Origin of the sequence: Acidomonas methanolica (assembly GCF_004346035.1) — a bacterium.
In the GTDB taxonomy this organism is placed as follows: domain Bacteria; phylum Pseudomonadota; class Alphaproteobacteria; order Acetobacterales; family Acetobacteraceae; genus Acidomonas; species Acidomonas methanolica.
Window position 1 is genome coordinate 1 of record NZ_SLZN01000013.1, and the last position, 57671, is coordinate 57671.

The 57671-nt window shown below is 66.6% G+C and carries 43 protein-coding genes and 4 pseudogenes (1 of these 47 running past the window's edge); 29 read left to right on the forward strand and 18 right to left on the reverse strand.

Features of this window, described 5'->3' with window-relative positions; genetic code table 11:
• Both EDC31_RS18155 and EDC31_RS10475 read left to right on the forward strand, forming a co-directional pair.
• A pseudogene (locus tag EDC31_RS18155) lies at nt 1-149 on the forward strand (IS256 family transposase); the annotation flags it as partial.
• Nucleotides 150-183: 34 nt separating this feature from the next.
• A pseudogene (locus tag EDC31_RS10475) lies at nt 184-771 on the forward strand (transposase); the annotation flags it as partial.
• 1047 nt (nt 772-1818) lie between these two features.
• Here the strand turns inward: EDC31_RS10475 and EDC31_RS10480 are convergent.
• Nucleotides 1819-2047, reverse strand: a pseudogene (locus EDC31_RS10480) (DDE-type integrase/transposase/recombinase); the annotation flags it as partial.
• 384 nt (nt 2048-2431) lie between these two features.
• On the opposite strand from EDC31_RS10480, the gene EDC31_RS10485 reads away from it, so the two are divergent.
• From EDC31_RS10485 to EDC31_RS10550, 14 genes are all read left to right on the forward strand, one after another.
• On the forward strand, nt 2432-3664 hold the full coding sequence (locus EDC31_RS10485) for an MFS transporter (protein WP_186819996.1): 1233 nt from the start codon (nt 2432-2434) through the stop codon (nt 3662-3664).
• Nucleotides 3661-4911: an arsenic transporter gene (locus EDC31_RS10490; RefSeq protein WP_042057038.1), complete on the forward strand. Its 1251-nt coding sequence runs from the start codon at nt 3661-3663 to the stop codon at nt 4909-4911. The genes EDC31_RS10485 and EDC31_RS10490 overlap by 4 nt, the downstream gene beginning before the upstream one ends.
• Before the next feature lie 82 nt (nt 4912-4993).
• Nucleotides 4994-5410, forward strand: coding sequence for a DUF4112 domain-containing protein (locus EDC31_RS10495; RefSeq protein ID WP_042057037.1), 417 nt, complete (start codon nt 4994-4996; stop codon nt 5408-5410).
• A 116-nt stretch (nt 5411-5526) separates the two neighbouring features.
• Nucleotides 5527-8418: a 2-oxoglutarate dehydrogenase E1 component gene (locus EDC31_RS10500; protein WP_042057035.1), complete on the forward strand. Its 2892-nt coding sequence runs from the start codon at nt 5527-5529 to the stop codon at nt 8416-8418.
• A gap of 147 nt (nt 8419-8565) precedes the next feature.
• The gene (gene gltX / locus EDC31_RS10505) at nt 8566-9972 is read left to right on the forward strand and encodes a glutamate--tRNA ligase (protein ID WP_042057049.1); all 1407 of its coding nucleotides are present in this window, start codon (nt 8566-8568) and stop codon (nt 9970-9972) included.
• The gene (locus EDC31_RS10510; RefSeq protein ID WP_042057033.1) at nt 9965-10918 is read left to right on the forward strand and encodes an aspartate carbamoyltransferase catalytic subunit; all 954 of its coding nucleotides are present in this window, start codon (nt 9965-9967) and stop codon (nt 10916-10918) included. The genes gltX and EDC31_RS10510 overlap by 8 nt, the downstream gene beginning before the upstream one ends.
• Nucleotides 10915-12225 carry a dihydroorotase gene (locus EDC31_RS10515; protein WP_042057030.1) on the forward strand — a complete coding sequence of 437 codons (1311 nt, stop codon included), beginning with the start codon at nt 10915-10917 and terminating at the stop codon, nt 12223-12225. Before EDC31_RS10510 ends, EDC31_RS10515 begins: the two co-directional genes overlap by 4 nt.
• The gene (gene plsY / locus EDC31_RS10520; protein ID WP_042057027.1) at nt 12222-12887 is read left to right on the forward strand and encodes a glycerol-3-phosphate 1-O-acyltransferase PlsY; all 666 of its coding nucleotides are present in this window, start codon (nt 12222-12224) and stop codon (nt 12885-12887) included. Before EDC31_RS10515 ends, plsY begins: the two co-directional genes overlap by 4 nt.
• A 41-nt stretch (nt 12888-12928) precedes the next feature.
• A complete protein-coding gene (gene dprA, locus EDC31_RS10525) occupies nt 12929-14104 on the forward strand; it encodes a DNA-processing protein DprA (RefSeq protein WP_042057026.1) in 1176 nt (391 codons plus the stop codon).
• The gene (gene topA / locus EDC31_RS10530) at nt 14101-16704 is read left to right on the forward strand and encodes a type I DNA topoisomerase (RefSeq protein WP_081797462.1); all 2604 of its coding nucleotides are present in this window, start codon (nt 14101-14103) and stop codon (nt 16702-16704) included. The genes dprA and topA overlap by 4 nt, the downstream gene beginning before the upstream one ends.
• 162 nt (nt 16705-16866) lie before the next feature.
• Nucleotides 16867-18480: a S41 family peptidase gene (locus EDC31_RS10535; protein WP_042057023.1), complete on the forward strand. Its 1614-nt coding sequence runs from the start codon at nt 16867-16869 to the stop codon at nt 18478-18480.
• Nucleotides 18477-18821 (forward strand): DUF1491 family protein, encoded by a 345-nt coding sequence (locus EDC31_RS10540; RefSeq protein ID WP_042057019.1) that lies wholly within the window; start codon nt 18477-18479, stop codon nt 18819-18821. The genes EDC31_RS10535 and EDC31_RS10540 overlap by 4 nt, the downstream gene beginning before the upstream one ends.
• A gap of 209 nt (nt 18822-19030) precedes the next feature.
• The gene (locus EDC31_RS10545; protein WP_042057016.1) at nt 19031-20197 is read left to right on the forward strand and encodes an OmpA family protein; all 1167 of its coding nucleotides are present in this window, start codon (nt 19031-19033) and stop codon (nt 20195-20197) included.
• A gap of 95 nt (nt 20198-20292) precedes the next feature.
• Nucleotides 20293-20739, forward strand: coding sequence for an RrF2 family transcriptional regulator (locus EDC31_RS10550; protein WP_042057014.1), 447 nt, complete (start codon nt 20293-20295; stop codon nt 20737-20739).
• Between the two features lie 51 nt (nt 20740-20790).
• On the opposite strand, the gene EDC31_RS10555 is transcribed toward EDC31_RS10550, so the two are convergent.
• Together EDC31_RS10555 and EDC31_RS17710 are read right to left on the reverse strand one after the other, a co-directional pair.
• A complete protein-coding gene (locus EDC31_RS10555) occupies nt 20791-21306 on the reverse strand; it encodes a hypothetical protein (RefSeq protein WP_042057044.1) in 516 nt (171 codons plus the stop codon).
• 165 nt (nt 21307-21471) lie between these two features.
• Complete coding sequence (locus EDC31_RS17710) at nt 21472-21627, reverse strand: hypothetical protein (RefSeq protein ID WP_158310311.1); 156 nt, start codon at nt 21625-21627, stop codon at nt 21472-21474.
• A gap of 25 nt (nt 21628-21652) precedes the next feature.
• Between EDC31_RS17710 and EDC31_RS10560 the strand changes: the two genes are divergently transcribed.
• From EDC31_RS10560 to EDC31_RS10575, 4 genes are all read left to right on the forward strand, one after another.
• The gene (locus EDC31_RS10560; protein ID WP_042057012.1) at nt 21653-22192 is read left to right on the forward strand and encodes a hypothetical protein; all 540 of its coding nucleotides are present in this window, start codon (nt 21653-21655) and stop codon (nt 22190-22192) included.
• 53 nt (nt 22193-22245) lie between these two features.
• Nucleotides 22246-24264 carry a DNA gyrase/topoisomerase IV subunit B gene (locus EDC31_RS10565; protein WP_042057009.1) on the forward strand — a complete coding sequence of 673 codons (2019 nt, stop codon included), beginning with the start codon at nt 22246-22248 and terminating at the stop codon, nt 24262-24264.
• Nucleotides 24261-25181, forward strand: coding sequence for an EamA family transporter (locus EDC31_RS10570; protein WP_042057007.1), 921 nt, complete (start codon nt 24261-24263; stop codon nt 25179-25181). Before EDC31_RS10565 ends, EDC31_RS10570 begins: the two co-directional genes overlap by 4 nt.
• Nucleotides 25182-25298: 117 nt before the next feature.
• Nucleotides 25299-25994, forward strand: a complete 696-nt coding sequence (locus EDC31_RS10575) for a YfdX family protein (RefSeq protein WP_081797461.1) — start codon at nt 25299-25301, stop codon at nt 25992-25994.
• Between the two features lie 59 nt (nt 25995-26053).
• On the opposite strand, the pseudogene mutL reads toward EDC31_RS10575, so the two are convergent.
• The 5 genes and pseudogenes from mutL to EDC31_RS10600 all read right to left on the reverse strand — a co-directional run.
• Nucleotides 26054-27817, reverse strand: a pseudogene (gene mutL / locus EDC31_RS10580) (DNA mismatch repair endonuclease MutL); the annotation flags it as partial.
• Between the two features lie 42 nt (nt 27818-27859).
• A complete protein-coding gene (locus EDC31_RS10585; protein WP_042057000.1) occupies nt 27860-28399 on the reverse strand; it encodes a DUF3035 domain-containing protein in 540 nt (179 codons plus the stop codon).
• A gap of 159 nt (nt 28400-28558) precedes the next feature.
• Nucleotides 28559-29068 carry a signal peptidase II gene (gene lspA / locus EDC31_RS10590; RefSeq protein WP_042056995.1) on the reverse strand — a complete coding sequence of 170 codons (510 nt, stop codon included), beginning with the start codon at nt 29066-29068 and terminating at the stop codon, nt 28559-28561.
• Complete coding sequence (ileS, locus tag EDC31_RS10595) at nt 29065-31962, reverse strand: isoleucine--tRNA ligase (RefSeq protein ID WP_042056993.1); 2898 nt, start codon at nt 31960-31962, stop codon at nt 29065-29067. Before ileS ends, lspA begins: the two co-directional genes overlap by 4 nt.
• 97 nt (nt 31963-32059) lie before the next feature.
• A complete protein-coding gene (locus tag EDC31_RS10600; RefSeq protein ID WP_042056990.1) occupies nt 32060-32239 on the reverse strand; it encodes a hypothetical protein in 180 nt (59 codons plus the stop codon).
• A gap of 303 nt (nt 32240-32542) precedes the next feature.
• On the opposite strand from EDC31_RS10600, the gene EDC31_RS10605 reads away from it, so the two are divergent.
• Together EDC31_RS10605 and EDC31_RS10610 are read left to right on the forward strand one after the other, a co-directional pair.
• Nucleotides 32543-33400 carry an ABC transporter ATP-binding protein gene (locus EDC31_RS10605; protein ID WP_042056989.1) on the forward strand — a complete coding sequence of 286 codons (858 nt, stop codon included), beginning with the start codon at nt 32543-32545 and terminating at the stop codon, nt 33398-33400.
• Nucleotides 33397-34800, forward strand: a complete 1404-nt coding sequence (locus EDC31_RS10610; protein ID WP_042056988.1) for a hypothetical protein — start codon at nt 33397-33399, stop codon at nt 34798-34800. The genes EDC31_RS10605 and EDC31_RS10610 overlap by 4 nt, the downstream gene beginning before the upstream one ends.
• Nucleotides 34801-34840: 40 nt before the next feature.
• On the opposite strand, the gene ung is transcribed toward EDC31_RS10610, so the two are convergent.
• Together ung and EDC31_RS10620 are read right to left on the reverse strand one after the other, a co-directional pair.
• Nucleotides 34841-35545 (reverse strand): uracil-DNA glycosylase, encoded by a 705-nt coding sequence (ung, locus tag EDC31_RS10615; RefSeq protein ID WP_042056987.1) that lies wholly within the window; start codon nt 35543-35545, stop codon nt 34841-34843.
• Entirely contained in the window at nt 35542-36360 is an 819-nt protein-coding gene (locus tag EDC31_RS10620) for a deaminated glutathione amidase (RefSeq protein WP_042056985.1), read from the reverse strand. The genes ung and EDC31_RS10620 overlap by 4 nt, the downstream gene beginning before the upstream one ends.
• A 115-nt stretch (nt 36361-36475) precedes the next feature.
• Here EDC31_RS10620 and EDC31_RS10625 point away from each other — a divergent pair, with 115 nt between their 5' ends.
• The 3 genes from EDC31_RS10625 to EDC31_RS10635 all read left to right on the forward strand — a co-directional run bounded on the left by EDC31_RS10625 (nt 36476) and on the right by EDC31_RS10635 (nt 39964).
• Entirely contained in the window at nt 36476-37378 is a 903-nt protein-coding gene (locus EDC31_RS10625; protein WP_042056982.1) for a DMT family transporter, read from the forward strand.
• 102 nt (nt 37379-37480) lie between these two features.
• Nucleotides 37481-38299: a DeoR/GlpR family DNA-binding transcription regulator gene (locus EDC31_RS10630; protein ID WP_042056979.1), complete on the forward strand. Its 819-nt coding sequence runs from the start codon at nt 37481-37483 to the stop codon at nt 38297-38299.
• Nucleotides 38300-38401: 102 nt separating this feature from the next.
• Nucleotides 38402-39964 carry a serine hydrolase gene (locus tag EDC31_RS10635; RefSeq protein WP_042056978.1) on the forward strand — a complete coding sequence of 521 codons (1563 nt, stop codon included), beginning with the start codon at nt 38402-38404 and terminating at the stop codon, nt 39962-39964.
• A gap of 80 nt (nt 39965-40044) precedes the next feature.
• On the opposite strand, the gene EDC31_RS10640 is transcribed toward EDC31_RS10635, so the two are convergent.
• The 4 genes from EDC31_RS10640 to metX all read right to left on the reverse strand — a co-directional run bounded on the left by EDC31_RS10640 (nt 40045) and on the right by metX (nt 44430).
• Complete coding sequence (locus tag EDC31_RS10640; protein WP_042056976.1) at nt 40045-41373, reverse strand: DEAD/DEAH box helicase; 1329 nt, start codon at nt 41371-41373, stop codon at nt 40045-40047.
• Nucleotides 41374-41636: 263 nt separating this feature from the next.
• Complete coding sequence (locus EDC31_RS10645) at nt 41637-42584, reverse strand: BadF/BadG/BcrA/BcrD ATPase family protein (RefSeq protein WP_239641578.1); 948 nt, start codon at nt 42582-42584, stop codon at nt 41637-41639.
• The gene (metW, locus tag EDC31_RS10650) at nt 42581-43189 is read right to left on the reverse strand and encodes a methionine biosynthesis protein MetW (RefSeq protein ID WP_042056973.1); all 609 of its coding nucleotides are present in this window, start codon (nt 43187-43189) and stop codon (nt 42581-42583) included. The genes EDC31_RS10645 and metW overlap by 4 nt, the downstream gene beginning before the upstream one ends.
• The gene (gene metX / locus EDC31_RS10655; protein ID WP_081797460.1) at nt 43189-44430 is read right to left on the reverse strand and encodes a homoserine O-acetyltransferase MetX; all 1242 of its coding nucleotides are present in this window, start codon (nt 44428-44430) and stop codon (nt 43189-43191) included. The genes metW and metX overlap by 1 nt, the downstream gene beginning before the upstream one ends.
• Before the next feature lie 165 nt (nt 44431-44595).
• On the opposite strand from metX, the gene EDC31_RS10660 reads away from it, so the two are divergent.
• From EDC31_RS10660 to EDC31_RS10670, 3 genes are all read left to right on the forward strand, one after another.
• On the forward strand, nt 44596-48321 hold the full coding sequence (locus EDC31_RS10660) for a glycoside hydrolase family 99-like domain-containing protein (protein ID WP_042056972.1): 3726 nt from the start codon (nt 44596-44598) through the stop codon (nt 48319-48321).
• A gap of 306 nt (nt 48322-48627) precedes the next feature.
• On the forward strand, nt 48628-48888 hold the full coding sequence (locus EDC31_RS10665; protein WP_132127038.1) for a hypothetical protein: 261 nt from the start codon (nt 48628-48630) through the stop codon (nt 48886-48888).
• A gap of 746 nt (nt 48889-49634) precedes the next feature.
• A complete protein-coding gene (locus tag EDC31_RS10670; RefSeq protein ID WP_165920202.1) occupies nt 49635-51866 on the forward strand; it encodes a ligand-binding sensor domain-containing diguanylate cyclase in 2232 nt (743 codons plus the stop codon).
• 88 nt (nt 51867-51954) lie between these two features.
• On the opposite strand, the gene prpB is transcribed toward EDC31_RS10670, so the two are convergent.
• The 3 genes from prpB to EDC31_RS10685 all read right to left on the reverse strand — a co-directional run bounded on the left by prpB (nt 51955) and on the right by EDC31_RS10685 (nt 55617).
• Nucleotides 51955-52860 carry a methylisocitrate lyase gene (prpB, locus tag EDC31_RS10675; protein WP_042061523.1) on the reverse strand — a complete coding sequence of 302 codons (906 nt, stop codon included), beginning with the start codon at nt 52858-52860 and terminating at the stop codon, nt 51955-51957.
• Nucleotides 52860-54032: a bifunctional 2-methylcitrate synthase/citrate synthase gene (gene prpC, locus EDC31_RS10680; RefSeq protein ID WP_042061526.1), complete on the reverse strand. Its 1173-nt coding sequence runs from the start codon at nt 54030-54032 to the stop codon at nt 52860-52862. The genes prpB and prpC overlap by 1 nt, the downstream gene beginning before the upstream one ends.
• Nucleotides 54033-54099: 67 nt before the next feature.
• On the reverse strand, nt 54100-55617 hold the full coding sequence (locus EDC31_RS10685; protein ID WP_042061529.1) for an MmgE/PrpD family protein: 1518 nt from the start codon (nt 55615-55617) through the stop codon (nt 54100-54102).
• Between the two features lie 123 nt (nt 55618-55740).
• Here EDC31_RS10685 and EDC31_RS10690 point away from each other — a divergent pair, with 123 nt between their 5' ends.
• The gene (locus tag EDC31_RS10690; RefSeq protein ID WP_042061531.1) at nt 55741-57213 is read left to right on the forward strand and encodes a helix-turn-helix domain-containing protein; all 1473 of its coding nucleotides are present in this window, start codon (nt 55741-55743) and stop codon (nt 57211-57213) included.
• Here EDC31_RS10690 and EDC31_RS10695 read toward each other — a convergent pair.
• Nucleotides 57179-57671 carry the 3' portion of a TonB-dependent receptor domain-containing protein gene (locus EDC31_RS10695; protein ID WP_042061533.1) on the reverse strand. 1637 nt of this gene lie beyond the right edge of the window, so only the last 493 of its 2130 coding nucleotides appear in the window; its start codon lies off the right edge, out of view — the gene reads right to left on this strand; the stop codon is at nt 57179-57181. The genes EDC31_RS10690 and EDC31_RS10695 overlap by 35 nt on opposite strands.

Here is a 57671-nt window from a genome sequence, read left to right on the forward strand (position 1 = left end):
CCAGGCTGATGGTGTTCACCCTCGTTCAGGCCGCGTCAAAAACCTGGCGACGGCTTCAGGGCGCAAACCAGTTGCCCCGCATCATCGAAGGCGTCATCTTCACCAACGGCGTCGCCAAAACCGACGCCATCACACACAGCGCCGCCTGATCAGAACGCGTCACCCAAATTCGTGCATAGCTCGAAGACGACGGCGCCGAACCAGCTCTGGCAGACCGATTTCACCTATCTCAAGGTGATCGGGTGGGGATGGTTCTACCTGTCGACCCTCCTCGACGATTTCTCGCGGTATATCATCGCCTGGAAGCTCCGCACGACCATGGCGGCGTCCGATGTGACGGACACGCTGGAACTGGCCCTGCAAACCGCGGGGCTCGAACAGGTCACAGTCAGGCACAGGCCGCGCCCGCTCTCCGACAACGGCCCCTGCCACGTCGCCGAAGACCTCGCGAAATGGCTGGATCAGCACGCAATGGACCATGTGCGCGGCGCCCCGAACCATCCCCGGACGCAGGGAAAGATCGAGCGGTGGCACCAGACCCTCAAGAACCGCGTGCTCCTCGAGCATTACTACCTGCCAGGCAATCTCGAACGGCAGATCGAGGCGTTCGTCGAAAACCATAACCATCGCAGGTATCACGAGAGCCTGAACAATCTCACACCGGCGGATGTCTGGTTCGGACGGGGACAGACCATCCTGATCGAAGGTGAGCGCATCAAACGCGCCACCATCCAGAAACGGCGCTTGCTTCATCAGCAGCGTGCCGCCTAAACAGCATAACCAGAGGGGCCAGTTCCTCCGTTATCTCACACCATCCAAACTCCCAAATCTTTCGACGACGGACAATGCCAACGCCGCTCGTTAGGATGATCATACCCTTGAATCGAGCCATCCGCGCCGAAGAGAAGGGTCTGCGTGAGAAAGGGTCCTCCCACTTGGCCATAAGCCCACGGAAGGCTCTGTAACCGCTGCACCGTAAGTTTCTGACTCACTGTCTGATTCTCCTTGAATCGCCCCCGAAATCATAAGCCGGACACATCAATCAACGGTTCTTCGATCCCTCCAGATGCCTGGCTCATCCCCGCTGTCTACCATAGCAACGTTAACATGGCATCACCGGTGGGCGCCCGCTGCTGAGTTCGCCGAATTTTCTGCGGGAGTTTTTCGTAACTTGCTGAAATTCAGAAATCATGACAAAATCCACGACGAAAACAAGGTAAGGTGTGGAGTTTTGGAGTCGATATAATGAACTTTGTGCTAGGCCCGCTAAGGCGTCACTGGTTTTATTTTGCGATTCCCTTTTTTTAGCAATCGATTTATATTCCAGGTCAAAGTTTTCTTGGGAAGAAAACCCTCGCTTGGGGGAAATAATTGTACTTTGCGACTGGTGTCTTCTGGTGCCTATATTATACATTATTTGTTACAGGGCGCTGACAACTAGAGCTCTTGTTATTAGGACTGCAGCCATTTCGTGCGCTGGCCTGTGGATAGCGCATAAAATAATTCCTATTGCAAATGGCACTATTATCGCCCGTTTATATTGGATTCGCATTGTGGGAACAGTCGTCGTAGCGATCGCCGAGGCGGTTGCGTTGGTTGCTGCTCTTAGAGTGATGTTTGGAGGGGAACCTGATCAGGACAAATTGGCTCTAAGCGGTGTGCCTCCGTTCATGGTTAAGCTGATGCTTGCCGAGGCGCGATTTTGGCGCTGGGTTTGGAGCAAACTTCGAGAGTAGATTAAATACGGGCAGGTGATCAGGTCATGGGGTGCCGTCACGTTAACTTTGGTTATGCACGTAGCAGCCCAGCATGTTGGCTTCAGGCGGCGGGAGTGGTCGCACGGTTCCATTGGGCGAAAGCCCGGAGACGGTGGACGTGTCGGGCCGGGGCAGTGTTGATGGAGGCGGGCGGGACGAAGAGGTTGCGTAAGGGCGAAAAAGACGGAGATGAAACGCTGGCATCCGCCTGGTGAACGGAATTTCTGCATGACCCGCTCCCGTTTTCGTAAGGGCAGATGGCTGTTTTCGGCGCGGTTGTTCAGTCCCTGCGGATTCGTCGTTCGACATCGGTCTGCCGGGCCGGGACGTAAGGGAGCCGCGACCCGGACGCAGCGGATCGGACCGCAAGGGGGATTGTAAGGCCGTGCCGGAGGCGGCTAATATCCTGATCCGGATTCCGGCGTCGTGCAGTCGTCAATTTTTCGGCGCGTCATATGCGAATGCCTGTTCCGGACAAGAAGAACCGCTTGCGGGGATGACGGCTTTGGAGAAGATCGTGGCGTTTCCGATATCGTCGCGGCTTCCGTTGACTCCCGGCTTGTGTGTCATGACCCCCCGCGTTGCGCGACGTTGCGGTTTCCGACGCAGTTGACGGCGCAATGATGTCCATCCATGCGGCGGGAGCGGAAAGACGTTTCATATTCCGGTCGCACATGCAGATTCGGACCCGCGCCACCTGGGCGTTGTGCGCGCTCAATTTCTTCATGGCGGACATGCAGGCGGGCATTGGCCCGTTTCTGGGCGTTTTCCTGCAACATCACGGATGGCACCCCGGCCCCATCGGCTCGGTCATGACGGCGGGCGGCATCGCGGGGATGCTCGTGACCATCCCCGCGGGCGCCTTCATCGACCATACGACGAAAAAGCGTCTCACCGTCGTCGTGACGGGGCTTTGCACCGTCCTCGCTTCCTTTCTGATCCTTTGGTCGCAGACGCCGCTCGTCGTCACGGCGAGCCAGCTCGCGACCGCCATCGCCGGGGCTGCGATCGGGCCGACCGTGGCGGGCATGACGCTGGGGATCGTCCGGCAAAGCGGCTTCACCGCACAGATGGGCCGGAACCAGGCCTGGAACCATGCCGGGAACATGGTGGGCGCCGGCCTGTCGGGCTGGCTCGGCTGGCGCTTCGGCATGACGGCGATCTTTTTCCTGGCCGCCGCGTTCGGCGCGCTCGCCATCGCCTCCGTCCTCAGAGTGCCCGAAGACGCGATAGACCATCAGGCCGCCAGAGGACTGGAAGAGAGCGGACTGGAAGCAAGCGGAACCAATGACGCGAAGACCGCCGCGCGGGCCGAGGGGTTGAGGCCGTTTCTGCATCACAAGCCTTTGCTGGTCCTTGCGGCGTCCCTCGCCTGCTTTCATCTCGGCAACGCGGCGATGCTGCCACTCTACGGCATGGCGGTCGTCAGCGCGGGCAAGGGCGATCCCGCGATGTTCACGGCGACCACGGTCGTCGTCGCGCAAGGCGTCATGATTCTCGCCAGCCTCGCCGCGATGCGGCTCGTCGCCCGCTGGGGCTATTGGCCGGTCCTGCTCATGTCCTTCGCGGCGCTGCCCTTGCGCGGCGCGCTGGCCGGGAGCTTCATCACGCATTGGGGAGTGTGGCCTGTCCAGGCGCTCGACGGCATCGGGGCCGGGTTGCAGAGCGTCGCCGTGCCCGGTCTCGTCGCGCGGCTGCTGGACCGGACGGGGCGCGTCAATGTCGGCCAGGGCGTCGTGATGACGGCGCAGGGCGTGGGCGCGTCGCTGTCGCCCGCTCTCGGAGGCTGGCTCGCCCAGGACCTGGGCTACGCCGCCGCCTTCCATGTGCTGGGCGCCATCGCCGTCCTTTCGCTCGTCCTCTGGATCGGCTTCGGCCGGGCGATTCGTTCCGCCAGTGCGCCATGACCGTGACTGACGCGATCTGGGCGATCGCCGCGCTGGCCACGGCGGGCGTCATCGTGCGACCCTGGCGGGTGCCGGAATGGATCTGGGCGGTGGCGGGGAGCGTGCTGCTGGTCGCGGCGGGGCTCATGCCGGTCGCCGCCGCCGGCGCAGCCGTGGTGAGGGGCCTCGATGTCTATCTCTTCCTGAGCGGCATGATGCTGCTGAGCGAGGCCGCGCGCGAGAACGGGGTTTTCGACTGGATCGCGATGGCGGCGGCCGGGCACGCCGCGGGCTCGTCGACGCGGCTGTTCACGCTGGTCTATCTCGCCGGGATCGCGGTGACGGCCCTCATGTCCAACGACGCGACCGCCGTGGTGCTGACGCCCGCGGTTTTCGCCGCCGCGACGCGGGCGAAGGCCGATCCTCTGCCGATGCTGTTCGCCTGCGCGCTGATCGCCAACGCGGCGAGTTTCGTTCTGCCGATCTCCAACCCGGCGAATATCGTGCTATATGACGGCAGTCTGCCCGCCCTCACCCGATGGCTGACGTCCTTCGCCCTGCCGTCGCTCGGCGCCATCGTCGTCACTTATATCGTCCTGCGCCTCGTCTATCGCGAGCAACTGAGGGGCAGTTGCGCCGCCCATGTCGGGACGGCGCCGCTCGGCGCGGGCGGCAAGGCGGCGCTCTGCGGCATCCTGCTGACCGCTCTCCTGCTGGTGACGTTCTCCGTCTTCGGCCGGCCGCTGGGACTGCCGACGGCGTTGGCGGGGCTGGCGACGGCGCTGGGTGTCTCGGCGCTCGGGCGGCGCTCGCCGCTCGCACTGGCGCGTGGCGTGTCCTGGGGGGTTCTGCCGCTCGTGGCCGGTCTTTTCGTGCTGGTGGAGGCAGTGGACCGCACCGGCCTCGTCAGCCGGATCGCCACGGCGCTCGGAGGGGCGGCGCGGCATGATGCCGGGGCGACGGCGCTCTGGTCGGGCACGATTCTCGCCTTCGCGTCCAACCTGACGAACAACCTGCCCGCCGGGCTGGTCGCCAGCACGGCGATCGGCCAGGCGCATGTGCCGCACCTCGTCGTGGACAGCCTGCTGATCGGCGTCGATCTCGGCCCCAATCTTTCGATCACTGGCTCGCTGGCGACGATCCTCTGGCTCCAGGCGATCCGCCGCGAGGGCGAGGACGTCAGTTTCCTGCAATTCCTGAAACTGGGCGCCATCGCAATGCCCACCGCCCTGGCCGCCGCTTTGGGCGCGCGGCTCTGGATCGGGTAGGCGGACAGACTCCGACTCCGGACGCGCCCGATCTGAAAATCCGGGCGTTGAAATCCGTCACGGGCCTCGCCATGTCACGATCATGATAGATGCCGGCGTTCTTACTGGAGATATCCTGCCACCCATCGGGGCCGACACGGCCCGTCGTTTGCGGCGCGTCAAACGGCTGGCTTGGCTGCTGGACGCTGCCTTCCGCCTGCCGGGCACACGGTTCCGGCTGGGGATCGATGCGCTGATCGGGCTGATCCCCGGCGGCGGAAATGTCGTGATGGGGCTGATTTCGCTCTACATCGTTCTGGAGGCGTGGCGCATGGGCGTGCCGAACGATCTGCTCCTGCGCATGGTGGGGAATGTCGCCGTCGAGACGGTGGTCGATACCGTGCCTCTCGCAGGCGATCTGTTCGACGCCGCCTTCAAGGCCAATCTGCGGAATGTCGCCCTGATCGAGCGTCATCTGAACGGCCGCCCGATGTCGGGTCCAGGGCGTACCGCGGCGTGAGTACAGGCCGACGCCCGATCCGCCGCCGCTGAAAAGGCTTGGGTCCGCGCCGTCATCCGGTCTATTCGCAACAGGGTCGCTAGAGCGTCGAAACGGACGGAGGGGATGGACCAGCCATGGGTGAAATCGGCTTTTCCAGCATGTTGAACGGGGCGAATACGGTGTATCTCGCGGACCTTCAGGCGCGCTGGGCGCAGGACCCGAACAGCGTGGACCCGTCCTTCGCGCAGTTCTTCGCGACGCTCGACGACGAGAGCGCCCGGATTCTCGCCGATGCGAGCGGCGCGAGCTGGGCGCCGCACCACTCCTTCATCGAGGGCATCGAGGGGGGGACGTCCGTCAACGAGGCCGAACGCATGGCGCCGATGGCCCCGGCGACTCCGGCCGGGCTCGCGGGTTCCATCGATGACAGCCTGCGCGCCGTCCAGTTGATGCGGGCCTATCGCGTGCGCGGCCATCTGGAGGCGCGACTCGATCCGCTCGGGCTGAAAATCCCGGCGCCCCATGCCGATCTCGATCCGGCGACCTATGGATTCGGCGAGGACGACCGGGAACGGCCGATCTATCTCGGCCGGGTTCTGCACGCGCTGATGCCCGACCGGGACGCCGCGACCATCCATGAACTCGTCGCCGCCCTGCGCGCGACCTATTGCGGGTCGATCGGCGCGGAATTCATGCATATCCAGGCGGCGGACCAGCGCGCCTGGATCCAGAAGCGGCTGGAAGGCGACAACTGGCAGGCCGGGCTGCCCGCCGACGCCAGAAAGGTGGTCCTGACGCAACTGACCGAGGCGGAAGGCTTCGAGAGCTTCTGCCAGAAGCGCTATACCGGCACGAAGCGCTTCGGACTGGAAGGCAGCGAAATCACGATTCCGGTGCTGCATGCGATCATCGACCAGTCGGTGCGCAGCGGCACGGCGTCCGTTTCGCTGGGCATGGCCCATCGCGGGCGGTTGAACACCATGGCGAACATCGTGCAGAAGCCCTTCGCCGCGATTTTCAGCGAGTTCGCCGGGGCGAGCTTCAAGCCGGGCGACGTGCAGGGCTCCGGCGACGTGAAATACCATCTCGGCACGGCGGCGACGCTGCGCGTGGCGGGGCACGACGTGCGCGTGTCGCTGCTGCCCAATCCCTCGCATCTCGAAGCCGTCGATCCGGTGGTGGTCGGCCGCGTGCGCGCCTTGCAGGATCGCGACGGCTCCGTCGGCAAGGCGGAGCGCCACCGGCATCTCGGCGTTCTGGTTCATGGCGACGCCGCTTTCGCGGGGCAGGGCATCGTGTATGAGACCATGGCGATGTCGCAACTGATCGGCTACCGCACCGGGGGCACCGTCCATGTGGTGACGAACAACCAGATCGGCTTCACGACGGTCTCCGCCCATGCCTATTCCGGCATGTATTGCACGGATATCGCCAAGGCGGTTCAGGCGCCGATCCTGCATGTGAATGGCGACGATCCGGACGCCGCGGTGTATGCGGCGCGGCTGTCGGCCGATTTCCGCCGGGAATTCGCGACCGATATCGTGCTCGATCTGGTCGGGTATCGCCGTCATGGCCATAACGAGGCGGACGAACCGGCCTTCACGCAGCCGGTGATGTATCAGGCCATCGCCGCGCGCCCGACGCTGCGGACGCTCTATGCGCAGAAGCTGGCGGAAGAGGGAGTGATGGACAAGGCCCTGTCCGATGCGCAGTGGCAGGACTTCCAGGATCATCTCCAGGCCGAATTCGAAGTGGCCAAGGGCTACAAGCCCAATCTCGCCGACTGGATGGATACCGGGCAGGATCCGAGCCAGATCGCGCAGGGCCGCAAGGCGGGCGAGCCGCTGACCGGGATCGGCGAGACGGCATTGGAGGAAATCGGCCGCGCGATGACGCAGGTGCCGAAGGATTTCACGCTGCACCCGCGCCTCAAGCGCGTGATCCAGGCGCGGGCGGACGCGATCGAAGGCGGGGACGGCATCGACTGGGCGACGGGCGAGGCGCTGGCCTTCGGGAGTCTGATGCTCGAAGGGCATCGCGTGCGCCTGTCCGGCGAGGACTGCCAGCGCGGCACGTTCAGCCAGCGTCACGCGGTGCTGATCGACCAGAAGACGCAGACGGAATATACGCCGCTCAACGCGATGCCGAATGCGCGGGCGAAGCTGGAAGTCTATAATTCGCTGCTGTCGGAATTCGGCGTGCTCGGTTTCGAATACGGCTACAGCCTGACCGATCCCGCGACATTGGTGTTGTGGGAAGCGCAGTTCGGCGATTTCGCGAACGGCGCGCAGGTCATCATCGACCAGTTCATCGCGTCGGGCGAGACGAAATGGCTCCGCACCTCGGCGCTGGTGATGCTTTTGCCGCACGGCTTCGAGGGACAGGGGCCGGAACATTCCTCCGCGCGGCTGGAGCGCTATCTCCAACTTTGCGCCGAGGACAACATGCGCGTGGGCAACATCACCACCCCGGCGAACTATTTCCACGCGCTGCGCCGCCAGCTTTTCCCCGGATCGCGCAAGCCCCTGGTGCTGATGACGCCGAAATCGCTGCTGCGGAACAAGGCCGCCGTGTCGAAGCTGGCGGATTTCCTGCCCGGCACGGCGTTCCAGCCGGTTCTGGCGGAGACGGACGAACTGGCGCCGGATGTGGAAATCAGCCGCGTCGTCCTGTGCAGCGGCAAGGTCTATTATGACCTGCATGCCGCACGGCAGGAGGCCGGACGGCGCGACATCGCGATCCTGCGTCTGGAGCAGTTCTATCCCTTCCCGCAGGCCGATCTGGCCGCCGCACTCGCGCGCTACCCGAACGCCACCGTCATCTGGTGCCAGGAAGAGCCGGAGAACAGCGGAGCGTGGAGCTTCGTCGATCGGCGCATCGAGAAGACGCTGACGGCGGTCGGGCACAAGGCGGGCCGTCCGTCCTATGTCGGACGTCCGGAAGGCGCGTCGCCTGCGACGGGTCTGGCGAGCGAACACGTCGCGCAGCAGCAGCAGCTCATCGCGGAGGCGCTCGGCCTGGCGTGACCGTTGTCCTCCGCTCGCGGCGGATCGGTCCCGCCCCTGCCTGAAGTCAAGGGAGCCGAGAAGGCGTAAGCGGGACGGGCGGCCGGGACACGCTCGACCCGACGCCTCCACTTCATGCGCGCGGTCGGGCATGCTAAGGGAGCGCGCATGACCGTCCGCACGCGCTTCGCCCCCTCCCCGACCGGCCTGCTGCATATCGGCAACGCCCGCGCCGCCCTGTTCAATTTCCTCTTCGCCCGCCACCATGGCGGGCAATTCCTGTTGCGGATCGAGGATACCGACAAGGAGCGCTCGACCCAGAAGGCGGTCGAGGTGATTTTCGACGGGCTGGCCTGGATGGGCCTGACGCCGGACGAGGCGCCCGTCTTCCAGTCCACGCGCCAGCCGCGCCATACGGAAGTGGCGCTCGACCTGCTGGAACGCGGGCTGGCCTATCGCTGCTACTGCACGGCGGAGGAGCTTCAGGCGATGCGCGAGGAGGCGGTCGCGAAGGGACTGCCTCCGCGCTATAATGGCTACTGGCGCGACCGCGATCCCGCCGAGGCCCCGCCCGGCGCGCCCTTCGCCGTCCGGCTGAAAGCCCCGCGCGAGGGCGAGACCGTGATCCGCGATCTCGTCCAGGGCGAGGTGCGCGTCGCCAATGCGGAGATGGACGACCTCATCCTCCTGCGCTCCGACGGCACGCCGACCTATCTGCACGCCGTGGTGTGCGACGATCATGACATGGCGATCACCCACGTCATCCGCGGCGACGACCACCTGACCAACACCTTCCGCCAGGCGATGATCTACCGGGCCATGGGCTGGAATCTGCCGCATTTCGCGCATCTGCCGCTGATCCACGGGCCGGACGGGGCGAAGCTGTCCAAGCGTCACGGCGCACAGTCGGTCGTCGATTTCCGCGAGGCGGGCTACCTGCCGGAGGCGCTCTGCAACTACCTGCTCCGCCTCGGCTGGGGCCATGGCGATGCGGAAATCCTCTCGCGCGACGAGCAGATCCGCCTCTTCGACCTCGACGGCGTCGGGCGCTCGCCCTCCCGCATGGACTACCTCAAACTGACCCATGTGAACGGCGTCTATCTGCGCAAGGCGGATGACGAGCGGCTGACGGCGGATGTGATGGAGCGGCTGACGGGGCGCGAGGGCATCGACACCGACGAGACCGTCCGCGCCCGGGTGCGCGCCCTCATGCCGGACCTCAAGGAGCGCGCCAAGCTGCTGACGGAGCTGGCCGACAACGCCGCCTTCCTCGGGCGCTCCGTGCCCCTGACCTACAACGCGAAAGCACTCAAGCTGCTGGACGCGGCCGGCAAGGCGACGCTCAAGGGCCTCTCCCACACGCTGGCGCTGGTCGAACCCTTCAGCGCCGGGGCGATCGACGCGGCGCTGCGCGGACATGCCGATCGTCACGGTTTGAAGCTCGGCCAGATCGCCCAGCCGCTGCGCGCGGCGATGACGGGCAACACCGTCTCCCCGGGGATCGACCAGACCCTCGCGGCGCTGGGCCGGGACGAGGTGCTGGCGCGCATCGGAGCCGCGATCGCCCATGGCTGAGACGGCCGCCCGAGACCCTCTCCCCCGGCACCATCTCCTCGGCATCGAGGGGATGACCCAAGCCGAGATCGAGCCCTATCTCGATCTCGCCGCCAGCTACGCCCTGCTGTCGCGCTCCCGCACCGCGCCGCGCGACGCGTTGCGCGGGCGCACGCTCATCAACCTCTTCTTCGAGGACAGCACCCGCACCCGCACCAGCTTCGAACTCGCGGGCAAGCGCCTCGGCGCGGACGTCATCAACATGACGGTCGCCACCTCCTCGGTGAACAAGGGCGAGACGCTGCTGGACACGGCGGCGACGCTGAACGCCATGCGCTGCGACCTGCTCGTCGTGCGTCATGCCGCCTCCGGCGCGCCCGCCCTGCTGGCGCGCAAGGTCGAGGCCAGCGTCGTCAATGCCGGGGACGGGATGCACGAGCATCCGACGCAGGCGCTGCTGGATGCGCTGACCCTCCGTCGTCACCTCGGCACGCTGACGGGGCTTACCGTCGCAATCTGCGGCGATGTCGGCCATAGCCGGGTCGCGCGCTCGAACATCCACCTGCTGACGGCCATGGGCAGCCACGTGCGCGTGGTCGGGCCGCCGACCCTGGTGCCGGAGGCGATCGCCCGCCTCGGCGCGGTCGAGGTCTTCCACACGATGGAAGAGGGCCTGCGCGACGTGGACGCCGTCATGGCGCTGCGCCTCCAGCGCGAACGCATGGGGGCCGGTCTGGTGCCCAGCGCGCGCGAGTTCTTCCGCTTCTACGGGCTGGACGGCCGTCGCCTCGCCCTGGCAAAGCCCGGCGCGCTCGTCCTCCATCCCGGTCCGATGAACCGGGGCGTGGAGATCGCCTCCGACGTCGCCGATTCGGTACAGAGCGTGATTCAGGAACAGGTCGAGATGGGGGTCGCCGTGCGTATGGCCGTGCTGGATCGTCTCTCCCGCATGAGGGTGCCCGCATGAGCCCGACCGCTCCGCCCGCCGCTCTGGTCTTCGAGAATGTGCGGCTCTTCGATCCGGAGGCCCAGACCATCGCGCCGGGACGGCTGCTCCTGCGCGACGGCCGGATCGCCGGGCGCGATACGCCGGGGGCCGAAGGCGCGCCGGAAGGGGGCGTGACCGTCGATGGCGGCGGCGCGATTCTTTCTCCCGGCTTCGTGGACATGCGCGTGGCCATCGGCGAGCCGGGCTTCGAATATCGCGAGACCATCGCTTCCTGCGCCCGCGCCGCGGCGGCGGGCGGGGTGACGACGATCGGCGTTCTGCCCAATTCCCGCCCGGCCATCGACGATCCCTCGCTGGTGCGCCTCCTGCGCTCGCGCGGCGAGGAGACGGGCCTCGTCACGATTCTCCCCTACGGCGCGCTGACCAAGGGCTGCGACGGCGAGGAGATGGCGGAACTCGCGATGCTGCGCGAGGCCGGGGCAATCGCGTTCACCGACGGCACGCGCGCGATCGCCGACACCAAGCGGATGCGCCAGCTTCTCGCCTATGCGCGGGGGATCGGCGCGATCGTCGTGCAGCATCCGGAAGATCCGTCGCTGGCCAGGGGCGGCTGCGCGACCGCCGGCCCTCTGGCGACCACGCTGGGTCTCCCGCAGATCCCCGCCGCCGCCGAGGCGATCCTGATCGCGCGCGACATCCGCCTGGCGGAAATGACCGGGGCGCGGCTGCATTTCAGCCATGTCTCGACCGGCGAGGGGCTCGATCTCATCCGCGCGGCGAAGATGCGGGGGCTGGCGATCACCTGCGACACCGCCCCGCCCTATTTCGCGCTGAACGAGGAGGAGATCCGCGATTACCGCACCTATGCGAAGCTGTCCCCGCCCCTGCGCTGCGAGGCGGACCGGCTCGCCGTCTGCGCCGCGCTGGCGGACGGGACGATCGACGCCATCGCCTCGGACCACACGCCCTGGGACGCGGACGACAAGCGCCTGCCCTTCGCCCAGGCGGCGGCGGGCGGCACGGGTCTGGTGACGCTGCTGGGCGTCACGCTGGAACGAGTGACGGCGGGCGACATCACGCTGGAGCGCGCCCTGCATCTGCTGACGGCGGGACCGGCTCACCTCTTCGGCGTGGCGGCCGGATCGCTGGCGCAGGGGCAGCCGGGCGATCTCTGCCTGTTCGACCCCGAGGCGGAATGGACCGTTCATGCGCGCGAGTTGCCGGGCCGGGCGCAGAACACGCCATTCGACCGGCGGACGCTCCGAGGCCGCGTGCTCGGAACGTGGAAAGCCGGGCTGCGCGTCTTCGAAGGAGCCGCATCATGAGCGTTCCGCACCATGTCCCGCCCGCGCTCCTTCTGGCGGCAGCACTCGCCTATCTGCTGGGCAGCATCCCGTTCGGCCTTTTCCTCACCCGGCTGGGCGGAGCCGGGGACATCCGCACGATCGGCTCGGGGAATATCGGCGCGACCAACGTGCTGCGCACCGGGCGCAGAGGGCTGGCGGCGGCGACTCTGGTGCTGGACGCGCTCAAGGGCGTGGCGGCGGTGCTGATCGCCCGCCGCCTTTGCCCCGGCGACGCGACGATGGCGGCGTCCGTCGCGGCGCTGCTGGCGGTGATCGGCCATTGCTTCCCGATCTGGCTGGGCTTTCGCGGCGGCAAAGGCGTGGCGACAGGGCTGGGCGTGATCGGCGCGCTGTGCTGGCCGGTCGGGCTCATCTGTTGCGCGATCTGGCTCGCCGTGGCGAAGCTCACCCATATCTCCTCGGCGGGCGCGCTGGCGGCCTTCCTCGCGGCTCCCATGCTGATGCCCGTCCTGAGCGCGCAGCCGTTCCGTTCCCCCTTGTGCATCGCGACACTGCTGCTCACCCTGCTGATCCTGCTGCGGCACCGGGAGAATATCGAGCGGCTCATCGCGGGCAAGGAGTCCCGCATCCAGCTCGGCGCGACGCCGCAAAAAACACCGCAACATAAAATCGATCCGTAAGCGTTAACCATTCGGAAAGGTTCTGCGGCCAGAATGGCGGCATGACCGCCACGCCTTCAGATCGATTCGACATGATCCGCCTCGCCCGGTCCGAAGGGATCGGGCCGATCAATTTCCCGCGATTCCTCGCCTGTTACGGATCGGCGGCGGCGGCGATCGAAGCGATTCCCGAGCGCATGCGCCGCGCAGGACGGGACGGGCCGTCGCACATCCCCTCCCGCGCCGAAATCGAGGACGAGATCGCGGGAACGGAGCGTCTGGGCGGGCGCATGCTCGTGCTGGGCGATGCCGATTATCCGCTTCTCCTCGCCCATATCGTCGATCCGCCGCCCGTTCTTTCCGTTCTCGGCGATGTCGCGCTGGCTTCCCGCCGGGGCGTGGCGATCGTGGGCGCGCGCCATCCGTCGGCGGCGGGGCTGAGCCTTGCCGAATCGCTCGGCCGGGAGTGCGCCGCGGCGGGGTTATGCGTGATGTCCGGCCTGGCGCTGGGCATCGACGCGGCGGCGCATCGCGGGGCGATCGAGACCGGCGCGACGGTCGCCGCGATCGGGGGCGGCGCCGATTCGATCTATCCCGCGCAAAATCGTGATCTGCAGGCGCTGATCGCCGCGCGGGGCTGCATCGTCACCGAAGCGCCGCTCGGCACGGTGCCGACCGCGCGCCATTTTCCCCGGCGCAACCGGCTGATCGCCGGCATGACGCTGGGCACGCTCATCATCGAGGCGGCGGAGCGCTCGGGCACGCTGATCACCGCGCGTCTGGCGCTGGAATACGGGCGCGACCTCTTTGCCGTCCCCGGTTCGCCACTGGACGCGCGGTCGCGCGGCGGCAACCGCCTCCTGCGCGACGGCGCGATCCTGACCGAGACGGCCGAGGACATCCTGGCGGAATTGCCGGAGTCGCTGCCCCCGGCTTTTGTTCCGCCATGGGTGCGGCCGGAGGGGTTCGCGGAGGCGAAATCGGCGTGGAACGGAGCCGGCCGGCTAGGCGCGCATGCGGTCGCGACGGTGCGATCCCTGCTTTCTCCCGTACCCGTGCCGGTTGACGCGATCGTGTCCCGCTGCCAGTTCTCCGTATCGGCCGTCATGGCCGCGCTGTCGGAACTCGAACTGGGGGGTCATGCCGCCTTCGTTCCCGGCGGGCGCGTCATGGCGCGGGCCGACGGGCGGAACAGCCCGGTGACAGGGACGCCGCAAGGGATACCGGAAGAGACATGACGAGCGTCGTAGTGGTCGAAAGCCCGGCAAAAGCCAAGACCATCAACAAATATCTGGGCGACAGTTTTACGGTGCTCGCCTCCTTCGGCCATGTGCGCGACCTACCGCCCAAGGACGGCAGCGTGCGTCCGGACGAGAATTTCGCGATGGACTGGCAGACCGACGAGCGCGGCGCCAAGCAGATCGCGACCATCGCCAAGGCGCTGAAGGGCGCGCGGCACCTCTATCTCGCCACCGACCCCGATCGCGAGGGCGAGGCGATTTCCTGGCATGTGCGCGCGGCCTTGCAGGAGCGCAACGCGCTCAAGGGCGTCGATGTCCAGCGCGTGACGTTCAACGAGATCACCAAGAGCGCGATCCAGACGGCGATGGCCCATCCCCGCGAGTTGGACATGCCGCTGATCGAGGCCTATCTGGCCCGCCGCGCCCTGGACTACCTCGTGGGGTTCACCCTCTCCCCGGTGCTCTGGCGCAAGCTCCCGGGCAGCCGGAGCGCCGGGCGCGTGCAATCCGTCGCATTGCGGCTGATCTGCGAGCGCGAAGCCGAGATCGAGGTCTTCCAGTCGCGCGAATACTGGACGGTGACGGCGGATTTCGCCACGGCCACCAACGCGCGCTTCACGGCGCGGCTGACGCATTTCGGCGGCAGGAAGCTGGAGCAGTTCGACCTCGCCAACGAGACGGACGCCCATGCGGCGCGCGACGCGGTCGCCTCGGCGCCCTTCACCGTGCGGTCGGTCGAGAAGCGCAAGGTCAGGCGCAACCCGCCCCCGCCCTTCACCACCTCGACGCTGCAGCAGGAAGCCTCCCGCAAGCTCGGCATGAGCGCGCAGACGACGATGCGGACGGCGCAGCAGCTTTACGAAGGCGTGGATATCGGCGGCGAGACGGTCGGGCTCATCACCTATATGCGGACCGACGGCGTGCAGATGGCCAATGAGGCGATCGTCGCGATCCGCTCCCATATCGGCGGCGCGCTGGGGGCCGAGTACGTGCCCGAAAAGCCGCGCCACTACGCCACCAAGGCCAAGAACGCGCAGGAGGCGCACGAGGCCGTGCGCCCGACCGACGTGACGCGCACGCCGGAACAGCTCGCCCGTCACCTTTCGGACGAGCAGAAACGGCTGTACGATCTGGTCTGGAAGCGCGCGGTCGCCTCGCAGATGCAGTCGGCGGAACTCGACCAGGTGATCGTCGAACTCGTCGATCCGACCGGACAGATCGTGCTCCGGGCCACCGGCTCGGTCATCGCTTTCGACGGCTTTCTCAAGCTCTATTCCGAAGGGCGCGACGACGCGAAGAGCGAGGACGAGGAAGGCCGCCTGCTCCCGCCCCTGCGCGAGGGCGACAGGCCCAAGACCCTCGGCGCGCTGGCGGAGCAGCATTTCACCCAGCCGCCGCCGCGCTATTCGGAGGCCAGCCTCGTCAAGCGGATGGAGGAGATCGGCATCGGCCGCCCTTCCACCTATGCCTCGATTCTCAGCGTGTTGCGGGAGCGCAATTACGTCCGGCTGGACAACCGGCGCTTCGTGCCGGAGGATCGCGGCCGTCTGGTGACGGCGTTCCTCGTCTCCTTCTTCGAGCGTTATGTGGATACCGGCTTCACCGCCGGGCTGGAGGAGCAGCTCGACGATATTTCCGGCGGCCGGGCGGACTGGCACGACGTCATGGCCGCATTCTGGCGCGATTTCTCCCATGCGGTCGAGCAGACGAAGGATCTCAAGATCTCGGATGTCATCGACGCGCTGGACCGCGACCTCGGCCCGCATTTCTTCCCGTCCCGCGAGGATGGCGGCGATCCGCGCGCCTGCACCGCCTGCGGCACGGGGCGTCTGGGGCTGCGGCTGGGCAAGTTCGGGGCGTTCATCGGCTGCTCCAACTACCCGTCCTGCCAGTTCACCCGCCGCCTCGTCGCGGAAGACGCGGCGGAAGGCGACGCGCTGAAGGACGGGATGCGCGTGCTGGGACAGGACCCCGCCACGGGGCAGGATGTCACGGTCCGGCGTGGGCCGTACGGGCTCTATATCCAGCAGGGCGAGGCGGACCCCGAGAACAAGAAGATCAAGCCGAAACGCACCACCATTCCCAAGGGTGTCGAGGGGGACAAGATCACGCTGGAACAGGCGCTCGGCCTGCTTTCCCTGCCGCGACTCGTCGGCGTCCATCCCGAGACGGGCGAGCCGGTCGAGGCGGGGCTGGGGCGGTTCGGCCCCTACGTGAAAATGGGGGCGATCTACGGCACGCTGGATGCGGATGACGACGTGCTCACCATCGGCCTCAACCGCGCCATGGACGCCCTGGCCAAGAAAATGGCCTCGATCCGCACGCTCGGCGCGCATCCGGGCGATGGCGAGCCCGTCATGATCCGCAAAGGGCGCTTCGGCCCCTACGCCCAGCATGGGCAGATCATAGCGAATCTGCCGAAAGGCGTGTCCATGGACGAGGTGACGCTCGACGAAGCGGTGGAGTTGCTGCGGGAAAAGGGCAAACCGCTGAAGGCGAAGGCCGGAAAGGGCAAATCCTCCGGAAAGGCGGCCCCGAAGGCGAAAACGAAGGCCAAGGCGCCCGCGCGGCGCGGCGCGGCGAAGGTGGACGCGTAGCGCGCTCGCGCTCCCCTTGTGCCGCGGCCCTTTACGCCGTTGTATCCGTGACACATATGGGCAAAATTGCGGCGCTTGGACGTCGAACCATATCGGAAATACGCCGTTCAGCGTATGCCCGGGAAGAACCCCTCCTGATCTGGTCCGATTTCTCGGTACGGAATGACTGCCCTGCACCACAGTTCAAGCGTTCGGCCTCGCGCGACAACGTGTCGTCGGCACATCGCCTTCGGCTGTGTCCTGCTGGGACTGTTCTGTGCGCCCGCCCATGCGTCGCCTGGCGCACCGGATACCGCAACCCCGGACAATGCGATCCTCGGGGCGGTATTGACCAGCGGCCTGCGTTTCATCGCGCCGCGCACGCTCGAACAACACAGCATCCGCGAATTCACACTCTGGGGGCTGGACGGGCTTTCCGCGCTCGATCCCGCGCTGGTGGTGCAGGAAGAGCCGGCGGGCAAGGAGACGCCGGCCCGAATCGCGCTCATGATGAGGCAGCAGATTCTGGGGCGATTCGACGAGCCGGCAAAGGATGACATCGCCGGATGGACCGCCCTGACGCTGAAAGCGATGGACGCGGCGTGGAGCGTCTCGGACGCCGTCCGCAGCGCGGGATCGGGCGCGCTGTTGCAAAGTTTTTATGATGAACTGTTCAACCATCTCGATCCGTATTCGCGCTATGTCGCCCCCAGCCCGGCCATGCAGGACCGGCGGGCGCGACTCGGCAGCGGAGCGACGGTCGGGCTCACGCTCGATCACGGACCGCACGGCCTGATCATTTCGGCGGTCAATGCCAATGGGCCGGCCTGGGCGGCGGGCGTGAACAATGGCGACCGGCTGATGGCGGTGAACGGCCACGCCACGCGGGGCCTGTCGCCGTCCATGGTCGAGTCCTGGCTCGACGGCGACGCGGAAACGCCGGTGACGCTGACGATCGCGGACGGGGCGGGGAAAGTGACGACCTTCTCCATGCGCCGCGCCGTCGTGCCGCCGGAAACGGTCTTCGCCTATCACAAGAATGACATGACCATTCTGCGCGTCACGGCCTTCTCCAGCCAGACCGCGGAGGAGATGAGCCAATATCTCGACCAGATGATGCAGGATCATCTGACGCACGGGTTGATTCTCGATCTGCGCGGCGACCGGGGCGGCGTGCTGCAACAGGCGGTGACGGCGGCCTCCCTCGTGCTGGCGCGCGGCGTCGCGGTGGTGACGCAAGGGCGCGATCCGCAGGCGAACCACGTCTGGGCGGTGCGGGGCGGCGACATGACCGACGGCATGCCCGTCGTGGTGATGGTGGACGGGCGGACGGCGAGCGCGGCCGAGATCCTGGCCGCGGCGCTGGCGGATCATCGCCGCGCCGTGGTCATCGGGAGCGCGACGCTGGGCAAGGGACTCGTGCAGACGATCGGCCAGATGCCCGATGACGGCGAGTTGTTCGTCACCTGGAGTCGCGTGGTGGCGCCTCTGGGCTGGCCGCTCCAGGGCCTGGGCGTCATGCCGCAGCTCTGCACCTCGCGCGGGGCGACGGATGTGGCGCACCAGCTCGCGGAACTCGCAGAAGGCCGCCAGCCCGAGGCGCCGACCGTGCGGGCGAGTCGCGCCATGCGCTATCCGGCGTCGGTCTCGGGGATTCTCGATATTCGGCGCGACTGTCCCGCCGCCATCGGCACGGACGGCGATCTCGACGCCGCCATCGCCCTGCTGGGCAACCCCACCGCCTACAGGGCGGCGCTGACGGAGATTCCCGACGATCTCGCCGAGGCGTCGCCATGACGGCGCGGCTCAAGGCCGGGCTCTGGGTGCGGGCGCTGCTGCGGCAAACGGCGATGCAGGGCCATTCCGCCATGGTGCTGCGTCGGGGCGATGAGGATGCCGGCGCGGTGATCGTGGTGCTGATCGACCGTGCGGGCGGCCTGGCCGTCTTGCGCGAACAGGCTGCGTTCGGCGAGGATGAGGCGGGATGGACGCGGGTGGAGGTGGCGGATCAGGCGGCGCTGGACGCCTATCTCGACCGTCAGCGGCGCTATGATCCCGATCTCTGGGTCATCGAGCTGGAAGTGCCCGCCGTATCGGACCCGGTGGAAGGGACCTTGGGAACGCGAGGCGCCGCCTGACGGACGAGCGCTCAAAACGCCCCCCCGACTGTTGCAGCAGACACACACCTGCTGAAAGATCGCGCGTCGTCCTCCCCTTGCGGCCGCACCCGGACGGGAACGATGCGTTGCGCTGGGCAGGGTGTTTCGGCAAGAAACGGGAGACAGAACCGATCGGTCAGGCGGGTTCGCCCGAACCGGGCGCTGGTGTTGAGGAATGGAGACAAGACATGACGTTGCGTGAGAGACTGACCGGCCTCTTCCGGTCCCGCCCCTCGCGCGCCGCGCGATGGGCCGTGCTGACGGGCATCCTGTTCACCGCCGGGGCCGCCTGCGCCCAGCCGGTCCGGGGGCTGTATGTGACCGGCCTTGGCGGGGCGAGCTTCAATCAGGACCAGACGATCCGGCTCTCTCCGGTCTTTCCCAGCGGGCGCGACCACTACAATGCCGGGGTGACGGGAATCGGCGCGATCGGCTGGGGTCTGGGCAACGGCTTCCGCGTCGAGATCGAGGGCAATTACCGCAACAATCAGCTCCAGCACTTCAAATCGAGCTATTTCCCCTCCTCCACCGGCGGGCGGCAGCAGGAATACGGCGTGATGGCCAACGCCCTTTTCGATCTCGATATCGGCAAGAGCTGGATCTACCCGTATTTCGGCGCGGGTGTCGGCTATGGCTGGCAGGCGATGAACACCTATGTCCGCGCGCCCAACAACTATTTCAGCCAGCATGTCACCGGGACGGCGGGAAATTTCGCCTATCAGGGGATATTCGGCCTGTCCTTCCCGGTGCCCTGGGTCGTGGGGCTCTCCTTCACCACGGAATATCGCTTCTGGACGATGCTCGGGCCGCAGGGGCATCACGCCACGGCGGACGGGTGCATCGGCGGATACGATCTGGCGCGCCCCTGCGGGTCCATGACGGGCAACCGCGATTCGCGGACGGATTTCAACCATTCCCTGCTTCTGGGGCTGCGCTACGAGTTCAATCCCGCTCCGCCGCCGGTCGTTCCGGCCGCCGCTCCTCCCGTCGCGCCCGCTCCGGCTCCCGCGCGGACCTATCTCGTCTTCTTCGACTGGGACCGCGCCGAACTGACGCCGCATGCGCGCGACATCGTCGCCAAGGCGGCGCAAAGCTCGACGCGGACCAGCGTGACGCGCATCGAGGTCGACGGCTATACGGATAACAGCGCGGCCCATCCCGGCCCGCGCGGCGCGGCGTACAACATGAAGCTGTCCGTCCGCCGGGCGATGACGGTGAAGGCGGAGCTGATCCGCGATGGCGTGCCGGGCGGCATCATCACGACGCAGGGCTTCGGCGAGACGCACCCGCTGGTGGCAACGGGACCCGACACGCGCGAACCGCAGAACCGGCGTGTGGAAATCATCCTCAAATAGGCTCGCCTGCATGGGTGAACTGTCCAAAAGGACACGGCTTTGCTATATTGCCGGAAGTTTAAGCCCATGCTCTTGCAGGAAAGGAAGTAGCCGGGATGTATCTACGCCGGGATCGCACCATGATCGCTGTCGTCATCATGGTCGACGTGGCGTTCCATGCCGGACGCGCGGGCCTCGTTTCCGGAGCGGATATCGCCGAGCGGGCGGGGCTGGCGCGGCGGGGCATCGAGCCGCTCCTGCAGGCGCTGTCGCGGTCCGGCCTGCTGGACAGCGTGCGCGGCCCGCGGGGCGGGTATCGGCTGGGCCGGCCCGCACGTGACATCACCCTGGACGATGTGGTGCGGGTGGCCGCGCATGACGACGCGCCGGAAGCCGGTCCGGAAGGCCACCTGTTCGAACGGGTGATCTCACCGGGCTGGAAGAAGCTCGACGAACTCGTCGGCAAGCAGATGGCGGTCCTGACACTGGAGGAAATGGTGCGCCGGGCGGAGACCTCGGGGCTCCGCCGCCCGGTTCAGGAGCCGATCTCCTTCTCGATCTGAGAAGACGGGATCTGAGAAGACCGGGCGCGCCGGGGCGCGCGCCGCCGGCGTTCAGTGATGGGTGGAATGAGACCGCGTGCGCGTCTTCTTGTGACTCGTGCTCTTGGGCGTCGGGGCGGTCACGGCCGGAACGACAGGTTTCGGCACGGGGACGCCCGTCGCGTCCACCGTCGCATCCACCGCCAGATGCGTGCGCGGCTTGCCGGGAGCGGCGATGAGGATCACGACGAACCTGTCCGGCCCCGCGTAAGCGGTGGTCGGCGTGTAATCCACCACGGTCGAATCGTCATAATTGTAGAGGAACGCCTTGCCGTGCGTCGGGGAGGGATCGACGCCGAAAGAGGCATAGCTCTTCCCGCCGGGCTGCTGGATGCGGAGCGAGCAGAGACCATCGTCGCTGCGCACCTTCATGCTGACCGACATGCTGCCGTCCGGTGCGGTCTTGACCGGAGAGGTCTGGCACACTGCCGAGACCTTCTGATACCCGAAGGGGTTGGGCGGCGCGATATGCTGGGGCAGCGGCTTTTGCGCGCAGGCGGCGAGCGCAAGCACGGCCCCCACGGACATACCCCTGAACACGCTCGCGCGCAGAACCGAACCTCGCACCTGAACCATGAAGAGACGCACTGCTCACTCCGCTCGAAATCATGGGCGCCGCGTCGCTACATTGACGGGCGGCAGAAGGAAAGGCTGGCCTAGCGCAACTTCGTCACGTGCGAAAGCCGTCCACCGTCAAATGACCGCGCGTTGCGGCAGGTTGAGCGATTTTTCCGGAAAATTGCGGCGCATGACGGGCGGCTGCCATTTTCCTGCCCTGATTTTTGTTGCATTATAGGGGCTTGCCTGCCGTCCTTCATGTGGCATGGAATATCCTGTACCGTTTTCCACGATTTCCCGATCCGGAGTCCCGCTGATGAGCCTTCTCGCGTGGCGTCGCCCCGCCTCCCTTCTCGCCGTCATGGCGCTGGCCGCTCCTTCCGCGTTTGCCGCCACCTGCGGCGAATCGCCCGCGCATGAAGCGTTCGACGTGCAGGGCTTGAAGAGCGAGCTGATGGTGACGGCGCTCTCCTGCAATGCGCAGGATCGCTACAACGCCTTCGTCGGCAAGTTCCGCCCCAATCTCCTCGCCGAGGAAGACCGGCTGCAGGGCTATTTCCGCACCACCTACGGCAAGAACGCCAAGAAGGAGCATGACGACTACATCACGCAGCTCGCGAATGTTCAGTCCGAGGGCGGCCTGCGCGCGGGGACGATCTTCTGCATGCAGCGTGTGGCGATGTTCGACGAGGTGAACGCGCTGGAGAGCAATGCGGATCTCGCCCATTACGCCGAGGCGAAGGACATCGTGCAGCCGGCCTCCTATGAAACCTGCGAGGCAAAGCCGGTCTCGGGCAGTGCACGCCACAGGGCGTCGGCCCAGTCCTCGCACGGCCGTCATCGCACGCGCGCCTGAGACGCGAACAAGGACGCTTGACGACCCGCCGCGCGGGTCGGCAAGAGCGTTCCATGAACGATCTCTTCCGCGACGCGACCGCCCCTGTCCCGAAGCCCCGCAAGACCGGGGCCGCCCCAGCCGCCGGCGGGGAGTACGGGGCGGAACATATCGAGGTGCTGGAAGGGCTCGAACCCGTCCGCCGCCGCCCCGGCATGTATATCGGCGGCACGGATGACGCCGCCTATCACCATCTCGCCGCCGAAATCCTCGATAACGCCATGGACGAGGCGGTGGCGGGCCATGCCTCGGTCATCGACGTCACCCTTGAAACCGCCCGGACGCTGGCCGTCCGCGACAACGGGCGCGGCATCCCGGTGGACGCCCATCCGAAATTCCCCGACCGCTCGGCGCTGGAAGTGATCTTCACCACGCTTCATGCGGGCGGGAAATTCTCCAGCAAGGCGTATGACACGGCCGGAGGGCTTCATGGCGTCGGCTCATCGGTGGTCAATGCGCTGTCGGAAAAGCTGGAGGTCGAGGTCGCGCGGGAGCGGGTGCTCTGGCGGCAGGACTACGCGCGCGGCCTGCCTCTGACGCCGTTGCGGCAGGTGGGAGCCGCGCCGAATCGGCGGGGCACGCTGGTCCGCTTCGCGCCGGACCCCGAGATCTTCGGCTCCCTTTCCTTCTCCCCCGCGCGGCTCTACCGGCTCTGCTGCGCCAAGGCCGCGCTCTTTCGCGGCGTCACCATCCGCTGGAAGGTGTCGCCGGGCCTGCTGAAACCGGATGATGGCACGCCGTCCGAGGCGGTCATTCATTTCCCGAACGGCCTGGCGGACAGCCTGACCGCGGAGTTGGGCGAAACCGCCGCCCTGCTGGCCCCGCTCTGGTCGGGCGAGGCGGAGTTGCCGCTCGCCGCCGACGGACGGGCGGCCGGCAAGCTGGAATGGGCGATCGCCTTTCTCGAAAGCGGTCCAGCGAACCTCGTCTCCTATTGCAACACCATTCCGACGCCGCTGGGCGGCACGCATGAGACCGGCTTCCGCGCCGCGCTGGTGAAGGGGTTCCGCGCCTGGGGCGAGCAGCGCAGCAACAAGCGCGCCGCCGCCATCACGGCGGAGGACATTCTGGGAGGGCTCGCCGCCCGGCTGTCCGTCTTCATCCGCGACCCGCAATTCCAGGGGCAGACCAAGGAGAAGCTGACGACGCAGGAAGCCTCCCGCCTCGTCGAGGGCGCCTTGCGCGACCGCATCGACCACTGGCTGGGCGGCAACCCGGCCCAGGCGGACAATCTGCTCGCCTTCCTGATCGAGCGCGCCGAGGAGCGGTTGCGCCGCCGCGATGCCAAGGATACACCGCGCAAGAGCGCCACGCGGCGGCTGCGGCTGCCCGGCAAGCTGACGGACTGCACGCGGGAGAACGCCGCCGAGACGGAAATCTTTCTCGTCGAGGGGGATTCGGCGGGCGGATCGGCCAAGCAGGCGCGCGACCGGGAGACGCAGGCCATCCTGCCGCTCAAGGGCAAGATCCTGAACGTCGCCTCCGCCTCCACGGACAAGCTGCGCGCCAATCAGGAACTGCGCGATCTCGTCGAGGCGCTGGGCTGCGGGATCGGCGGCGGATTCGACGTCGCGCGGCTGCGCTACGGGCGCGTCATCATCATGACGGACGCCGATGTGGACGGAGCGCATATCGCCTCGCTGCTGATGACGTTCTTCTATCGCGAGATGCCGGACCTCATCCGCCACGGCCATCTGTACCTCGCCCGGCCACCCCTCTTTCGCCTGACCCATGGGGCGAAAACCGTCTATGCGATGGACGATCGGGACCGCGACCGCTGCCTGAAGCGCGATTTCAAGCCGAATGCGAAGGTCGAGGTCTCGCGCTTCAAGGGATTGGGCGAGATGCCGGTCTCCGACCTCAAGAACACGACCATGGACCCGAAGCGTCGCACCCTGCTCAAGGTCGTGACGCCGCCGGAGGACCGGGCGCTGACGGCGGAGCGCGTGGAAAGCCTGATGGGACGGCGGCCCGAGCTGCGCTTCCGCTTCATCCAGGATCACGCGCGCTCGGCCGAACTGCTCGATATATGAGCGTTTCGTCCGGGTCGGCGGGGGAGTCGGCGGGGACGCCGCGTCTCGGCCATGCGGGAGCGGTGCTGTTCCTGATCGGCGGCATTTCCTCCTTCCAGATCGGCGCGGTGCTGGCCAAGGGACTGTTCCCGTTCTTCGGCGCGGCGGGAATGGTCGGGCTGCGCGTCGGACTGGCGGCGATCATCCTCGTCCTCGTGCTGCGTCCGAAAGCCGCGATCTCCCAGCCGGGCGCATGGCGGCGACTGCTGCCCTATGGCGCGTCCATCGCGATGATGAACAGCTTCTTCTATCTCGCCCTCGAACGCCTGCCGCTCGGCCTGACCGTGGCGCTGGAGTTCATGGGGCCGCTCACTCTCGCGCTGGCCGGGTCGCGCCGCATACTGGATCTGCTCTGGGCCGCGCTGGTGGCGACGGGGGTTTATCTCCTCCTGCGTCCGGAAGGCGGCCTGCCCCCGCTCGATCCGGTCGGGGTCGTCTTCGCCCTCATCAGCGGCAGCGGCTGGGTGGTCTATATCCTGACCGGCACGCGCATCGGGCGGAGCATGGCGGCCACGGAGGCGACGGCGCTCGGCATGGCCGTGGCGGGGCTCATCCTCTCGCCTCTCCTCCTCGCCGCCGTGCCGGTGGCGTTCCGTCATCCGGTGCAGGGCGGCGAGGCGGTCTGCGTCGCCATTCTCTCCTCCGCGGTGCCGTATCTTCTCGACATGATGGCGATGCGACGGCTGAAACCGCGCGATATGGGCATCCTCCTCAGCATGGAACCCATGCTCGGTGCGCTGTCCGGCCTCATCCTGCTGGGCGAGGTGCTCTCGGTCTCGCGCTGGGCCGGGGTGGGATGCATCGTCGCGGCCTCAGCGGGCAATGTATTGGCCAGTCGCCGCACGACGGCGATGGAGACGCAATTGCCGCCGAACTGAACTCTACACTATACGCTTTAAAAAATACTTAATTCATTTCACCCACAACTCGCGACCCTGAAACCCGTTACCCGGTCAGGCAATGTGTCCGGGAACCAGGATCAGGAGAATCCGTCAATGCGTTCAGTCCTCAGAAATGCAGCCGCAGTTTCGGCTGTTTTCGTCATGCCCTCGGCCTTTGCCGCCACGCATCAGGCCGGGCAGGTGACGCCCGCCGTCGTCGACAAGGATTTTTCGAAGCTTTCGGCGGAGGGGCAGAAGGCGTTCATCGATATTTCCGCCGCGCTCGACGCCATCGCGCAGAACAAGACGAGCGACGCCAAGACGCTGCTGGCGGACGCGCAGACGCGTCTCGCCCATGCCGCGAAGGACAGCAAGGTCTTCATCAAGGCGGAGAGCGAACTGACGCCCGCGCCGGGCGCGCCCGTTTCGCCGACGCACAAGCCGCAGGCCGCGCCGACGAGCTGGGCTCCGGTCGTCGGCTTCTACACCACCACGGAGACTCTCGCCCCCGAGAAGCAGGCGGCGCTCGGCAAGGCCAACCAGCAGGCGGCGCAGGGCAGCAAGCAGCAGGTCGCCGAGAACCTCCAACTCGTCAATGTCAACGTGGATTACACGATCGGTCTGGCGCCCATCGCGGCCAGCTCGGCGGATGTCTATCGCGCCTCGATGCTCCTCGACGGCGGCGACACGAAGGACGCCGCGGCGGCGTTGCAGGATGCGTTCAATACGGTGGTTTTCGTCTCGGATGACACCTTCGCGACCCTGGCGCCGCAGGGACAGCACGGGAAGCACACCGCTCACAAGGCGTAAGCCGCTTACGCTCATTCAGGCTTTCCGGCGAAGCGGCGTCGCCGGAAAGAACCCGCCGCTCAGCGCGTCCGCCCGAAGAGCCGTTCGAGTTCGGTCCGGCTCAATTTGAGCCATGTCGGGCGGCCATGCGAGCAGGTCGCGGCGCGCGGGGTGCGCTCCATCTCGCGCAGCAATGCCGACATCTCCTCGGCGTTCAGACGCCGACCGGCGCGGATGCTGCCATGACACGCCATGCGGGCGATCACCGCGTCGATCCGGCGTTCGAGCGCGCCGGTCTCGCTGGCGGCCAGAGCGGGTTCGTCCGCCAGTTCGTCCGCGAGATCGCGAATCAACCCTTGCGCGTCGCCCCCCGCCAGCAGGGCGGGCAGTGTGCGCAACAACACCGCTCCGCCCCCGAACGATTCGAGTTCCAGCCCGAGCGCCGCCAGCTCGGCGGCACGGGCGAGCAGCGCCTCCGCCTGACCGGACGGAAGATCGACGACTTCCGGCAGAAGAAGTCTCTGAGCGCGAATCTGCCCGGCCTGATGCTGGGCGAGAAGCCGCTCATGCGTGAGTCGTTCATGGGCGGCGTGCTGGTCCACAAGAACCAGATCGCCATCGGGAGCGACGGCGATGACATAGGTGTCCAGCACCTGCGCGACGGGAGCGCCCAGCGGATGCGGCGTGTCCGCCTCGGGAGGGGCGATCTGCCGGGCGGAGGGCGCGAAGGAGCGGTGCATCTCCGCGAAACCGGCGGCCTGCCCGGCAGGGCGCGGCGCGGGCGGCGCCGGAGGGGACGGGCGATCCGGCGCGGGATAGCGGATCTGCGCGCCGCCGCCACGCAATCGGGCTGAAACGGACGCGCCGCCAGCCCCCTGGCCCAGCGCGCGCTGCACCGCGCCGATGACGAAGCCCTTCACCTCGTTCTCGTCGGCGAAGCGCAATTCGGTCTTGGCGGGATGGACATTCACGTCCACCCGCTCCATCGGCAGCGACAGATGCAGGGCCAGCACGGGCTGACGCCCCGGATCGATGACCGGCCGATAGGCGACGCGCAGCGCCGTCCGCAGAAGCGGGTCGATCACCGGCCGGCCATTGACCAGCAGGAATTGCGCGGCCGTTGTCGGGCGGGTCGCGGCCGGTCCGGCGACATAGCCCGTCAGCCGCATCTCGCCGCGCGTTTCCTCCACCGGGATCAGCGAGTCCGTCTCGCCGAGAATGGCCTGGGCCCGATCACGCGGCGACTGGGCGGGGAGATCGAGCGCCAGCCGCTCGTCCAGGGTAAGACGGAACGCGCAATGCGGCGCGGCGAGCGCGAGGCGGCGGATGACCGCCTCGGCATGCCCCGCCTCGACGCGGGGACTCTTGAGAAACTTGCGCCGGGCGGGAGTCGCGAAGAACAGATCCTCCACCACGGCGCGGGTGCCTTTCGGGCCGGAGGACGGCGCGGGCGGCGTCACGACCCCTGCCTCCACCCGCAGGCGCCAGGCGCTGTCCGCCTCCGCCACGCGCGAGGTCAGGGCGAGTTTCGCGCTCGCGCCGATGGACGGCAGCGCCTCGCCGCGAAACCCCAGCGTGCGGATACGGACCAGCGTGTCGTCGGACAGTTTGGACGTGCAATGGCGCTCGACCGCGAGGACGAGATCCTCCGGCGTCATGCCGCAGCCGTTATCGACGATCTCGATCCGCCCGATCCCGCCCTCCGTCAGCGCGACGGTGATCCGGGTCGCGCCCGAATCGAGGGCGTTCTCGACCAGTTCCTTGATGGCGGCGGCGGGGCGCTCGATCACCTCGCCCGCCGCGATCAGGTCGATCACATGCGGGCTGAGTCGGCGAAGGACAGGGCGATGGAGAACGGGACGATCCTGCGTCGGACGACTCCGTTCTCAGAAAACGCCCAGGAATTTCGAATCGGCGGCGTGAATGGTGGGCGTCGCCCCCGTGTCGGGCTTCCTGCCGAGCGCCGACTCCTTGTGCAGACGCCGGTTCTCCGCCGCGCCGTCCACGACCGACCCGGCGCTGCCGCCATGCCAGAACATCAGGCTGTCCACGAATCCGGCCCCGGCCGCGCCGAGTTCCGCGTTTTCCGGCGCTTTCGAGGAACGGTCCACCTCACTGACCAACGTGCTCTGCCCGGCGCTGGGGGAGCCGTCGATCGGGTGCAGCGCGGCGTTCGGCGACAAGGTTTCCAGCGCCTGCATACGCGGACTCTGGTCCACCGCCGGAGGCGCCGCGCCGGGAAGGTTCAGCTTCTCCGACGGCGGCATGGAAAGGGGTGCGCGGGTCGTCACCGTGTATTCGTCCGGCGTCTCGCGCTCCAGGCTGAAAGCGCGTGAAATGTCGGAGCCGGAGCAGCCGGCGAGCATCAGGGCCGCCCCGGTCAGGGGCAGTACGATCAGACGGTGCGGGCGGACGATCTGGGCCATGGCTTATTCCTACGCAAGCGCCGGGATTCGGACAAGTGGAGTGTTGGAGACTGTTTCAGGAGTCCCGCCGCTCGCGATCCGACACATGTCTTGTGCGCTCCGGCGCTCACGGCCCGCAGGGCCGCTCTCGCTGGGCGCCGGAACGTCTGAAACTGTCTTTTAGACGAGCTCGCGCGGCTTGTCCTTCTCAAAGCAGATCGTGTCGATCAGCCAGAGCGCCACGCCGCAGACGATGGCCGAATCGGCGACGTTGAAGACGTACCAGCTCCAGCCGAACGCATGGGCGTGGATGAAATCCACCACCGCGCCGAAGCGCATCCGGTCGATCACATTGCCGATCGCCCCGCCGGCGATCCCGCCCGTGGCGATGGCGACCAGCATTTTCGGCGTGCGCGTCATGTGCCAGAGCAGGGCGATCACCGCCAGCAGGGCGATGACGCAGAACAGCACCGGGCCGGACCGGCCCAGCCCGCCGAGCATGCCGAAGGTCACGGCGTGGTTCCAGACCATGGTGAAGTTCAGGAACGGCGCGATCACCACGCTGCCGCGCGCGGGCAGGTCGAATCGGTAGAGAATCCACCATTTGCTTGCCTGGTCCGCCGCCAGCACCGCCAGCAGGACAGCGAGCCCGACGAGAATACGGCGCTGTCCGGATGCGGCGCCCGTCATGCCCCCTGCCCCTCGACGACGGCGACGCAGCGCAGGCAGAGCGCGGGATGCGCCAGTTGCGCCCCGACCTCCGGCAGCACCCGCCAGCACCGATCGCAACGATGACCGGGCGCGGCCGCGACCGTCGGACCGAGATGCGGCTCCGGCGCGCCGGGCAGCGTCTCGTCCTGCTCGTCGTCGAGATAGATCGACGGCGCACCCGTCAGGATATCGACTTCCAACTGGGAGACGATGGCCAGTTCCGCCCAGTCCACATCGCCGAAGAGCAGCGTCTCCCGCTCGGTCAGCGGCAGCTTGACCTTCGCCTCCAGCGAGGAGCCGATCAGCCCCGCGCGGCGCGCGGCTTCGAGTTCCGTGGTGATGACCCGGCGCAAGGCGCGCAGGCGGGTCCAGCGATCGGCCAGTTCCGGATCGGCCCAGTTCGTCTCCGGTTCGAGGAAGGCTTCGAGATGGACCGAGCCTTCCTCCCCGAAACGCGCGGTCCAGGCTTCCTCGGCGGTGAAGACCAGCACCGGCGCGAGCCAGGTGCAGAGCGCGCGATGGAGGATGTCCAGCACCGTGCGCGCGGCGCGGCGGCGCGGCGCTTCCGGCGCGTCGCAATAGAGCGAATCCTTGCGCACGTCGAAATAGAAGGCCGAGAGATCGGTGGTGCAGAACTGATGCAGCGCGGGATAGACGCCGACCCATTGATGCGTCTCCACCCCGCGCCGCACCAGCGCGTACATCTCCGTCAGGCGGTGCAGGATATAACGTTCGAGCTCGGGCAATTCTTCATACGGCACCGCCTCACCGGGCGTGAACCCGTCCAGCGCGCCGAGACACCAGCGCAGCGTGTTGCGCAGGCGGCGGTACAGCTCGCCCTGCTGCTTGAGGATCTCGTTGCCGATCCGCAGATCCTCGTTGGTGTCGGAATTGACGACCCACAGGCGCAGGATGTCCGCGCCAAGCTTGTCCGTGACATCGGCGGGCGCGATGACGTTGCCCAGCGACTTGGACATCTTCCGCCCCTGCTCGTCCAGCACGAAGCCGTTGGTGACGAGCGTCCGGAACGGCGCGACGCCGCGCGTGCCGACACTTTCCAGCAGGGAGGCCTGGAACCAGCCGCGATGCTGGTCCGAGCCTTCGAGATAGACGTCGGCGGGGAAGTTCAATCCGTCCTCGCCCAGCACGAAGGCATGGGTCGAACCCGATTCGAACCACACATCGACGATGTCGAAGACCTGCTCGTAATCGGCGGGGTCGCGGTCCGGCCCCAGGAAGGCCGAGGGCGCGGCGCTGTACCAGATATCCGCCCCGTGCTCCCGCATGGCGTCCACGATCCGCCGCATCACCTCCGGATCGCGCAGCACCTCGCCCGTGCCCTTCTGCACGAAGACGGCGATCGGCACGCCCCAGGCGCGCTGGCGGCTGATGCACCAGTCCGGGCGCTGCTCGACCATGGCGGTCAGGCGGTTGCGTGCCATCTCCGGGACGAAGGCGACATCGCGCAGGGCCTCCAGCGCGTCGCGGCGGAGATGGCGTTCGCCGTCCATGCGGATGAACCATTGCGGCGTGGCGCGGAAGATGACCGGCTTCCGCGACCGCCAGCTATGCGGATAGGAATGCACGATGCTGCCGCGCGCCAGCAATCCCGCGGGGGCGTCGCCATTGCCCGTCCAGCGCTGCATGGCCTCGGCGAGCGCCTCGCAGACCGGATCGGCGGCCTTGAAGACGTGAATCCCCGCGAAATGCGGCGTCCACGCGGCGTAGGTGCCGTCATCGCGCACCAGCTCCGGCACCTCGATCCCGTATTTCTGCGTCAAGGCGAAGTCGTCCTGACCATGGGCGGGGGCCAGGTGGACGAGTCCCGTGCCCGCCTCGGTGGTGACGAAATCGCCCGGCAGCATGGGCACGTCGAACTCGTACCCCTTCCCGCGCAGGGGATGGGCGCTGATCGCGCCCTCCAGCGCCTCGCCGGGGAGGGTGTAGAGGATGTGATGCGCGAGGATACCCGTCTCGGCGCAGAAGGCGGCGACGCGCTCCTCGGCGATCAGCAGCTTCGCACCCGGCGGCACGAGGCTCGATTCCGTCACCTCGTCCGCGCGCAGCACGACATAGGTGATCTCCGGCCCGTAGGCGAGGGCGCGATTCGCCGGAATGGTCCAGGGCGTGGTCGTCCAGATCACGGCCGAGACGTCCGCAAGGGCCTGGCCGGGCGTCGGGTCGGCGATGATCGGAAAGGCGACGTGGATCGTCGTCGAGACGATGTCGTGGTACTCGATCTCCGCCTCGGCCAGCGCCGTCTTCTCGACCGGGCTCCACATGACGGGCCGCAGGCCGCGATAGAGCTGGCCGTTCAGCAGGAAGCGCCCGATTTCCGCGACGATCGCCGCCTCGGAGGCGAAATCCATGGTGGCGTAGCGATGGTCCCACTCGCCCTGCACGCCGAGCCGCTGGAATTCCTCGCCCTGGATCTTCACCCAGTTGCGCGCATAGTCGCGGCATTCCGCGCGGAATTGCAGGACGGGAACGGCGTCCTTGTCCTTGCCCGCCTTGCGGTACTCCTCCTCGACGCGCCATTCGATCGGCAGGCCGTGGCAGTCCCAGCCGGGAATGTAGCGCACGCGCTTGCCGCTCATCCGCTGGGCGCGGTTGACGACGTCCTTGCTGATCTTGTTCAGGGCGTGGCCGATATGCAGATGGCCGTTCGCATAGGGCGGCCCGTCATGCAGGGTGAAGACCGGCTTGCCCTTCCCGGCGTCGAAAATCTTCCGGTCCAGCTCCATCGCCTTCCAGCGGGCCAGCATTTCCGGCTCGCGGGTCGGCAGGCCGCCGCGCATGGGGAAACTCGTGCGGGGAAGAAAAACCGTCTCCCGATAACGGTCCTGCGCCGTGGTGCTGCTCTGGTCGGACATCTTCGATCTTCGGTTACGAAAGGAACCGCGTGTTATGGGAAGATGCCGGAGCCCGGGTCAAGCCTCGGAAGCAGGGGAACGTCGCCTCACGCGCCTCTCAGGCGCGATGCAGCAATGCGCGCCACGCCGGTCGCGACGGTCCGGCGAAGCTCGCCCTCAAGGCGCGGTGGACGGCGTAGGGCGAGGGCTCCCGCCCCGCCGCGCGCGCCTCCGCCGCTTCCCGTCTCAACACGTAATGGCGGAACGTCAGGTACCGCAGCATGATGACCGAACCCATTTTCCGCTCCTCCCTTGTCCATGGCCTCGCGCTGTGCCCAGGCCTTGCCCGGTCCTCCGGGTCGGCCTTGCCGATCCGGGACGTCAGTCTATCAGCTTTCAACGCGGACGGGGAAGAAATGTTGCCTTTTTGTCATGTGGTCCCGGCGCGCCCCGGGACCGACATTCCGGACCGACATTCCGGGGCCCACACGTTCCCTGCGGTCTATTGAAGGGGGCTGTGAATTCCCGTAACGTTCGGTATCCGAACGGACAAATCCGCCTCCGCCGCGCGCGATACGGCGGCCGCCCGAAAGGTCGCCTGATGACCGGCACGCCGCCCCCCGATCCGTTGCAGATCAGCGGTCTCGTCAAGACCTACGGCGACAGGCGGGTTCTCGACGATGTCGGCCTGACGATCCATCCGGGCGAGATCACCGCGCTGCTGGGGCCGAACGGGGCGGGCAAGACGACGCTGATCAGCTGCCTGCTCGGGTTCCTGACGCCGGATGAAGGCTCGGTCCGGCTCTGGGGCGAGCCGAGCGCCGGGCTGAGCGCCGGGACGCGGGCGCGGATCGGCTTCGTGCCGCAGACGCTGACGGGGTTCACCTGGTTCCGGGTGCGTGAGCTGATGGCCTATCTCGCCGCCTATCGGGAGCGCCCCGGCGATCCCGAGGACAAGGTCTGGGAGGACTGGGCGGCGCTCGACCCCTCGGCCCGGGTCCGCGCGCTTTCGGGCGGCGAGCGGCAGCGTCTGGCCATCGTGCTGGCCTTGCGCTTCATGCCCGATCTCGTGGTGCTCGACGAGCCGGTGGCGAGTCTCGATCCGCAGGCGCGGCATGATTTCATGCATCTGCTGCCCGACTATGCCCGCAGGCGCGGGGCGAGCGTGCTGATTTCCTCGCATATCATCTCCGATCTGGAAAACATCTCGGACCGGGTGGTCATCATGCGGCACGGCAGGATTCGCCTCGACATGCGGGAGGCGGACATCATGGCCACAGTCCGGTCGCTTTCCGCGCCGCCGCCCACGGCGTGGGGGCTCGAAATACTGGGCGGGGACACGGCCGGCCCGGTCTGGGTGCGGGGCTGGCGCGACGGGCTGGACGATTCGGCGCGGGCGCACGGGCTGGATGTCGGCACACCGGAGATCGAGCGGCTGTTCCTGGCGCTCTCGCGGTGAGGGACACGCTGCGCGCCCTGCGCCTCTATGTTTCGCCCGTCCTGTCGCGCGAGAATCCGGCCCTGTTATGCGGCGGGATGTATGTGCTGCTGCTGGGCGCGCAGATGATCGGGCACCATCATGGCAGCCTGCGCCATGGCGATCATGTCACCATGCCCCGCGACATGGGAATCTGGTGGTGGCTGACCCAGCAGATGATCTTCACCGCGCTGGCCCATCAATACTGGCGGCAGGTGCGCTCCCCGCTCGCCGCCTTCTATCCGCGCCTCGTCATGGCGGAACATCGCGCGGCGCTCGTCGCGCTCGCCGTGGCGGTGAGCGCCTTCGCCTTGCCTCTGGCCCTGCTCGGCGCGCCTCTGCTCAACGTGCTGGCGCTCGAAGCCGTCGCCTTGCCGTTCTGCCTCCGCAGCGACATCGCGACCCCCAAGGCGTTGCGCGGCCGCATCCGTTGGGTGCCGACGATTCTCAGCCTGGGGGTCTCCCTGGTCTTCCTGCTTCCCTCCATGCAGGACCGGGTTCTCTCCGCGCCGTGGTACGCGGCACTCATCCTGCTGGCGACCGGGCTGACACTGGGCGTTTTCGAGTTGCGTCCGCCCGTGGGACAGGCGCCGCCGGAACCCGCAGCGCCTGCCCGGAGGGCGGAACCGGACAGTTCGCGGGCGGCCGGACAGCCGAGCCCGGTGCTCCGCATCCTGCTCTGGCAGCCGCCTTGGCTCCGCGTGGCCCCGGTGCCGCAGGCGTTCGATCAGACCTCGCCCGGCATGATGGTGGTGACGAGCATGGTCATGTCCGGCGTCTTCATGGTGATCGTCGCCGTGACCATCATGCTTTCGAAGGGTCACCTCCCCTCATGGAAGGAGATCGCCTCCGGCATCGATTCCGTGCCGCGACTCCTGTGCATGATGGCCGGGTTCGGGTTCTCGCAATGGCTGACATTGCGCCGGGACTGGCCCTTCCTGCTCACGCTCGGGCCCTTCGGCAACCGGGCGGCTTTCGCCCGCCGCATGTATCGGGTCCATTTCCTGCGGGCCGTGCAGGGAAGCGTTCTGTCCGTCCTGCTCGCCGGAAGCATCGCCTGCGGGATCGGCCTGATATCGCTCCACCGCCTTGCCTTGGCCGCGCCGGGACTGATCTGCGTGATGATGGGCGTCGCCTATGTCCCGAGTCTCGCCGTCTTCCATGCGCGGCTGGCGCGCCCGGCGCTTATCCAGTTCCTCGCAACGATGAGCGCCGCGTTCGGAATCCAGATCCTCGCCGAGATTTTCCTCGGACGTCATCCCGTGCCGCTCTGGGCATGGGGCGTCGCCGCGGCGGCCGTCCCGTTCAGCGCCTTCGTCGCGTGGCGCGCGCCGGGTGCGCTGGCGCGGGCGGACTGGCCGCTCGAGCCCCCGCCGCTTTGAGCCGTTTCACGCCGCGACGGGGGAGGCCGGGCGCTGAAAATCAAGCCGAGGCGCGTTCCGTGGCCGGCTCGGCCGGCAGGCACCAGTCGATCGGCGCTTCGCCATGGCTGACCAGGAAGTCGTTGGCCTTGGAGAAGTGGCGGCAGCCGAAGAAGCCGTTATGGGCCGAGAGCGGCGAGGGATGCGCCGCTTTCAGCACCAGATGGCGCGATGAATCGACGAAGGCCGCCTTGCGCTGGGCGTAGCTGCCCCAGAGCATGAACACGACCGGGTGCGGCAATCCGTTCACGCGGGCGATCACGGCATCGGTGAAGCGCTCCCAGCCTTTCCCCTGATGCGAGGCGGCGCGGCCACGCTCTACGGTCAGCACGCTGTTGAGCAGCAGCACGCCCTGCCGCGCCCAGGCGTCGAGACAGCCGTGATGGGCGCGCGGAATGCCCAGATCGCTTTCGAGTTCCTTGTAGATATTCACCAGCGAAGGCGGAATCCGGATGCGGGGCCGGACGCTGAAGCAGAGCCCCTGCGCCTGCCCGTCGCCGTGATAGGGGTCCTGCCCGAGGATGACGACCTTCACCTTGTTCAGCGGCGTCAGGTCCAGCGCGCGGAATATGTCCGACCCCTTCGGGAAGATCACCTGCCCGCGCGCCTTTTCCTCCAGCAGGAACGTGCGCAGCGCCGCCATGTAGGGCGCGGCGAATTCCGCCTCGAGCGCCTTGCGCCAGCTTTCCTCCAGCCTGACCGTCATGCGCGCGGCTCCGCGGCGGGGGCGGACCGGGGCGGTTTCAGGACGGGATCGGCGAAGCGGCGATTGTCCAGCACGGGGAGAATGGCGCGGGCATGGGCGAGGCGCTCGCGCGCGAGCGTCGCCACGCCGAGGCCGGGCGCCTCCCCCAGCGACAGCGCGATGACGCCCAGCGGATCGACGACCATGCTCTGGCCGATATTGCGCGGCCCGCATTCCCCGACGGCCACCACGTAGCAGGTGTTCTCCAGCGCGCGGGCGACGTTCAGCACCTCCCAGTGCCGCTCCTTGTTCGGTCCCCGGAACCAGGCGGCAGGGGTGACGATCACCTCCGCCCCGCCGACGGCCAGGGCGCGCGCGAGCTCGGGAAAGCGCAGATCGTAGCAAGTCATGACGCCCACCTTCATGCCGGCGATCTCCACGACGGGCGGCAGCGCGTCGCCCGGCGCGGTGCGCTCGGATTCGCGGGCGGAGAAGGCGTCGTAGAGATGCAGCTTGCGATAGGACGCGGCGATCGCGCCGTCGCGCAGAATGAACAGCGTGTTGTGAAAGCGGCCTTCCCCGTCGGGCACGTTGACGCAGCCCATGACCACGATCCCCCGCGCCGCCGCGACGAGTTGCGTCATGAACGGGCCGTCCAGCGGCTGGGCGGTGCGCGGCATGATCTCGGGGTTGTTGATGTCCTGCGCCAGCACGCCTTCGGGCAGCACCAGCAGGTCGGCCGCCTCGGCCTTCGCGCGGGCGATCAGGTCGAGGCAGGTGCGCTGGTTGTCCGTCCAGTCCGGCGCGACGGCGAATTGTCCCAATGCAACTTTCATGCGGCGATCCCCGGCGAAACGAAACGGCCCCGCATAGCATGGCTTGTGCGACGGACCGAAGCGGGATACGCATCCCTCCCCGGTTTTTCCGCCCTCTCCTCCGCGCAGGACCGCAATGAAACGCTCCCTTGCTTCGGTCGAGACGGCGACCGGCACGGCCCTCGCCGCAATCGTCGCCCTCCTCTCCTGGGCCAGCGCCTATCCGGTGACGCGCGTCGCCCTGCGCGACATGCCGGCGATCCCCCTGGCGGCGGCGCGATACGGCCTGGCGGCGGTGCTGGCCATCGGATGGCTGCTCTGGAAGCGCCCGGGCGTCCCGGCACGGGCGGACTGGCCGCGCTTCCTGCTCTGCGGCGCGGTCGGCATCACGCTCTACAACATCCTGTTCAACACCGGAGAAGAAACGGTCTCCGCGGGCGCCGCGAGCCTCATCATCGCCTCCGCGCCGATTCTCGCCACCATGATCGCCGTCACGCTGATGGGGGAGAAGCTGACGGGCTGGGGCTGGACCGGCTCGCTCATCAGTTTCGCCGGGGTGGCGGTCATCGTGCTGAACGGACGGCGCGAACTGGCCTTCGGCTCCGGGGCGGTGCTCGTGCTCGGCTGCGCCCTGTGCGGCGCGATCTACACCACGGCGCAGCGGAAGCTGGTGCTTCGTTACGGCGCGCTGAACGCGATCGCGTGGATTCTGATCATCGGCGCGGCGTTGCTCGCTCCCTGGTGGGGGACGATGATCCGGGCGCTGCCCACGGTGTCGCCGCTCACGCGCTTCTCGATTCTGGAGCTGGGGATTTTCCCGGCGGCGCTGGGCTATGCCGCCTGGGGGCATGTGATCGCCGTGCGCGGCGCGGCGCGGACGGCGGCGCTGCTCTACCTGCTGCCGCCGCTGGCCGTCGTCATGGCCTGGCTGCTGACCGGCGAATGCCCTACCCTCGAGACTCTGCTCGGCGGCGCGATCGTGATGGGCGGCGTCATATTGACGAACACCAGGGGCAAGCCTCGGCGTGCGGTTCTCTAGGCGTTATGAACGCTTCTATCAAAGATGTTATATATATCACTCCATCCGTGTATATGATACGCTCGGCGGTTAGACGGCGTTCGACACGAAGGGGAGAAGATCATGAGCGACAGTATCGACGATCCGTTGGATGAAGATCACGTTTCTCCCTCCCGCCGACGCGACAATACGAGCCGTCAGCAGCGTATTCTGGACGTGCTGTTCGAAACGGGCAATGCGACGATCGAGAGCCTGTCGGAGCGGTTTGGCGTCAGCCGCATGACGATTCACCGCGATGCGCACGCGCTCGCGAAACAGGGGCTGATCGACAAGCTGCACGGCAGCATCGCGCTCAAGAACCGCGCGGTCACGCAGAAGACCGTCAATTACCGCCGGTCCCGCGCCACGCTGCTGAAGCAGGCGATCATCAACCGCGCCATTTCCCTCATCGAGCCCGAGCAGGTTCTCGCCCTGGACGATTCGACGACCGTGGCGGAAATGCTGCCGCTTCTCCCCGCGCGCGCGCCGCTGACGATCATCACCAACGCGGCAGGCGTGGTGCAGGCGCTCGCCCCCTATTCGAGCCTGCGGCTGATCTGCCTCGGCGGCGAATACAACACGCCGCGCAACGCGTTTTTCGGCCTGCTGACGGAGCAGGCTTCCCATTCGCTGCGGGCGAACATGATGTTCCTCTCCACCACCGTCATCCACGAGACCACGGCCTTCCAGAATGACGAGGACGTGGTGAAGGCGAAGCGGGCGATGATGGGCATGTCCGATCAGTGCGTCCTGCTGGCCGACAGCACGAAATTCCAGAAGGGCGGGCTGCATCGTCTGGCCTCCCTCACGGAATTCGACCGCGTGCTGACCGACACGCAAATCAGCGTGCAGGCGCGCCAATGCCTTCAGGATGCCGGCGTGAACGTCGAAATCTGCGACTAAGTTTGCGCTCTTAACCTCAGGTTAAGCCAAACGCGCGTCTTGTCTCTATCAGCACTCCGAGAGTTTCGTTAGCGTGACGACTCCGATTGCGCCGGAGACATCATGACGCGCCGCCTGCTTTCCCTGCTTGTCCTCCTGCTCATCTGCGCCGGGCCCGCGCACGGCCAGGAGGCCGGACAGATCTTCCCCGGATTCTCGACGCAGGATCTGGATCGGCTGGTGGCGGGAACGCAGGCGGCATTTCACGTGCCGGGCGTCGCGGTCGCGGTGATCCGCGACGGCAAGGTCGTGCTGGCGAAGGGATATGGCGTCCGCAAGGCGGGCGACCCCGCGCCGGTGGACTCACTCACACAGTTCGCCATCGGCTCCAACACCAAGGCCTTCACGACGGCCGCCCTGTCGATTCTCGTTCATGCGGGCAAGCTGGGCTGGGAGGATCCGGTCTGGGAGCACATGCCGGATTTCGCGCTGGCGGACCCGTATCTGACGCGCGCCTTCATCGTCACCGACCTGCTGACCCATCATTCCGGCATGGAGATCGGCGCGGGCGATCTCATGCTGTTCGAAGGCTCGCAATTCACGCGGCGCGAGGTCGTGGACCGGCTGCGCTACATGCCGTTCACCGCCCCGTTCCGGCTGAAATACGCCTATAACAATCTGCTCTACGTGACGGCGGGGCGATTGCTCGAAGAGGTCTCCGGCGAAAGCTGGGAGCGATTCGTGCAGGACCGCATCATGACGCCCGCCGGCATGCGCGCCTGCACGCCCGCGCCGCACGCGCCGGAACCGGGCGAGGATCGCGCCGCCGGTCACGACGTGGAGAACGGGGCGGCGCGGCCCGTGCCATGGGACAACCTGCCCGCCGTCGCACCGGCGGGCGGAATCGAGTGCAGCCTCGACGGCATGACGCATTGGGCGCGGATGCTGCTCGGGCATGGCAGTCTGGACGGCCACGTCATACTCGCGCCGGATCAGGTGGACACGCTCTGGGCGCCCCACGCGCTGCTGCCGTTGCCGGACTACGCGGCGAAGACCGGCACGCATTTCCGCGCCTACGGCCTGGGCTGGTTCATGGAGGATTTCTTCGGCCACAAGCGGATCTGGCATACGGGGACCATCCAGAACTCCACCAGCTATGTCTCCTTCCTGCCGGAGGAGAACATGGCGGTCGTCGTGTTGACCAATCAGGACGACCATCACGCGCCCTACACCATCGCGACCACGGTGAGCGCCGCGGCACTCGGCCATCGGGAGACGGACTGGCTGGCCTATTTCCGCGAGGACGAGGCGGCGAGCGACGCGGCGCGCAGGAAGCGGGCGGAGGAAACCGGCCCCGGCTCCAGGGCACGGCCATTCATCACCCTCTCCGACCCGGAATTGCGGGATTACGCCGGCACCTATCACGACGTATGGCGCGGGGACGCCACCGTCACGCTTTCACCGCAGGGCCTGCGGATGCGCTTCGCCAGATCGGCCACTCTGGCGGGCACGCTGCATCCCCTGCCCCATGACCTCTTCCTCATCCGCTGGGACAATGACAGCGACGACGCCTATGTGCAGTTCCATCGCGACATGACGGGGAAGATCGCGTCCATCTCCATGGCGCTGCTGGAGCCGGATTTCAGTTTCGACGTACAGGATCTCGATCTGAAACGGATACGCTGACCGTCAGCCGGGCGCCTTTGCGGGGCAACCTTGCCACAGCACTTCCGGGGAAGCGGCCGAGGCAAGGGGTGAACCGCCCCTCAGGCCCGCGCCGGTTCTCTGCGCGGACCGTTCCGCCGCTGGCTGTTGCCGCCGGGCGAGCGCCCGCCGGGACGGCCGCCGCTCGGGCGTCCGTGACCGTTATGTCCCGAACCGTTGCGCGGCGGACCGCCGCGCCCGCGACCACCGCCGCCGCCCAGAACAGGCGGACGCAGGGTGGAGAACTGCGCCGCCTCGGAATGATAGGGATGATCCGTCACGACCGTCACCGGCTTGCCGATCGTCTTCTCGATGTCGCGCAGCCACGCGCGCTGCTCGGGATCGCAGAGCGAGACGGCCCAACCCTCGCGCCCGGCGCGCGCCGTGCGGCCGATCCGATGGACATAGGATTCGGGCACGTTCGGCAGGTCGTAATTGAACACGTGCGTCACGTCATCCACGTCGATGCCGCGCGCGGCGATATCGGTGGCCACGAGCACTCTGATCGAGCCGCCGCGGAAACCGCTCATCGCCCGTTCGCGCGCGCCCTGCGACTTGTTGCCGTGCAGGGCCTCGGCGGTGATGCCGTTCTTGTTCAGGAATTCCGCGACCTTGTTGGCCTCGTGCTTCATCAGCGTGAACACGACGGCCCGCACGACCTTGGGATTGTCCACGAGCATCAGCGTCGCGGCCTTCTTGTTCTCGCTCTCGACGAACATCACGGCCTGGCGGATGCGATCGACGGTCGAGGCGGGAGGCGTCACCTCCACGCGTGCGGGATCGCGCAGGAGCGAGGCGGCGAGATCCTCGATCGTGACCGGCATGGTGGCGGAGAAGAGCAGGGTCTGCCGTTTCTCGGGCAACAGGGCGACGATCTTGCGGATGTCGCGGATGAAGCCCATGTCCAGCATCCGGTCGGCCTCGTCGAGAACGAGGATTTCCAGGCCCGACAGGTCGATGAAGCCCTGCCCGATGAGATCGAGCAGGCGGCCGGGCGCGGCCGTCAGCACATCGACGCCGTTGCGCATCGCCTCGACCTGCCGTCCCTGCCCCACGCCGCCGAAGATGACGGCATGGCGCAGCTTCATATGGCGCCCATAGGTCTTGAAACTGTCATCGATCTGGGCGGCGAGTTCGCGCGTCGGCGCGAGCACGAGCACGCGCGCGCCCTTGGCCGGGGCGCGGCGCGGATTGCGCAGCAGATAATCTAGAATGGGCAGGGCGAACGCGGCGGTCTTGCCCGTGCCCGTCTGGGCGAGGCCAAGCAGGTCACGCCCCTGCAACAGATGGGGAATTGCGCCCGCCTGGATGGGCGTAGGGGTGGTGTAACCTTCCTCGACCAAAGCGCGCTGGATCGGCTCGGCGAGATTCAGGTCGGCAAAACTTGTCATATTGTAAAAAACGCCTCCTTGAGGGCGAAACAGGAACGGCAGCCGCCGGTCGCATCATTGTGACCGGCGCGACGCGACCCGCCACGATATTTTTCCCTCAGGCGACAGCATTACAGCGAGAATGAGGGCTTGCACGGTCCGATATATGGACCGTCATCCGGTTTCGCAAGCGGTTTCGCCGACAAGATATGTTCCAATGTGATTTTCGGCCCTGGCCCGAATCCGCCGGGCGCTACAGGTTGCCGGATCTCACATATTTAAAATCAAGGGCTTCCGGCAGGTTGCGAGTCCTGCCTATCGGTGCTGAAAAGACGCCGCAGGCCCGGCTGTGTCCCGGCCTCCAGGCCCTGACGGGCCAGCAGAAGCGCACCGTCCACCGCGTTGCCGCGCGGCGCATGCAGAGTCCTGCGGCTCTCAGGCGAGAGACGGGGCACGAAGACCTGCCCGAGGCCGCCGAGCAGGCAGAGGGGCAGATCGGCAAATCCCTCCGGCCGACACAAGGCGGCGATCTGCGCGTCGATTTCGGCTGCCGCGTCCCTGAGGATGGCCGCCGCCTGCGGGCTGCCCTCGGCATCCGCCGCGAGAACGAGCGGGGCGAGTCGGGCGAATTCCGCCGGGCGGCGATTGACGGCCCAGGCGGGAGGATCGTCCTCGATGGCGAGGCGGGACCAGCAGGCGCGGGTCAGCGCGTCGGGAGCGATCCGCCCGTCATGCGCCTGAAGCATGGCGGCGACGGCGCGGCGGCCGATCCACGCCCCGCTGCCTTCGTCGCCCTGCGGAAAGCCCCAGCCTCCCACGCGACGGCGCAGGGTCTCGCCCGCGCGGGTCAGCAGCGCATAGCCGATCGAGCCGGTGCCGATGGCCATGATCGCGCCATCCGCTCCGCCATGCGCGCCGAGGCAGCTCGTATGGGCGTCAGTCTCGACGATGAGCGTGGCGAAATCGGCGGGACGCCGCGTAAGAAACCGTGCCCGCGCACCGTGAACCTCCGCTCCGGCGAGACCGGCGGCGACATGCAGGACGGCGTCCCGCGGCAGATGGGCGCGCGTCTGGGCGAGGGCGTCGGCGATGGAGCGCCAGGCCTGATCGGGGTCCGTCGCGATATTCGCGGGACCGCCGGTGCCGCTTGCGACGGGCGCGCCCCCGGGCGTGGCGACGCGCAGCCGCGTGCCCGTGCCGCCGCCGTCGATTCCGACGAGCAGGACCGTCACCGCCCCCCCCTGCGGCGAAGAAGGAAGAGCGCCTGTTCGCCGAACAGATTCGCCAGCCGGATGGAGCGCCGCCAGGGCGAGCGATCGCCCTCCTCGTCGATGGCGAGCCAGCGTTCGACGACGTAATCCTCCTCCTCGCAGAGCGCGAGGAAATCCCGGATCGTGCAGGGATGGATGTTCGGCGTCTCGTACCAGGGCGTATGCCAGACGGCGGTCATGGGCATCCGTCCGCTGGTCAGCAATTGCAGGCGCAGGCGCCAATGGCCGAAATTGGGAAAGGAGACGATCGCATAGCGCCCGATCCGCAGCATCTGCGCCAGCACCTCGCGCGGACGCTCGACGGCCTGGAGCGTGCGCTGGAGCACCACGTAATCGAACGCGGCGTCGGGATAATCGCTCAGGTCATGGTCCGCGTCGCCATGCATCACCGGCAGGCCGTGGGCGACGGACTGGGTGACGGCGCGCATGTCGATCTCGATGCCCCGCGCGTCGCAGTTCCGCGTGCGGTAGAGATGGTCGATGAGCGTGCCGTCGCCGCTGCCGACATCCAGCACGCGGGAGCCGGGGCGGATCATGTCGGCGATCAGCCGCTGGTCGAGGCGCATCAGGCTGAATCCCCCGAATCGCCGGGTTCCGAATCGCCCCGGTTCAAACCGGCCTGCTCCGCCGCGCCGTTGAGGAAGCCGCGCATGGTGCGGTCCAGATCCGGCTCGTCGAGCAGGAAGGCGTCATGGCCGCGATCGGTCTCGATCTCCACGAAGGAGACGTTCACCCCGGCGCGATTGAGCGCCCGCACGAGGCTGCGCGAGGCCGAGGTGGGAAACAGCCAGTCCGAACTGAGGGAGACGACGCAGAACCGCGTCTTCACCCCCCGGAACGGCGCGGCGAAATCGCCGTCGAAAGCGGCGCTGAGATCGAAATAATCCAGCGCTCGGGTGATGGTCAGATAGGAATTGGCGTCGAATCGGCGGACGAAGCTCGATCCCTGATGCCGCAGATAGCTCTCCACCTCGAACATCTCGCCGAAGAGGGAGGCGGTGCCGAGCGCGCCGCCGGTGCTGCTGCCCGCGGCGGCGCGGGCCTCGCGCCGGACGCGACGGCCGAACTTGGCGGCCAGCGCCTCCTCGGACAGATAGGTGATGTGCGCCATCATGCGCGCCACGGCCAGCCCGCGCGCGGGCACCGTGTCATGCGCCCAGTAACGGCCGCCATGCCACTCGGGATCGGCGAAGATCGCCTGGCGGCTGACCTCGTTGAAGGCGATGTTCTGGGCGGAGTGATAGGGCGCCGTCGCGATCGGCATGGCGGCGAACACGCGCTCGGGATAGGTCGCCACCCATTCCAGCACCTGCATCCCGCCCATCGACCCGCCGATCGCGGCGAAGAGACGGTCGATGCCGAAATGATCCAGCAGCAGCGCCTGGGCGCGCACCATGTCGCGGATGGTGATGGGCGGAAACTCCGTCCCCCAGGGCTCGCCCTTCGGCCCGATGGAGCGCGGCCCGGTCGAGCCCATGCAGCCGCCGAGCACGTTGGTGCAGAGGACGAAGAACCGGTCCGTGTCGATCGGCAGACCCGGCCCGACCATGCGGCTCCACCAGCCGGGCTTTCCGGTCAGCGGGTGGGGGGCCGCGACGTATTGATCGCCGGTCAGGGCGTGGCAGACGAGAATCGCGTTGTCGCGCGCGGGGTTCAGCGTGCCATGGGCGCAATAGGCGATGTCGATCGGGCCGAGAGACTGGCCGCACTCCAGCGTCAGACCCGCCTCGATCCGCACGACATCGCTCCGGCCGACCGGAGCGGCGGCGGGAGGCTGGAGAAGGGTAGTGGGGCTGACCTGCTGCATCTGTTCCGGTTTCCGGCCCTCTGGAACGGCAAGCCGCCTCCTATGGCACCCGGAGCCGCCAAACGCAATCTTCGCCGGGGAGCGGGCGCGGACGGCCGCCAGAAAATCATCATTACGGTGAAAGAGCGGATTGTCTCCCTCACTTGTTAATGATATTTTAACGAAATGTTGAGTACATTAAGCCGCATTGGACATTCCGGATTGTTCGACGCGGCTTTCTATCTCGCGCGCAATCCCGATCTGCGCGCGCTCGGCAGCGGCGTACTGGCCCATTATCACGAGCATGGCTGGCGCGAGGGGCGCAAACCCAACCCCTATTTCGATCCGCACTGGTATCTGTCGCAAAATCGCGACGTGGTGAGCGACCCGCTCCTGCATTATATCTGCGAGGGGGAACGGGAGGGACGCCGGCCGATCGCGTGGTTCGACCCCGTCTGGTATTCCGCCCATCACGACGTGCCGGAGGGCATGCTCGCCCTCGCCCACTACCTCGCCAACCGGCACAAGCCGGGCATCCGCCCCCTGCCGGAATTCGACGCCGCATTCTACCTGCGCGCCTATCCGGACGTCGCCGCTTCGGGGCTCGACGCCCTGGAACATTATATGATCCAGGGGTTCCGCGAGGTGCGCAAACCCTTCGAGGCGTTCGATCCGGTCTATTATCGCACGCAATATCTCCGGCATGCGCCGGATGAGAACCCGCTGCTGCATTACATCGCCCATCGCGACCGGCCCGGAATCCATCCCGCCCGCCCCGCGGCGGAAACGACCATTCCGCGCGAGGTCCGCCGCACGACCGCGCCCGGCCCGTTCTTCGAGGAATTCCGCCCGCTCCCCGCCAGTGCGCAGAGGCGGGCGCGGCTGCTGGCCTATTACCTTCCGCAATTCCACGCCACCCAGGCCAATGACCGCTGGTGGGGCAAGGGCTTCACGGAATGGACGAACGTCGCGCGCGGGATGCCGCGATTCGCCGGGCATTACCAGCCGCGCATTCCGCGCGACCTCGGGCATTACACGCTGGATTCGCCCGACATTCTCGCGCGGCAGGCGGAGATGGCGCGGCTGGCGGGGATCGAGGGCTTCGTCTTCTATTTCTACTGGTTCGGCCCCGGTCAGCGCCTGCTCGACGGCCCGCTGGAACTGCTGCTCGCCCATCCGGAGATCAACCTGCCCTTCTGCCTCATGTGGGCCAATGAAAGCTGGAGCCGGCGATGGGACGGGTCGGAGGAGGACGTCCTCATCGCCCAGGACTATGCGCCGGAACACGAGGCCGATCTGGTCGCGTGCTTCGCCCGTCATATGCGCGACCCGCGCTACATCCGCGTCGGCGAGCGCCCGCTGCTCATGATCTATCGCCCCGGCAAGCTGCCGGACGCGCCGGACGCGATCGCCCGCTGGCGGCTGATTTTCCGCGAATCGCACGGCATGGACCCGCTGATCGTCATGGCGCAGGCCTTCGGCGACACCGACCCACGCCCCTTCCGCCTCGACGGCGCGGTGGAGTTCCCGCCGCACAAGCTCGTCGAGGACTGCGCCCTCATCACCGAGGAGTTGCACCTGCTCGACGACGATTTCACCGCGCAGGTCTACGACTACAAGGACGTCACCGACCAGGCGCTGGCCGCGCCCGCGCCGGACTTCCCGCTGATCCGCACCGTTGCCCCCTCCTGGGACAATGACGCCCGCCGACAGGGGCGCGGGCTGGTCCTGCACGGCTCGACGCCGCCTCTCTACGAAAACTGGCTGGCGGGGGCGATCGCCGCGGCGCGCGCCCATCCCTTTCATGGCGACTCGATCGTCTGCATCAATGCCTGGAACGAATGGGCGGAAGGCGCCTATCTCGAACCGGACCTGCATTTCGGCGCCGCCTATCTCAACGCCACGGCCCGCGCCTGCACGGGGTTCGAGCAGGCAACGCGCAAGGGCCGCCTGCTCCTGATCGGGCATGACGCCTTTCCCGCCGGCGCGCAGCAGCTTTTGCTGGCCATCGCGCGGCAGCTTCGCGCGCGCCATGGCCTCCATGTGCTGGTCCTCCTGCTCGAGGACGGGGCGCTGAAAGAGCGGTATCAGGCGGTCGCGCCGGTCGAGATCCTGCGTCCGGGCACCCAGGAGACGCGACTTCGCCTCCGCTCGCTGGCGCGGGAGGGATTCTCCACCGCGCTCGTCAACAGCTCCGCCGCCTCCCCGCTCGCCCCCGATCTGGACGCGGCGGGAATCGGCTTCACCCTGCTGATCCATGAACTGCCGAGCCTGCTGCGGCAACGCGACCTCTGCGCCAGCCTCGCCCGGGCGGAGGCGCTCGCGCGACACGTCGTCGTCCCCGCCGCCGCGATGCTGCCGGGACGACGGGCCGACGCCACGCATGTCCTGCCGCAAGGGCTCTACACGCCCGTCGCCTTTTCCGCCGCAGACCGGGAGACCCTGCGCGGCGGCCTCGGCCTCAGGCCCGGCGACCGGCTCGTGGTCGGGGCGGGCTATGCGGACATGCGCAAGGGGTTCGACCTCTTTCTCCAGCTCTGGCAGCGAATCGGCACGCATCGCCCGCCGGGGCGTCAGGCGGCGACCCATTTCCTCTGGCTCGGCGACATGGACCCCGCCCTGCGCGACGGCCTCGCCCCCGATATCGCCATCGCGCTGGCCTCGGGCTGCTTCCATATGCCCGGACGCGTCGAGGGAATCGGAGCCTGGCTCTCCGCCGCCGACGCCTTCGCCCTCACATCGCGCGAGGACCCGTTTCCGTCCGTCGTGCTGGAGGCGCTCGCCGCCGGGCTGCCCTGCTGCGCCTTCGTGGGAAGCGGCGGCGTCGCGACCCTGCTCAGCGCCCTGAATGACGATGCGAACGGCGCGCATGGACTCGCGCCGATGGGCGATCTCGGTGAAATGGCGCGGCATCTGACGGCGCTGATGCGGGGCATGCGCGACCGCACCGCCGCCGCGCGCAGGCGACTCGGGCGTCGGATGGCGGCGCGATTCGCGTTCGACACCTATGTCGAGCGCCTCATGGCGCTGACCTGCCCGGACATGCCGCGTCTGTCCGTGGTGGTGCCGTCCTACAATTACGCGCGTTATCTGGCGGCGCGGCTCGTCTCGATCTTCGCCCAACACATGCCCGTGCTGGAAATCATCGTGCTGGACGACGCCTCCACGGATGGCAGCGTCGCGGTCGCGCGCGCCACGGCGGCGGAATGGGGCCGCGACATCCGCATTCTGGAAGGACGGCGGAATTCCGGCTCCGTCTTCGCCCAGTGGCGCAAGGCGGCGGAACTCGCGCGGGGCGACTGGCTCTGGATCGCCGAGGCGGACGACCTCTCGGAGCCCGACCATATGGCGCGGCTCTTCAACGCCCTCGCCCAGACGCCCGGCGCGGTCATGGCGTTCTGCGACAGCCGCGCCATCGACGCGGCGGGGGCGACGGTCATGCCGAGCTATCAGGCCTATTACGCCCATGCCGGCGGCGACCGGCTCGCCCGCGACGGCGCGCATGAGGGGACGGCGTTCCTGCGGGACTGCCTCGGCGCGCGCAACCTGATCCTGAACGCCAGCAGCGCCGTTTTCGACCGCCGCGCGCTGCTGGCGGCCATGAAGCGATGCCGGGACGACCTGAGCGGGCTGGACGTCGCCGGAGACTGGCGCGTCTATGTCGAGATGCTGGGCGAGCCGGGCGCGCGGCTGGCCTATGTCGCCGCGCCGCTCAACATCCATCGCCGCCATGACCTTTCGACGAGCGGCCGCCTCTCCCGCGAGGCGCACCTCGCTGAAATCATTGCGGTTCAGGACAAGGTGTCCCATCTGTTTCCTCAGGACGCCACATTGCATAGCCGGCAGCGCGGCTATCGGCGCGAGCTCATCACGCAATTTGGTTTGACGCCGCGAATCGTCGTAAACGACTGACCCTGAGTGAAGGGGCAGGCCGGAGTCGCCGCCCTTCTCGGCTCTCTCCGCGCGGCTCTGCGCGCACGCCCGCCAAGCGTTAATTATGGTGAATCAATCGTTAACGACCTTCGAGCGCACGACTTCACTAGCTGTAGGTAAAATGGCGGCAGTTTGTTTTAGCAAAAAGAACGTTAAAATACAGTCAATACGCAACACTGGGTTGATGTTTCAGACGTTGGATGACCAGTCGGGGGCGACTTATTGTCACGTCACACCAAGTGACAACTATCCAGTCAAAACCAGCATTAAAAAGGAAACACGGTCATGCGCCGCACCCTCGTGCTCGCCGGTCTTGCCGCTCTTGCATTCGTTACTTCCAGCGCTGCCCCGGCCCGTCAGCAGACACAACAGAACGTCACGGTCGCCTACCGCCATGGTTGGCCCCAAGAGGAAATCAAGCTTGCCTACCGCCATGGTTGGCCCCAGGAGGAAATCAAGGTCGCTTACCGCCACGGTTGGCCCCAGGAAGAAATTAAGCTCGCTTACCGCCACGGTTGGCCCCAGGAAGAAATTAAGCTCGCGTGAGATTTCTCACAGGGATTTTGCCGGCAACATAATTGTGACATAAGTGTCTGCTGGCTTATACTCTCTTTTTTCCTGATGAATTGACCTACGTGCGCAGTCGTAATCTTACTAAACCTTTACTGATTGCCATTCTCTTTCTTCTGATTATGCGCAGCGAAAGGTCGTGCGCTCAAAATCTTGTTCCCCGGTACTATGGGGAGGCAGATGGAATTTCAGAGACAGAGATTCATTTGGCGGACGAGATGAGTGATGGCCGCCTTTTATTGGCTACGCCCAAGGGCTTCAGTCTATGGGACGGTCGGCAAACCGTCCCCCTTCTGCCATCTTCCGACGATAGTTTTAGTGCCGGTATCGCAGCGATAGAGTTGCCGAATCATCGCCTGTTCGCTGTTTATCCACATTATTTCGTACTTTACGCGCCCACCAAGTCTGCCACCTCATTTTCCTTTCCCCGTTACCAAAAAATCTGGACGGCTCGTTTACCTAAAGAGATGTCTTTACCCATAGCTGGGATACGTCCATTCGTCGCCCCCTGGAAAGACGGCGTTCTATGGTGCAGCCAGAGTAAATGTTTACTCATCGAAATCGGTGAAAAAAATGGGTATCACCTGATCACAAACCAGGCCGAAATTGGTCTGCCCGATTCTATCGCCGCGATTTCAGCTCTCTTCTCACGCGACGGTCATTTATGGATCGGCACGCGCAAGGGTGAAATCTGTCAAGTCGCGGAAGTGAGCAGTGTCTGCATGACTGCGGAAAATGGTCTCTTGAAGGAGCGCATCCGCGCTCTCACGGCGACAGATCCCCAGCATGTCTTCGCCCGTACGCTGAATTTCGTCGAGACGGTGGATATGGAACACAACACGGTCCGTATCTCCCATCTTCCTGCTCAATCCCGACATATCGGAACATCGATCAATTTCCTCAAACTGATCCCTCGCAAGAAATTCGGTCTTCTGACGCAGGGAAATGACGGGATTTTCTCCCTCAAGCCTGATGGGCGATGGTCGGCAGCAATATTGTCGGCTGATTCGGCGTCGGTCGATCTGGCGTCCTTCTCACTCGATCCACAGGACAATCTCTGGGTCGGCACGCTGGGCAGCGGTCTCTTCCGTGCTCTGGGTTATGGCGTTTTCGCGAATTACACCCATGCGGGCGGATTATCCCGCAATACGGTCTGGCAGACCCTCTATGTCGCTGAGGATATGCTGCTGGTCGCGACGGATAACGGGATCGACAGTCTCAACCCCCTGACATCGAAAATCCGGCATCTACGCGATGCGTCGACCTATACGCTGGCTCGTGACAATGACGGAACGATCTGGTCGGCAAGTAATAGTCATGAGATCGTCAATTTCAACCCCATGAATGGCGAGGAAAAATCCTACCCGGTCTCCTATGTCAATGACATCCTGATCGACCGGACCGGGATCGTCTGGTGTCTTACCGATCTCGGCGTGTATCGTCTCGACCCGACCACGGATACCGCGCCCCAACTCGTTCCCGGATTGGCACAGCCCTCCCCCGCCGGCGTCATCATGCAGGACGGAACGATCTGGCTGCTCAGCGGCAAGCACCTGTATTTCATGCCCCCGGGATCCGCGCCACACCGCCTTGAGATTGAATGGTCCCAGCCGGATTTCAATCCTTTGTCGCTTACGGTGAAGAGCGCCTCGGAGATATGGGTGGGCGGAGATGGCGGCGTGATCCGAGTGATGCATGATGGCAATGTACTGGTCTCCCAGACCTATTTCGATCGTTCGGCTTTGATCGGCGATAGCATCTACAGTGTTTTCGCCGATTCACGCGGCTGGATCTGGGTCGGCACGAATCGCGGGGTGGCGGTCTTCAACGGCACACGCTGGGCCTATGCCGATTCGTCGGACGGACTCGCCGCCGACAATCTCAGCCAGAACGCCATCTCCGAGACGCCCGACGGCACGATCTGGATCGGCACCGCCAACGGCCTCACGCATGTCCTCCGCCCCGACACGCTCTTCGTACAACGCCCGCTTCATCCGTTCGTTGACAGCGTGCAGGCCGGAGGCAAGCCCTATACGGGTGCGAAGCTCCCCTATAGGGATGCGCCGCTCGAAATCCATTTCGGCAGCCTCGATTTTGCGGACGAACAGCATATCAGCTTCCGCTATCAGCTCAACGACGTCGATCCCGGCTGGGTCGTCACCGGGCAGAAGACCGTCCGCTACCCCGCCTTGCCGCCCGGCACACATTTTTTCACGCTCATCGCCTTCGATCAGAGGACGCACCGCGAGTCCGCGCCGATCGTCGTCCGGCTCTGCATGGCCTATCCCATGTGGAAACGCTGGGAGGCGATCAGCCTCTATATTCTGATGACCCTCATCGTTGGATATGGTCTGTGGAACTGGCGCATGGCCATATCGACCCGGCGCATCCGGACGCTCGAACGTCTGGTGTCCGAGCAGACGGCGCAGCTTGCCCAACAATTGCGCACCGACAGCCTGACCGGCCTGTTCAACCGGCGCGCCATCCAGGAAATACTGGAGAATATCCCCGGCCTCGCGGCCGGAAGCCGCACGATCTATATCGTCCTGATCGATATCGACCATTTCAAGACGATCAACGATATTTACGGCCATGTCGCCGGCGATGACGTGCTCGTCGAATTCGGCCGCAGACTCCGGGAGACGATGCTGGACGGAGAGACGATCGGTCGGTACGGCGGCGAGGAGTTCATGGGGATCATTCTCAGCATGCCGGACCAGATTTTTCCGCGCCTCGCCGCGATTCGTGAGGCGGTCGAGACGAAGCCGTTCTCCATCTCGGGCGCGGATGTGCGGGTCACGTTCAGCGCGGGCATCACCGCCCTTCATTTGAACGAAGGCTGGGTCCAGGCCGTGGCGCGCGCCGATTTCGCCCTCTATCGCGCCAAGAACAACGGCCGCGCCCACACGCTCGCGATGTTCGATACGATCCTCTCCGGCGAACCGGGATCTTGAGCACGCCGGGATCGGAATACCGGCGACACTCCAAATTGTTTCGATATAGGTTTATTTCAGCGCCGTGATACGGGGTCCGGCGGCGCGATCAGGACGGCAGGACGGTCGCGACGATATGCGAGTCCAACGCCTCGTATTCGTGGTAGCGCAAGGTGGCGTACAACTCCGCGCGGGTCTGCATCCGGTCGAGCATCGCCTTCGTGCTGCCGGTCTCCCGCAAGGTGCGATAGAGTTCCGCCTGCGCGAAATTCGCCACGCGCAACGAACTCACCGGCCAGATGATCATCCGGTAGCCCATCTCCTCGAATTCGGACGCGGTGAAAAACGGCGTGCGCCCGAACTCGGTCATGTTCGCCAGCAGCGGCACGCCGGGCAACGCCCTGGCGAAGGCGCGGAACATCTCAGCATCTGTCAGCGCCTCGGGGAAGATCGCATCCGCTCCCGCCTCGCGATAGAGCCGCGCGCGCGCGACGGCGGCATCGAAACCCTCGCTCCCCGCGGCGTCGGTCCGGGCGACGATCACCATATCCCGCGCGGCGCGGGAGGCGGCGGCGACCTTGCGCGCCATCTCCTCCGGCGTCACGAGTTTCTTGTCGTTGAGATGACCGCATTTCTTGGGCAGGATCTGGTCCTCCAGATGCACCGCCCCCGCTCCAGCCGTCTCGAAGACACGCACCATGTTCATGACGTTGAGTGCTTCGCCATATCCCGTGTCGCCGTCCACCAGCAGGGGAAGCCCAGCGGCATTGACGATCTGGCTGATGAAGAACGCAACCTGATCGACGGTGATGATCCCGAGATCGGGCAGGCCCATGGAGGCCGTCATCGCCGCGCCGGAAAGATAGAGCGCCTCGAACCCCGCATCGCGCGCCTGGAGCGCCGCCTGGCCGTTATGCGCGCCGGGCAGGCGCAGGATGCCGGGACGCTCCAGCAGGCGGCGGAAACGCAGCCCCGCGGTTTCGCCGGGAAGGGCCCCGGCTGTCAGAGAGATCATCAGGCCACCTCCTCCAGCACGCCGCGCTCGCCGATGGGCACGAAGACCTGTTTCTCCGGCCCGACATAGGCGGCGGACGGGCGGATGATCTTCCCCTCCGCGCGCTGCTCGATGACATGCGCGCTCCATCCCGCCGTCCGCGCCATGACGAAGAGCGGGGTGAACATCGCGGTCGGCACGCCCATCATGTGGTAGGCCACGGCGCTGAACCAGTCGAGATTGGGAAACATCTTCCGGGTATCGGCCATGACGCGCTCGATGCGGTCGGCAATGGTGAAAAGCCGCGCCGACCCCGCGAGGCGGGAGAGCGCCCGGGCGCGATCGCGGACGATGCCGTGGCGCGGATCGGCGATCGTGTAGACCGGATGACCGAAGCCGATGATGACCTCCTTCGCCTCCACGCGGCGGCGGATATCCGCCTCGGCCTCGTCCGGCGTCAGGTAGCGTTGCTGGATGTCGAGCGCCACCTCGTTCGCGCCGCCATGCTTCGGGCCGCGCAACGCGCCGATCCCCGCCGTGATGGCCGAATACATGTCCGACCCCGTCCCCGCGACCACGCGGCAGGCGAAGGTCGAGGCGTTGAATTCATGCTCGGCATAGAGAATGAGCGACGCGTGCATCGCGCCCACCCACTCCGGACGCGGTTTCCGCCCGTGCAGGAGATGCAGGAAATGCCCGCCGATGCTGTCCTCCGGCGTCTCCAGCTCGATGCGGCGGCCATGGTGGGAGAAATGATACCAATAAAGCAGCATGGACCCGAGCGAGGCGAGCAGCCGGTCGGCGATCTCCCGCGCGCCGACTGGATTACAGTCCGCCCGCTCCGGCAGGACACAGCCGAGCGTCGAAACGCCCGAGCGCAGCACGTCCATCGGATGCGCGGCGGCGGGAAGACTCTCCAGCGCGCGCCGCACGCTGTCGGGCAGCGCGCGGAACGTCCGGAGCCTTTCCTTGTAGGCCGCAAGCTCGGCGCGATCGGGCAGACGCCCATGGACGAGGAGATGCGCGACCTCCTCGAATTCGCAACCCTCGGCCAGATCGCGGATGTCATAGCCGCGATATTGCAACTCGTCCCCGCGCTGGCCGACGGAGCTGAGGGCGGTGTTGCCGGCAGTGACGCCGGAGAGCGCCACCGATTTCTTGGGGCGCGGCGCGGTGTCGGAACGGTCGGTCATGGGATGGACCCCCTGATGCGGATGACGCCTCGCGGCGCTCCTTGCGAACTTGCCTCTGCCGGTCGGCTCATGCAGGCTGGAAGCCGAAGATCCCGCGCGCGCGGCTCTGCTCGATGCGCGCGGGGTCAATGCGGATTTCGAGCTCCGGCAGTTCCCGGGCCGTCAGGGACGGCAGGGCCTGCACGACCGAAAGGAAACGCTCAGCCTCGGCGGACGTGACGATGCCTTCCGTCAACATGCGGAATTTGCGAATGTAGTCAGCGCGCTGCCACGGGGTCGCGCCAAGCGTGTGCGCATTGGCCACGGCCAGCTCGTCCGCGAGAACCGATCCGTCGCGGAAGCGGATGGTGATGCGGCCGCCGAACGCCTTTTCCTCCGGGTCCTCGGCATGGTAGCGGCGCGTCCATTCCGGGCTCTCGATCGTATGGATCTTGCGCCACAGACGCACCGTGTCCTCGCGCTGCGCGCGCTCCGGCAGGTAGGATTTCACATGATGCCATGCGCCGTCCTGCAATGCGACGGCGACGATATACATGATCGAGTGGTCCAACGTCTCGCGCGAGGCGTGCGGGTCGAATTTCTGCGGATCGTTCGAACCCGTGCCGATGACGTAATGCGTATGGTGGCTGGTCTCGATCAGCACGTCCTCGACATCGTCCCAGGATTTCACCTGCCTGCCCATGCGGAAGGCGAGGTCGATCAGCGCCTGGCTCTGATATTCGGCGGAATGTTCCTTGGTGAAGGAGGACAGGATCGCGCGCTTGGGCTCGCCCGCCGACGGCAGCGGCACGCGATACAGCGCGTCCCTGCCGTCGAGCATCCAGGCGATCACGCCGTCCTCGCCTTCATAGATCGGGCTCGGCGACGTTTCGCCGAGCATGGCGCGATCGACGGATTCCACCGCCATCTTGCCCGCATGAGCCGGCGCATAGGCCTTCCAGGAGGAGATTTCTCCCTTGCGGCTCTGGCGCGTCGCGGTCGTCAGATGCAGCGCCTGCTGGACGGACTGGTAGATCGTCTCCACCGGCAGGCCCAGCAGCGTGCCGAGTCCCGCCGCGACGGACGGGCCGAGATGCGCCACATGGTCGATCTTGTGCTTGTGCAGAGAGATCGCCCGCACGAGATCGATCTGGATTTCATATCCCGTCGCGATGCCGCGCACGAGTTCGTGCCCCGACCGCTCGCATTGCTGGGCGACGGCGAGAATACCCGGAATATTGTCACCCGGATGCGAGTATTCCGCGGCGAGGAAGGTATCGTGATAATCGAGTTCGCGCACGGCCGTGCCGTTCGCCCAGGCCGCCCATTCGGCATGGACGCGCCGGTCGGGGCCCATGCCGAACAGCGTCGCCCCGCCGGGACGGGCATGGGCGAGCGCCTCGGCCCGCGCGGAGATGACGGAATGACGGTTGATCGACGCGATCGCCACGGACGCATTGTCGATGATCCGGTTGACGATCATCTCCGCCACCTCCGTCTCGACCGCGACCGGATCGGCGGCGACGGAGGCGATCTTCCAGGCCAGTTGCCCTTCGCGCGGCAGGCGGTCGCTCTCCGGATGGACGGTGACATCGTGAAACTGCATCTCTCGGACCTTCACTCATCTGATGGCGATGCCCGCATCTCGCGCCTTACGGGCGATTGACGAAAGAGGCGCAAAGGCGGAAAGAGGCGAAATGGCGAAGGCAGGTTTGCGAATGTTGCGAATATGACCGTGGCGCATAAAAAAATCTTCTCGGGCGCGCGCATCGCCCGGCTGCGCGGCGATCACGGCATGACGCAGGCGGCGCTGGCGCGGCGGCTCGGCCTGTCGGTGAGCTATTTCAACCAGATCGAACGGGACCAGCGCCCGCTCCCGCCGCGCCTGCTGGGCGAATTATGCGCGATCTTCGATGTCGGGGCCGATTTCTTCGACGACATGGAGGAAAATCGGGGCATTCAGGCCCTGCGCGAAATTTTGACGGATCGCGTCTTTTCCGGCGAAAGCGTGCCATTCGCCGCGCTTCAGGCCGCGATGCGCGTCGCCCCCGCTCTGTGCAGCGAGTTCGTGCATCTCTATCGCGCCTATCTCTCGACGCAGGAACGCGGCGTCATCCAGTCCTCGGACGCCATGCACTCCCGCGCCCCCGCGACCGGCGCGGCGCAGGAGGAACCTTATGAGGCGGTCGCGTCCTGGGTGCAGGCCCATCACAATTACTTCGACACGCTGGACCGGATGGCGGAGGCGCAGTATCACGCCCTCGGTCTCGGCGAGGGCGGAATGGCCGCGCGGCTGTCGCGTCATCTGCGCGACCGCCATAATTTCCGCGTCGCGATGGATGCGGAGATGACGAAAAGCGGCGACACATGGCGCATCGACCGCAAAAGCCGCACCATCTGGCTGCCTGACGGCGAGCGTTATTCCCGCACCTGCTTCCGTCTGGCCCAGGCGATCGGCGAGGCGGAATGTCACGCGGCGTTCGAGCGAATCCTGCGTCATTCGCCGCTGCGCGACACGGGCGCCGCGACGCTCGGGCGGCTCTTCCTGATGAATTACTATGCCGGCGCGCTGATCCTGCCCTACGGCATCTTCCGCGACGCCGCCCTCGCCATGCGCCATGACATCGAACGCCTGCGCCGGGTTTTCGGCGCGAGCTTCGAGCAGGTCTGCCATCGCCTCAGCACGCTCCAGCGTCCCGGCGCGGAAGGCGTTCCGTTCTATTTCATGAAAATCGACATCGCGGGAAACATTCTCAAGAGTTACAGCGCCAACAGCTTCTTCCCCTCGCGCTTCGGCGGACCATGCCCGCTCTGGAGCGTGTTCCGCGCCTTCCAGATGCCTGCCCAGGTGCAGGTGCAACTCGCACGGATGGACGACCACAAGAATTATCTCAGCATCGCGCGTCAGGTCGGGCGCAGCAGCACGTCCAGCTTCGACCAACCGCGCCAGACGGCCGTGATGCTGGGTTGTTCCATCGAACATGCGCGCGATCTGGTCTACAGCGTCGGGCTTGATCTGGCCGAGCCTGCGACGCTCGTCCCGATCGGGCCGGGATGCCGCGCCTGCCTGCGGGACAATTGCGCCCATCGCGCCCTTCCCGCCTCGGGCCATCGGCAGGCCGCCGCGCGCGACGCGCGGGGACGCCTGCCGGAGCCCGTCCACCCGCTCAGCGCGACAGCGCGAAATTCAGCCCCGTCATGACCGTCAGCCCCTGATTGGGAATGGCCGCCAGAGAGCTCGCATAATACTGGCGGTTGGTCACGTTGTCCGCGCTGGCGAAAAGCTGGAGCCGCTTAGTGATCTGATAATTGCCGAAGAGATCGAACACCACATAGCCGGCGCGGATCGTGGTCAGTCCCGTATCGACGCTCGGCTGCCCGCGCGTATGCGTCGCCGCGCGGATGCGGCCGCCGATCGTCAGCCGGTCGTTCCAGAAATGCACCCCCAGCGTTCCGGCCAGAACCGAACGCGGCGGCTTGGTCACGACCTGATCGTAGCCGGAATAATCCTCGCCCGGCAGTTTCGTCGTCGTGTCCGTATAGGAGAGCGAGGCGAAAAGGCGGCGCGCGTCGTATTTCACCTGCCCCTCGAAACCGCTCGTATGGGTGTTGCCCGCGATGTTCTGGAAGAAATATCCGTAGTTCGGAATATAGGAGCCC

Coding starts and splice junctions, on each gene's coding strand:
- EDC31_RS10485 (WP_186819996.1), top strand. CDS start 2,432: ATGCAGATTCGGACCCGCGCCACCTGGGCGTTGTGCGCGCTCAATTTC.
- EDC31_RS10490 (WP_042057038.1), top strand. CDS start 3,661: ATGACCGTGACTGACGCGATCTGGGCGATCGCCGCGCTGGCCACGGCG.
- EDC31_RS10495 (WP_042057037.1), top strand. CDS start 4,994: ATGATAGATGCCGGCGTTCTTACTGGAGATATCCTGCCACCCATCGGG.
- EDC31_RS10500 (WP_042057035.1), top strand. CDS start 5,527: ATGGGTGAAATCGGCTTTTCCAGCATGTTGAACGGGGCGAATACGGTG.
- gltX (WP_042057049.1), top strand. CDS start 8,566: ATGACCGTCCGCACGCGCTTCGCCCCCTCCCCGACCGGCCTGCTGCAT.
- EDC31_RS10510 (WP_042057033.1), top strand. CDS start 9,965: ATGGCTGAGACGGCCGCCCGAGACCCTCTCCCCCGGCACCATCTCCTC.
- EDC31_RS10515 (WP_042057030.1), top strand. CDS start 10,915: ATGAGCCCGACCGCTCCGCCCGCCGCTCTGGTCTTCGAGAATGTGCGG.
- plsY (WP_042057027.1), top strand. CDS start 12,222: ATGAGCGTTCCGCACCATGTCCCGCCCGCGCTCCTTCTGGCGGCAGCA.
- dprA (WP_042057026.1), top strand. CDS start 12,929: ATGACCGCCACGCCTTCAGATCGATTCGACATGATCCGCCTCGCCCGG.
- topA (WP_081797462.1), top strand. CDS start 14,101: ATGACGAGCGTCGTAGTGGTCGAAAGCCCGGCAAAAGCCAAGACCATC.
- EDC31_RS10535 (WP_042057023.1), top strand. CDS start 16,867: ATGACTGCCCTGCACCACAGTTCAAGCGTTCGGCCTCGCGCGACAACG.
- EDC31_RS10540 (WP_042057019.1), top strand. CDS start 18,477: ATGACGGCGCGGCTCAAGGCCGGGCTCTGGGTGCGGGCGCTGCTGCGG.
- EDC31_RS10545 (WP_042057016.1), top strand. CDS start 19,031: ATGACGTTGCGTGAGAGACTGACCGGCCTCTTCCGGTCCCGCCCCTCG.
- EDC31_RS10550 (WP_042057014.1), top strand. CDS start 20,293: ATGTATCTACGCCGGGATCGCACCATGATCGCTGTCGTCATCATGGTC.
- EDC31_RS10555 (WP_042057044.1), bottom strand. CDS start 21,306: ATGTCCGTGGGGGCCGTGCTTGCGCTCGCCGCCTGCGCGCAAAAGCCG.
- EDC31_RS10560 (WP_042057012.1), top strand. CDS start 21,653: ATGAGCCTTCTCGCGTGGCGTCGCCCCGCCTCCCTTCTCGCCGTCATG.
- EDC31_RS10565 (WP_042057009.1), top strand. CDS start 22,246: ATGAACGATCTCTTCCGCGACGCGACCGCCCCTGTCCCGAAGCCCCGC.
- EDC31_RS10570 (WP_042057007.1), top strand. CDS start 24,261: ATGAGCGTTTCGTCCGGGTCGGCGGGGGAGTCGGCGGGGACGCCGCGT.
- EDC31_RS10575 (WP_081797461.1), top strand. CDS start 25,299: ATGCGTTCAGTCCTCAGAAATGCAGCCGCAGTTTCGGCTGTTTTCGTC.
- EDC31_RS10585 (WP_042057000.1), bottom strand. CDS start 28,399: ATGGCCCAGATCGTCCGCCCGCACCGTCTGATCGTACTGCCCCTGACC.
- lspA (WP_042056995.1), bottom strand. CDS start 29,068: ATGACGGGCGCCGCATCCGGACAGCGCCGTATTCTCGTCGGGCTCGCT.
- ileS (WP_042056993.1), bottom strand. CDS start 31,962: ATGTCCGACCAGAGCAGCACCACGGCGCAGGACCGTTATCGGGAGACG.
- EDC31_RS10600 (WP_042056990.1), bottom strand. CDS start 32,239: ATGGGTTCGGTCATCATGCTGCGGTACCTGACGTTCCGCCATTACGTG.
- EDC31_RS10605 (WP_042056989.1), top strand. CDS start 32,543: ATGACCGGCACGCCGCCCCCCGATCCGTTGCAGATCAGCGGTCTCGTC.
- ung (WP_042056987.1), bottom strand. CDS start 35,545: ATGACGGTCAGGCTGGAGGAAAGCTGGCGCAAGGCGCTCGAGGCGGAA.
- EDC31_RS10620 (WP_042056985.1), bottom strand. CDS start 36,360: ATGAAAGTTGCATTGGGACAATTCGCCGTCGCGCCGGACTGGACGGAC.
- EDC31_RS10625 (WP_042056982.1), top strand. CDS start 36,476: ATGAAACGCTCCCTTGCTTCGGTCGAGACGGCGACCGGCACGGCCCTC.
- EDC31_RS10630 (WP_042056979.1), top strand. CDS start 37,481: ATGAGCGACAGTATCGACGATCCGTTGGATGAAGATCACGTTTCTCCC.
- EDC31_RS10635 (WP_042056978.1), top strand. CDS start 38,402: ATGACGCGCCGCCTGCTTTCCCTGCTTGTCCTCCTGCTCATCTGCGCC.
- EDC31_RS10640 (WP_042056976.1), bottom strand. CDS start 41,373: ATGACAAGTTTTGCCGACCTGAATCTCGCCGAGCCGATCCAGCGCGCT.
- metW (WP_042056973.1), bottom strand. CDS start 43,189: ATGCGCCTCGACCAGCGGCTGATCGCCGACATGATCCGCCCCGGCTCC.
- metX (WP_081797460.1), bottom strand. CDS start 44,430: ATGCAGCAGGTCAGCCCCACTACCCTTCTCCAGCCTCCCGCCGCCGCT.
- EDC31_RS10660 (WP_042056972.1), top strand. CDS start 44,596: ATGTTGAGTACATTAAGCCGCATTGGACATTCCGGATTGTTCGACGCG.
- EDC31_RS10665 (WP_132127038.1), top strand. CDS start 48,628: ATGCGCCGCACCCTCGTGCTCGCCGGTCTTGCCGCTCTTGCATTCGTT.
- EDC31_RS10670 (WP_165920202.1), top strand. CDS start 49,635: ATGACTGCGGAAAATGGTCTCTTGAAGGAGCGCATCCGCGCTCTCACG.
- prpB (WP_042061523.1), bottom strand. CDS start 52,860: ATGATCTCTCTGACAGCCGGGGCCCTTCCCGGCGAAACCGCGGGGCTG.
- prpC (WP_042061526.1), bottom strand. CDS start 54,032: ATGACCGACCGTTCCGACACCGCGCCGCGCCCCAAGAAATCGGTGGCG.
- EDC31_RS10685 (WP_042061529.1), bottom strand. CDS start 55,617: ATGCAGTTTCACGATGTCACCGTCCATCCGGAGAGCGACCGCCTGCCG.
- EDC31_RS10690 (WP_042061531.1), top strand. CDS start 55,741: ATGACCGTGGCGCATAAAAAAATCTTCTCGGGCGCGCGCATCGCCCGG.